General features: G+C 61.4%; 51 protein-coding genes and 1 pseudogene (2 of these 52 cut by a window edge). 25 read left to right on the plus strand and 27 right to left on the minus strand.

Translation table 11 applies throughout. The annotated features are described in order from the left end of the window. Nucleotides 1–478, minus strand: partial view of a TIGR00282 family metallophosphoesterase gene (locus Q0X23_RS01110; protein ID WP_297858580.1) — the 5' portion only. Its footprint begins 287 nt before the window's first position; 478 of the gene's 765 nt are visible here — the first part of the coding sequence; it begins with the start codon at nucleotides 476–478; its stop codon lies off the left edge, out of view. Nucleotides 479–623: 145 nt separating this feature from the next. Next, nucleotides 624–2,648 (minus strand): thioredoxin domain-containing protein, encoded by a 2,025-nt coding sequence (locus tag Q0X23_RS01115; protein ID WP_297858581.1) that lies wholly within the window; start codon nucleotides 2,646–2,648, stop codon nucleotides 624–626. 39 nt (nucleotides 2,649–2,687) lie between these two features. Here Q0X23_RS01115 and Q0X23_RS01120 point away from each other — a divergent pair, with 39 nt between their 5' ends. The 5 genes from Q0X23_RS01120 to Q0X23_RS01140 all read left to right on the plus strand — a co-directional run bounded on the left by Q0X23_RS01120 (nucleotide 2,688) and on the right by Q0X23_RS01140 (nucleotide 8,501). Next, on the plus strand, nucleotides 2,688–3,167 hold the full coding sequence (locus tag Q0X23_RS01120) for an RDD family protein (protein WP_297858582.1): 480 nt from the start codon (nucleotides 2,688–2,690) through the stop codon (nucleotides 3,165–3,167). 316 nt (nucleotides 3,168–3,483) lie between these two features. Further along, nucleotides 3,484–3,786 carry an ATP-dependent Clp protease adapter ClpS gene (clpS, locus tag Q0X23_RS01125; RefSeq protein ID WP_297858583.1) on the plus strand — a complete coding sequence of 101 codons (303 nt, stop codon included), beginning with the start codon at nucleotides 3,484–3,486 and terminating at the stop codon, nucleotides 3,784–3,786. Between the two features lie 263 nt (nucleotides 3,787–4,049). Next, nucleotides 4,050–4,694 (plus strand): cation transporter, encoded by a 645-nt coding sequence (locus tag Q0X23_RS01130; protein ID WP_297858584.1) that lies wholly within the window; start codon nucleotides 4,050–4,052, stop codon nucleotides 4,692–4,694. Nucleotides 4,695–4,926: 232 nt separating this feature from the next. Then, complete coding sequence (gene clpA, locus Q0X23_RS01135) at nucleotides 4,927–7,185, plus strand: ATP-dependent Clp protease ATP-binding subunit ClpA (RefSeq protein WP_297858585.1); 2,259 nt, start codon at nucleotides 4,927–4,929, stop codon at nucleotides 7,183–7,185. 326 nt (nucleotides 7,186–7,511) lie between these two features. After that, nucleotides 7,512–8,501 carry an NAD-dependent epimerase/dehydratase family protein gene (locus Q0X23_RS01140; RefSeq protein WP_297858586.1) on the plus strand — a complete coding sequence of 330 codons (990 nt, stop codon included), beginning with the start codon at nucleotides 7,512–7,514 and terminating at the stop codon, nucleotides 8,499–8,501. 144 nt (nucleotides 8,502–8,645) lie between these two features. Here the strand turns inward: Q0X23_RS01140 and rplT are convergent, their stop codons facing one another. The 3 genes from rplT to infC form a co-directional block, all read right to left on the minus strand. After that, nucleotides 8,646–8,993 (minus strand): 50S ribosomal protein L20, encoded by a 348-nt coding sequence (rplT, locus tag Q0X23_RS01145; RefSeq protein WP_119339499.1) that lies wholly within the window; start codon nucleotides 8,991–8,993, stop codon nucleotides 8,646–8,648. A gap of 16 nt (nucleotides 8,994–9,009) precedes the next feature. Continuing rightward, complete coding sequence (gene rpmI, locus Q0X23_RS01150; RefSeq protein ID WP_297858587.1) at nucleotides 9,010–9,210, minus strand: 50S ribosomal protein L35; 201 nt, start codon at nucleotides 9,208–9,210, stop codon at nucleotides 9,010–9,012. 185 nt (nucleotides 9,211–9,395) lie between these two features. Beyond that, nucleotides 9,396–9,953 (minus strand): translation initiation factor IF-3, encoded by a 558-nt coding sequence (infC, locus tag Q0X23_RS01155; protein WP_297861139.1) that lies wholly within the window; start codon nucleotides 9,951–9,953, stop codon nucleotides 9,396–9,398. 225 nt (nucleotides 9,954–10,178) lie between these two features. Here infC and Q0X23_RS01160 point away from each other — a divergent pair, with 225 nt between their 5' ends. Next, nucleotides 10,179–10,946, plus strand: coding sequence for an enoyl-CoA hydratase/isomerase family protein (locus Q0X23_RS01160; RefSeq protein ID WP_297858588.1), 768 nt, complete (start codon nucleotides 10,179–10,181; stop codon nucleotides 10,944–10,946). Here the strand turns inward: Q0X23_RS01160 and Q0X23_RS01165 are convergent. The 6 genes from Q0X23_RS01165 to Q0X23_RS01190 form a co-directional block, all read right to left on the minus strand. Beyond that, nucleotides 10,943–11,338 (minus strand): DUF2089 domain-containing protein, encoded by a 396-nt coding sequence (locus tag Q0X23_RS01165; RefSeq protein ID WP_297858589.1) that lies wholly within the window; start codon nucleotides 11,336–11,338, stop codon nucleotides 10,943–10,945. The two genes, Q0X23_RS01160 and Q0X23_RS01165, sit on opposite strands and share 4 nt — an antisense overlap. A gap of 19 nt (nucleotides 11,339–11,357) precedes the next feature. After that, entirely contained in the window at nucleotides 11,358–11,705 is a 348-nt protein-coding gene (locus Q0X23_RS01170) for a hypothetical protein (protein WP_297858590.1), read from the minus strand. A gap of 35 nt (nucleotides 11,706–11,740) precedes the next feature. Further along, nucleotides 11,741–12,181 (minus strand): hypothetical protein, encoded by a 441-nt coding sequence (locus Q0X23_RS01175; protein ID WP_297858591.1) that lies wholly within the window; start codon nucleotides 12,179–12,181, stop codon nucleotides 11,741–11,743. Between the two features lie 137 nt (nucleotides 12,182–12,318). Beyond that, nucleotides 12,319–13,065 carry a hypothetical protein gene (locus tag Q0X23_RS01180; protein WP_297858592.1) on the minus strand — a complete coding sequence of 249 codons (747 nt, stop codon included), beginning with the start codon at nucleotides 13,063–13,065 and terminating at the stop codon, nucleotides 12,319–12,321. 62 nt (nucleotides 13,066–13,127) lie between these two features. After that, the gene (locus tag Q0X23_RS01185; protein WP_297858593.1) at nucleotides 13,128–13,325 is read right to left on the minus strand and encodes a hypothetical protein; all 198 of its coding nucleotides are present in this window, start codon (nucleotides 13,323–13,325) and stop codon (nucleotides 13,128–13,130) included. An 82-nt stretch (nucleotides 13,326–13,407) separates the two neighbouring features. Continuing rightward, nucleotides 13,408–15,174, minus strand: coding sequence for a M3 family oligoendopeptidase (locus tag Q0X23_RS01190; RefSeq protein WP_297858594.1), 1,767 nt, complete (start codon nucleotides 15,172–15,174; stop codon nucleotides 13,408–13,410). Between the two features lie 47 nt (nucleotides 15,175–15,221). On the opposite strand from Q0X23_RS01190, the gene Q0X23_RS01195 reads away from it, so the two are divergent. Then, the gene (locus Q0X23_RS01195; protein ID WP_297858595.1) at nucleotides 15,222–15,626 is read left to right on the plus strand and encodes a thioesterase family protein; all 405 of its coding nucleotides are present in this window, start codon (nucleotides 15,222–15,224) and stop codon (nucleotides 15,624–15,626) included. A 120-nt stretch (nucleotides 15,627–15,746) separates the two neighbouring features. On the opposite strand, the gene Q0X23_RS01200 is transcribed toward Q0X23_RS01195, so the two are convergent. Both Q0X23_RS01200 and Q0X23_RS01205 read right to left on the minus strand, forming a co-directional pair. After that, complete coding sequence (locus Q0X23_RS01200) at nucleotides 15,747–16,988, minus strand: S41 family peptidase (RefSeq protein WP_297858596.1); 1,242 nt, start codon at nucleotides 16,986–16,988, stop codon at nucleotides 15,747–15,749. Nucleotides 16,989–17,169: 181 nt separating this feature from the next. Then, on the minus strand, nucleotides 17,170–17,889 hold the full coding sequence (locus Q0X23_RS01205) for a hypothetical protein (RefSeq protein ID WP_297858597.1): 720 nt from the start codon (nucleotides 17,887–17,889) through the stop codon (nucleotides 17,170–17,172). 102 nt (nucleotides 17,890–17,991) lie between these two features. Between Q0X23_RS01205 and Q0X23_RS01210 the strand changes: the two genes are divergently transcribed. The 3 genes from Q0X23_RS01210 to Q0X23_RS01220 all read left to right on the plus strand — a co-directional run bounded on the left by Q0X23_RS01210 (nucleotide 17,992) and on the right by Q0X23_RS01220 (nucleotide 20,746). Next, on the plus strand, nucleotides 17,992–19,500 hold the full coding sequence (locus Q0X23_RS01210; RefSeq protein WP_297858598.1) for a S10 family peptidase: 1,509 nt from the start codon (nucleotides 17,992–17,994) through the stop codon (nucleotides 19,498–19,500). Nucleotides 19,501–19,553: 53 nt separating this feature from the next. Continuing rightward, entirely contained in the window at nucleotides 19,554–20,147 is a 594-nt protein-coding gene (locus tag Q0X23_RS01215; protein ID WP_297858599.1) for an MBL fold metallo-hydrolase, read from the plus strand. A gap of 77 nt (nucleotides 20,148–20,224) precedes the next feature. Further along, the gene (locus tag Q0X23_RS01220) at nucleotides 20,225–20,746 is read left to right on the plus strand and encodes a DJ-1/PfpI family protein (protein WP_297858600.1); all 522 of its coding nucleotides are present in this window, start codon (nucleotides 20,225–20,227) and stop codon (nucleotides 20,744–20,746) included. Nucleotides 20,747–20,965: 219 nt separating this feature from the next. On the opposite strand, the gene Q0X23_RS01225 is transcribed toward Q0X23_RS01220, so the two are convergent. Further along, nucleotides 20,966–21,163, minus strand: a complete 198-nt coding sequence (locus tag Q0X23_RS01225; protein ID WP_297858601.1) for a hypothetical protein — start codon at nucleotides 21,161–21,163, stop codon at nucleotides 20,966–20,968. Between the two features lie 112 nt (nucleotides 21,164–21,275). Here Q0X23_RS01225 and ychF point away from each other — a divergent pair, with 112 nt between their 5' ends. Then, nucleotides 21,276–22,394 (plus strand): redox-regulated ATPase YchF, encoded by a 1,119-nt coding sequence (gene ychF, locus Q0X23_RS01230; RefSeq protein WP_297858602.1) that lies wholly within the window; start codon nucleotides 21,276–21,278, stop codon nucleotides 22,392–22,394. 87 nt (nucleotides 22,395–22,481) lie between these two features. Here the strand turns inward: ychF and surE are convergent, their stop codons facing one another. Continuing rightward, on the minus strand, nucleotides 22,482–23,216 hold the full coding sequence (gene surE / locus Q0X23_RS01235) for a 5'/3'-nucleotidase SurE (protein WP_297858603.1): 735 nt from the start codon (nucleotides 23,214–23,216) through the stop codon (nucleotides 22,482–22,484). Nucleotides 23,217–23,337: 121 nt separating this feature from the next. Between surE and Q0X23_RS01240 the strand changes: the two genes are divergently transcribed. The 4 genes from Q0X23_RS01240 (at nucleotide 23,338) to Q0X23_RS01255 (ending at nucleotide 28,039) form a co-directional block, all read left to right on the plus strand. Continuing rightward, nucleotides 23,338–24,057, plus strand: coding sequence for a glycosyltransferase family 2 protein (locus Q0X23_RS01240; RefSeq protein ID WP_297858604.1), 720 nt, complete (start codon nucleotides 23,338–23,340; stop codon nucleotides 24,055–24,057). A gap of 197 nt (nucleotides 24,058–24,254) precedes the next feature. After that, on the plus strand, nucleotides 24,255–25,217 hold the full coding sequence (locus tag Q0X23_RS01245) for an ABC transporter substrate-binding protein (RefSeq protein WP_297858605.1): 963 nt from the start codon (nucleotides 24,255–24,257) through the stop codon (nucleotides 25,215–25,217). A 239-nt stretch (nucleotides 25,218–25,456) separates the two neighbouring features. Continuing rightward, entirely contained in the window at nucleotides 25,457–26,938 is a 1,482-nt protein-coding gene (locus tag Q0X23_RS01250; protein WP_297858606.1) for an iron ABC transporter permease, read from the plus strand. A gap of 120 nt (nucleotides 26,939–27,058) precedes the next feature. Then, nucleotides 27,059–28,039: an ABC transporter ATP-binding protein gene (locus Q0X23_RS01255; protein WP_297858607.1), complete on the plus strand. Its 981-nt coding sequence runs from the start codon at nucleotides 27,059–27,061 to the stop codon at nucleotides 28,037–28,039. A gap of 30 nt (nucleotides 28,040–28,069) precedes the next feature. Here Q0X23_RS01255 and Q0X23_RS01260 read toward each other — a convergent pair whose 3' ends face one another. After that, nucleotides 28,070–29,953, minus strand: a complete 1,884-nt coding sequence (locus Q0X23_RS01260) for a polyphosphate kinase (RefSeq protein WP_297858608.1) — start codon at nucleotides 29,951–29,953, stop codon at nucleotides 28,070–28,072. Nucleotides 29,954–30,353: 400 nt separating this feature from the next. On the opposite strand from Q0X23_RS01260, the gene Q0X23_RS01265 reads away from it, so the two are divergent. Then, nucleotides 30,354–31,919 carry a Ppx/GppA phosphatase family protein gene (locus Q0X23_RS01265; protein WP_297858609.1) on the plus strand — a complete coding sequence of 522 codons (1,566 nt, stop codon included), beginning with the start codon at nucleotides 30,354–30,356 and terminating at the stop codon, nucleotides 31,917–31,919. 2 nt (nucleotides 31,920–31,921) lie between these two features. Further along, complete coding sequence (gene sixA / locus Q0X23_RS01270; RefSeq protein ID WP_297858610.1) at nucleotides 31,922–32,395, plus strand: phosphohistidine phosphatase SixA; 474 nt, start codon at nucleotides 31,922–31,924, stop codon at nucleotides 32,393–32,395. Between the two features lie 36 nt (nucleotides 32,396–32,431). On the opposite strand, the gene Q0X23_RS01275 is transcribed toward sixA, so the two are convergent. Beyond that, entirely contained in the window at nucleotides 32,432–33,421 is a 990-nt protein-coding gene (locus tag Q0X23_RS01275; RefSeq protein ID WP_297858611.1) for a M48 family metallopeptidase, read from the minus strand. Here Q0X23_RS01275 and Q0X23_RS01280 point away from each other — a divergent pair. From Q0X23_RS01280 to thrS, 3 genes are all read left to right on the plus strand, one after another. Next, nucleotides 33,405–34,631, plus strand: a complete 1,227-nt coding sequence (locus Q0X23_RS01280; RefSeq protein ID WP_297858612.1) for an MFS transporter — start codon at nucleotides 33,405–33,407, stop codon at nucleotides 34,629–34,631. The two genes, Q0X23_RS01275 and Q0X23_RS01280, sit on opposite strands and share 17 nt — an antisense overlap. Nucleotides 34,632–34,808: 177 nt before the next feature. Further along, entirely contained in the window at nucleotides 34,809–36,047 is a 1,239-nt protein-coding gene (locus Q0X23_RS01285) for an MFS transporter (protein ID WP_297858613.1), read from the plus strand. Nucleotides 36,048–36,800: 753 nt separating this feature from the next. After that, nucleotides 36,801–38,759: a threonine--tRNA ligase gene (gene thrS, locus Q0X23_RS01290; protein WP_297858614.1), complete on the plus strand. Its 1,959-nt coding sequence runs from the start codon at nucleotides 36,801–36,803 to the stop codon at nucleotides 38,757–38,759. A gap of 458 nt (nucleotides 38,760–39,217) precedes the next feature. Here thrS and Q0X23_RS01295 read toward each other — a convergent pair whose 3' ends face one another. The 3 genes from Q0X23_RS01295 to Q0X23_RS01305 form a co-directional block, all read right to left on the minus strand. Further along, nucleotides 39,218–41,581: a penicillin acylase family protein gene (locus Q0X23_RS01295; protein WP_297858615.1), complete on the minus strand. Its 2,364-nt coding sequence runs from the start codon at nucleotides 41,579–41,581 to the stop codon at nucleotides 39,218–39,220. 331 nt (nucleotides 41,582–41,912) lie between these two features. Next, nucleotides 41,913–43,013: a type IV pilus twitching motility protein PilT gene (locus tag Q0X23_RS01300; RefSeq protein ID WP_119339521.1), complete on the minus strand. Its 1,101-nt coding sequence runs from the start codon at nucleotides 43,011–43,013 to the stop codon at nucleotides 41,913–41,915. A 380-nt stretch (nucleotides 43,014–43,393) separates the two neighbouring features. Further along, on the minus strand, nucleotides 43,394–44,452 hold the full coding sequence (locus tag Q0X23_RS01305; protein ID WP_297858616.1) for a M28 family metallopeptidase: 1,059 nt from the start codon (nucleotides 44,450–44,452) through the stop codon (nucleotides 43,394–43,396). Nucleotides 44,453–44,582: 130 nt separating this feature from the next. On the opposite strand from Q0X23_RS01305, the gene Q0X23_RS01310 reads away from it, so the two are divergent. Continuing rightward, nucleotides 44,583–44,870 carry a hypothetical protein gene (locus Q0X23_RS01310; protein ID WP_119339468.1) on the plus strand — a complete coding sequence of 96 codons (288 nt, stop codon included), beginning with the start codon at nucleotides 44,583–44,585 and terminating at the stop codon, nucleotides 44,868–44,870. Nucleotides 44,871–45,178: 308 nt separating this feature from the next. On the opposite strand, the gene rsfS is transcribed toward Q0X23_RS01310, so the two are convergent. The 4 genes from rsfS to rplU form a co-directional block, all read right to left on the minus strand. Continuing rightward, nucleotides 45,179–45,523 carry a ribosome silencing factor gene (rsfS, locus tag Q0X23_RS01315; RefSeq protein WP_119339467.1) on the minus strand — a complete coding sequence of 115 codons (345 nt, stop codon included), beginning with the start codon at nucleotides 45,521–45,523 and terminating at the stop codon, nucleotides 45,179–45,181. Between the two features lie 32 nt (nucleotides 45,524–45,555). Beyond that, complete coding sequence (gene obgE / locus Q0X23_RS01320; RefSeq protein ID WP_297858617.1) at nucleotides 45,556–46,806, minus strand: GTPase ObgE; 1,251 nt, start codon at nucleotides 46,804–46,806, stop codon at nucleotides 45,556–45,558. A 61-nt stretch (nucleotides 46,807–46,867) separates the two neighbouring features. Continuing rightward, nucleotides 46,868–47,143, minus strand: coding sequence for a 50S ribosomal protein L27 (gene rpmA, locus Q0X23_RS01325; protein ID WP_119339465.1), 276 nt, complete (start codon nucleotides 47,141–47,143; stop codon nucleotides 46,868–46,870). Nucleotides 47,144–47,204: 61 nt separating this feature from the next. Further along, the gene (gene rplU, locus Q0X23_RS01330) at nucleotides 47,205–47,510 is read right to left on the minus strand and encodes a 50S ribosomal protein L21 (protein WP_119339464.1); all 306 of its coding nucleotides are present in this window, start codon (nucleotides 47,508–47,510) and stop codon (nucleotides 47,205–47,207) included. A 333-nt stretch (nucleotides 47,511–47,843) separates the two neighbouring features. Between rplU and yqeK the strand changes: the two are divergent. Beyond that, a pseudogene (yqeK, locus tag Q0X23_RS01335) lies at nucleotides 47,844–48,414 on the plus strand (bis(5'-nucleosyl)-tetraphosphatase (symmetrical) YqeK). Nucleotides 48,415–48,493: 79 nt separating this feature from the next. Next, entirely contained in the window at nucleotides 48,494–49,753 is a 1,260-nt protein-coding gene (locus tag Q0X23_RS01340) for an LCP family protein (protein WP_297858618.1), read from the plus strand. 38 nt (nucleotides 49,754–49,791) lie between these two features. On the opposite strand, the gene Q0X23_RS01345 is transcribed toward Q0X23_RS01340, so the two are convergent. Next, nucleotides 49,792–49,998 carry a hypothetical protein gene (locus Q0X23_RS01345; protein ID WP_297858619.1) on the minus strand — a complete coding sequence of 69 codons (207 nt, stop codon included), beginning with the start codon at nucleotides 49,996–49,998 and terminating at the stop codon, nucleotides 49,792–49,794. Between the two features lie 206 nt (nucleotides 49,999–50,204). On the opposite strand from Q0X23_RS01345, the gene deoC reads away from it, so the two are divergent. Continuing rightward, nucleotides 50,205–51,185, plus strand: coding sequence for a deoxyribose-phosphate aldolase (gene deoC, locus Q0X23_RS01350; RefSeq protein ID WP_119339460.1), 981 nt, complete (start codon nucleotides 50,205–50,207; stop codon nucleotides 51,183–51,185). A 112-nt stretch (nucleotides 51,186–51,297) separates the two neighbouring features. Then, the gene (locus Q0X23_RS01355) at nucleotides 51,298–53,679 is read left to right on the plus strand and encodes an aldehyde dehydrogenase family protein (protein ID WP_297858620.1); all 2,382 of its coding nucleotides are present in this window, start codon (nucleotides 51,298–51,300) and stop codon (nucleotides 53,677–53,679) included. Here the strand turns inward: Q0X23_RS01355 and Q0X23_RS01360 are convergent. Continuing rightward, on the minus strand, nucleotides 53,676–54,776 hold the full coding sequence (locus tag Q0X23_RS01360; RefSeq protein ID WP_297858621.1) for a BMP family protein: 1,101 nt from the start codon (nucleotides 54,774–54,776) through the stop codon (nucleotides 53,676–53,678). The genes Q0X23_RS01355 and Q0X23_RS01360 overlap by 4 nt on opposite strands. Nucleotides 54,777–55,224: 448 nt before the next feature. After that, a protein-coding gene (locus tag Q0X23_RS01365) for a DUF4139 domain-containing protein (protein WP_297858622.1) crosses the window boundary here: on the minus strand, nucleotides 55,225–55,915 show its 3' portion. The gene runs 536 nt beyond the window's last position; the window shows 691 of its 1,227 coding nt (coding positions 537–1,227); its start codon lies beyond the right edge, outside the window; its stop codon occupies nucleotides 55,225–55,227.

Below are 55,915 nucleotides of genomic sequence, written 5' to 3' on the forward strand. Positions count from 1 at the left end.
GGTAATGCCCCAGGGCGTATTTCTCGCTGGTGGCCTCGGCGTGCACCTCGAGCAGGGCGTAATCGTGCGGTACTTCGGCCAGCAAGGCCTCGGTTGTGCGAAAAGGGTCGTAGAGGTTCAGGCCCATATCTACCTGCCCCATCACCTGCATCACCAGCAGGCGCTCCCCCTGGGCCTCGAGCACCCAGTACCCCTTTCCGGGCGTTCCGGGGGGGTAATTAAGGGCTCGAATAATGGGCTCGGTCTGGATGAGGTCGTAAATATCCTTGTGATCCCAGGCGTGGTTGCCCAGGGTAATCAGGTCGGCCCCGGCCTCCCGGAGTTTTTTGTAGGCGGGCCTGGACAGACCCTTGCCGTGGTGGGCGTTTTCTCCATTCACAATAACCAGGTCGTAGTGGGGACGTAGATCGGGGAGGTGCATCGCTACCGCCCGCAAGCCAGGGTCGCCAAAGACATCGCCAACAAACAACACACGCATAGGCCCAGCTTATCGTGCTAATAGCGCTAAGGCCGTGTAAAAAACCATAAATCACCCCACGCGAATCGGCATGGATAGCCTGTGGTGCAAATTCATTCATCTGGGGCTGTTAATGCCCCTGCCCCCACTTGCTCTCGAAGGGCCTTTATGGTTTGACTTGGACGCTGATACTGGGATAGATGGCCTCGAGCTCCGCCCAGAGCCGCTCCAGGCTATCCACAGGCAGCCGACAAGCCCCCTGCTGGCATAAATAGGCCAGCCCAGGCTGGCGGTTTTGTAAGACCGGCAGCAAATCGGGCGACCCGTGGGCCAGGGTGGTTAGGGGCAAGAACCATCGGCAAATCGGTTCAACCAGCTCCGACGGAGCCACCACCGCCAGCTCGGTACCCTGGGTGCCCACCAGGTGGGCCTGTAGCAAGGCCGGAAAGCCAAAGGCATTGTGCACCAGGCTTTGCGCGTAAAACTCCACCGCAGAAAGGGCGGCTTGCTGCCAGTCGGGGCGCTCGTAGATGGCGGCCAGGCGAAACAAGAGCTCAGCGGCAGAAGCGCTGCCCGATGGATATGGCCCATCGTAGGCGTCTCGAGCCTTGACCGGCAGGGTAGGGTCGAGCGAGTCGCGGAAGCCCCCCTCCGGCTCTTTAAAGTAGGTCAGGATGGCTTCGGCAAGCTGCTGTGCGGCCTCAAGCCACGCTATCTCTCCTGTGGCTTCATACAAGGCCAGAAGACCCAACCCGTAGTGGGCCTGGTCACTCAGATACGCTTGGGGCTTGAGCAAACCTTTGCGCCAGGAGTGCCTTAATAGCCCATCCTTATACATCGCTTGCCATACAAAACCGGCGTTTTTGCGTGCCGCTTCGATATAGGTGGGTTCCCCCAGCAGGCGCCCCACTTCGGCCAGGGCCCTCAGCATCAGCCCATTCCAGTCGGCCAGCACCTTATCGTCGGTGAGGGGCGGAATTCGCTGCTGTCGAGCCGCATAAAGCCGCTTGCGCACGCTCTCAACCCAGTTTTCAAAGGCCTCGGGCCCCATGCCCAGGTGCTGCATCAGGGCTTCATCCGGAATGCGACGCTCCAAGACGTTGGTATGCTCCCAGTTTCCAGCCTCCGAAACCCCAAAGAGCAGCATTGCCGCATCTGCTTCAGCGCCCAAAACTGCACGAAACTCGGTCGCTTGCCAGACGTAAAACTTGCCCTCCACCCCTTCCGAGTCAGCATCCTGGGCCGACCAGAAGCCTCCCTGTGGGTCGGTCATCTCCCTTAAGACATAGTCCAGCGTTTCCCTGGCAATTCGGCGGTAGCGCCGGGCTTGTTCGGCAGTGGTTGGTTGCATCTGGCTGGCCGCCGCATACAGCCAGGCCAACTGTGCGTTGTCGTAAAGCATTTTTTCAAAATGCGGCACCCGCCAGATATGGTCCACCGCGTAGCGGTGAAAACCACCCCCTACCTGGTCGTAGAGGCCTCCTGCGGCCATCCGGTCGAGGGTTAGCTGAAGGTGCTTCCAGGCAGCTTCTTCGCCCAGCCAGGCTAGTGAGAGCAGGTAGGCCAGGGCAGGCGACTGCGGAAACTTGGGCGCCGAACCAAACCCCCCATAGGCCGGGTCAAAAGCCCTGGAAAGTCCGGCCAGCGCAACCTTGTGCAGGTTCTCTGGCAAAGGGCCCGTCCGTGGCTTGAGCTGACCTTGCAGGTAGGCGGTCAGCTGTTCGGCGTTTTCCAGTACATCTTTATGCTGATGTTGCCAGGCATTATGTACGCCCATCAGCACCCGCCGAAAGCTGGGAAAGCCCTGGCGGTCTTCTGGGGGCCAGTAGGTTCCACCAAAAAAGGGGCGCAGATCGGGCAGCAAAAACATGTTCATGGGCCAGCCACCCGAGCCGGTCATGGCCTGCAGGGCCGACATATAGACGTGGTCCACGTCGGGCAGCTCCTCGCGGTCTACCTTAATGGGCACAAAATGCGTGTTGAGGATGGCCGCGATTTCCGGATCTTCGAAGCTTTCGCGCTCCATCACATGACACCAGTGGCAGGTGGCATACCCCACCGATAAAAAGATGGGCTTGTTTTCGGATCTGGCTTTAGCAAAAGCCTCTTCGTTCCAGGGATACCAGTCCACTGGGTTATGGGCATGTTGCAACAGGTAGGGGCTGCTTTCTTGGGCTAAACGGTTTGGCACTCCCCTAGCCTAGCTATTTGGCGCTAAAGTAAAAGTGGTGTGACTCGAATCCGACCTTCATCCGAATTACTCCGCTACCTGAGTCATCGGCTGCTGGCCGGCCTCATCGACCTGGGGGCGATGGCCGGGTTGCAGTTCGGCGTTGTGGCTTCAGCAAATGCCCTGTTTCCCCCCACCCATCTGGGCCACCACTTTTCTACCGAAGGCTTGCTTCTTTTCGCGATTTTTTCGCCTCTGGCTTGGTTCATATATGCAGTATTGCCCCTGGCGCGTTCGGGCTCAACCCTGGGCAAGGAAATTATGGGGATTCGTGTGGTCAACCAGTACGGTCAGAACCCCTCGATGCTACAAGCTTTTATGCGGGAAAGCGCCGGGCGCTGGTTGAATGCGATGGTGCTGTATTTGGGTCTGTTGTTTATATTTTGGGACAAAGACCAGCAAACCCTACACGATATGGTTGCGGATACCTTCGTGGTATGGAAAAACCAGGAGCATTTTCCTCGAGCCAGCCGGCTTTAAGCCGAAGTAAGCCCCCCTAGGCAGATGTGATACCAGATTCGACCGAAGTTATCCGCGTAGCGGAGGGCGATACCGCCCCTTGGAAGTTATCCGCGTAGCGGAGGGCGATACCGCCCCCTGGAAAGGAGACGTTTTCTTCGCCGACCGTTCGGGAGAGGTGTGCACTAGGATTCAAAAAGACAGCCTATGGGGTTTGGTTTTGTAGACTGTCCTCCTCGCAGATGCTGCACTCATCCAGGCAGCCCCGCACAAAGAAGCCCGGCGTGGGGAACCATATTCAACGGACCAAACCGGTCATTTGCTACACTGATGAGTTGTGAGCGACAGCACCACCAAGACCCGTACTCAGATTAAACCGGCCACCCGTACGCCGAATTTGTACAAGGTCTTGTTGCTTAACGACGACTACACCCCTATGGATTTTGTGGTGGAGGTGTTGATGCGGTTTTTCAGGAAAAGCGAGGCCGAGGCCATCCGCATCATGTTGCAAGTGCACCACGCCGGGGTGGGCGTGGCAGGCGTTTACCCCTTCGAAATTGCCGAAACCAAGGTCAATCAGGTAATGGATGCTGCCAGCGCTGAGGGGCATCCACTACAGTGCATCATGGAACCGGAGTGACAGCGCCGGCGGTTACCTTCCACTGCCCCATGCGCAGCGGACAATGGTCTATAGCCGATGGTCAAAGTCTGCCCTCTTAACTGGCCTCTGTTCCAATGGACTAGGCATGTGGTTGTACCCTGGCCTTTGGGGTCAGACAGAGGGTTGACCTGCGGCCCGATGCATCTATCAACTTGCAGAAGAGGATACTTGATGCTGGCTTTTCAGTATCTAAGGTGCCATCGGTACAAATCCTCTCGCCCCGCCGGGTTAGCCTTGTGAGCATGTACCTGGCCCCCCATGCGAACCGCTGGTATAAGTTGGCTTTCTGGCTGGCCGTTCTGACCATTGTCTACAACCTGATCGAGGGCCTGGTCTCGGTCTGGTTTGGCCTGGCCGACGAGTCACTTACCCTGTTTGGCTTTGGCCTCGACAGCTTTATCGAGATGATCTCGGGAATAGGCATTCTGGCCATGGTGCTGCGCATCTGGCGGCATCCTGGAGCCCCCAAGGGCCGCTTCGAAAAAACCGCCCTGCAAATCACCGGAACCGGCTTCTACGGCCTGGTGGGGATTCTCTCGACCATGGCCCTGTACAACCTGGCCACCCAGCACAAGCCCGAGACCACCCTAGCAGGTGTGGTTATTGCGGTCATCTCCATATCGCTGATGTGGGCCCTGATTCACTACAAAACCCAGGCCGGGGTGGCCCTGGGCTCCGAAGCCATTCTGGCCGATGCCAAGTGTGCGCGGGTATGCATGTATATGTCCGGGCTGCTGCTGGCTTCCAGTCTGATCTATGCTGTGAGCGGCATCTGGTTTGTGGATAGCCTGGGGGCCTTGGGGCTGGCCTACCTGTCCTTTACCGAGGGCCGTGAAGCCTTTGCCAAGGCCAACGGCGCCGAATGTGGTTGTCACGCAAGCGGGTAAACCCACCCGCCAGGGCTACACAAAGCAAAACCCCGCCTTCCTCCCCAACGGGGGAGGCCAGGTGGGGGCATAGCACCCTGCCAGGTCGCCTGCCTACAAGCATTTTTTGCAACACCAAGCGTTTGAGGCGCTCCCGGCTAAGGTTTGTGAGGGTTCACGCACCGACCCTGGCCCACGCTGCACGTTTGCACAATCTGCCCTGATCACCCTGCTACACTGAAGGTTAGCTGGTATGGAAACCCCTCTGACCCCTACCCTGGAGCAGTCTATTCGTCGTGCGCTGGAGATGGCCCTCGAGCGCGGGCACGAATACGCCGGCCTCGAGCACCTGCTGCTGGCTCTGCTCGACGACCCCGACGCCAGCCGGGTTCTGCAGCATAGCAAGGTAGACCTGACCCACCTGCGGGCCCTGCTGGAGGAGTCTTTGCGCCAGTTTGAGCGCATCCCGGGCGCAGAACCCGAGCCCACCACGGCGTTTCAGCGGGTTATCCAGCGGGCCGTGCTGCAAATGCGCTCTGCTGGGCGCGACCAGGCCAACGGTGCCAACGTGCTGGTCGCCATCATGGATGAGCGGCAGTCGGCCGCCTATGCCTTGCTGGAGCAGCTTGGGGTGACCCGGCTCGACCTGACGGCGGCCATCTCGAGGGGAGCCTTGCCCCGGGGTGCCTCGCAAAACATCGAACCCGTACAGGTAGGCGAAGAGGGCCCGGGCGTGGCGCAAAACCCCCTGGAAGCCTATTGCACCAACCTGACCGAACGGGCCCGCAAAGGTGAGCTCGACCCGCTGGTTGGGCGGGAGAAGGAGCTCGAGCGCATCCTGACCATCCTCTCCCGTCGTCAAAAGAACAACCCCCTGCTGGTCGGCGACCCCGGCGTGGGGAAAACCGCTTTAGTGGAGGGGCTGGCGCAGCTCATTGTGTCGCCCTCGAGCCAGGGAAACGCCCCCCTGCTGCCCAAGCGCCTCAAAGGGGCCGAGGTTTTTGCTCTGGACATGGGCAGCCTGCTGGCTGGCACCCGCTACCGGGGCGACTTCGAGGAGCGGGTCAAGGCCGTGATGAAGGCCCTCGAGGCCCACTCCAACGCCATTTTGTTTATCGACGAAATCCACACCATCGTGGGTGCGGGCTCCACCACCGGCTCCACCGTAGACGCCAGCAACCTGCTTAAGCCCGCCCTAACCGGCAAGCTCAGGTGCATTGGGGCCACCACCTTTGCCGAGTACAAGCACTTCGAGAAAGACCGGGCCATTGCCCGGCGGTTCCAAAAAGTCGACATTACCGAACCTTCCCACGCCGACGCCGTTAAGATTCTGGAGGGGCTCAAGCCACGCCTGGAGGCCCACCACCAGCTCAGCTATACCAAGCAGGCCCTCGAGCGGGCGGTGGAACTCTCGGCCCGCCATCTTTCCGAACGGCGGCTACCCGACTCGGCCCTGGATGTGCTGGACGAGGCCGGGGCTGCCCAGGCCCTGCTCCCCCCTGGCAAACGCAAGAGCCGGATCGGCGTGGCCGAAGTTGAGGCCACCGTGGCCCGCATGGCCCGCATTCCGGCCAAGAGCCTGAGCCGCGACGACGAGGCGGTGCTTGCTAACCTCGAGCAGGAACTCAAGGGGGCGGTGTTTGGGCAGGATCGGGCCGTGGAGGAGGTTGCCAGCGCCATCAAGCTCTCGAGGGCCGGGCTGCGCGACCCGCAAAAGCCCATGGGTTCGTATCTGTTTGCCGGCCCAACCGGGGTGGGCAAAACCGAACTGGCCCGCCAGCTGGCGGCCTCGCTGGGGGTGCCGTTGCTGCGTTTCGATATGTCGGAGTACATGGAAAAGCACTCGGTCTCGAGGCTGATCGGGGCCCCACCGGGCTACGTGGGCTTCGACCAGGGCGGCCTGCTGACCGATGCGGTCTTGCAGAACCCCCACTGCGTGCTGCTTTTGGACGAGATTGAGAAAGCCCACCCCGACCTCTACGCCATCCTCTTGCAGGTCATGGACTATGGCAAACTGACCGACCACAACGGCAAAACCGTGGACTTTCGTAGCACCATCCTGATCATGACCACCAACGCCGGGGCCGCCGAGGCCAGCGAGCGGCGGGTGGGCTTTTTGGGCGGTACGAAAGCCGAAGTCAGCGACGAGGCCCTCAAGCGCATGTTCACCCCCGAGTTTCGCAACCGGCTGGATGCCATCGTACACTTTGACCCACTCTCCCCGGCCATCATGCAGCAGATTGTGGACAAGTTCCTGCGGCAGCTAGCATCCCAGCTCAAAGAGCGCAAGGTGGCCCTCGAGACAAGCCCCGAAGCCGTGGCCTGGCTGGCCGAAAAGGGCTACGACCCGCTGATGGGCGCCCGCCCCCTGGCTCGGCTGATCCAGGAAAAAATCAAGAAACCCCTGGCCGACCTGCTGCTCTTTGGCCCCCTTAAGAATGGGGGACAACTGAACATCTTGCGCCAGGGCGAGGAGATTACCCTCGAGACCAAAGGTACAAGCGCTCCGTAAGGTTTGGCGCGACTCACGGTAGGGCACTGGGGTCTCGTCTTACGCTCGAGGCCCACCCCGCCTGAAGTCCTCAACCGAATACACGGTGCGGCCCTGTAGCAAACCAGTTCACCTGGGTAGCCCATAGCTTGAAGCGTCCTCCGAGATGGTTTCGTCGGCCTACCGGTCTCCTCACGATGAAGGGTCTGACAAGAGCACTGGTTTGCGCCGATCTCGCATCATCTTTAAAACAACCGTCCATTGGTGCGTGATCGGTCACCGCGCAGCAACTTCGCATCCACCCCGGGGTGGTCGAGCAGAGCGGCTGTTTGGTTTATGCTCAGCCCATGAACATCCTGCTTCTGGGGGGAACCCGCTTTGTGGGTCGTCATATTGCCGAAGCCGCCTTGCGGCGCGGCCATACCGTCAGCACCTTCACCCGTGGCACCAACCCCCTACCGGGCACCCTTTCGCTGGTGGGAGACCGCCAAAAAGGCGACCTGAAAGCCCTCGAGGGCCGCACCTGGGACGCTGTGGTGGACGTAAATGGCTACTTGCCCCGCGAAGTCCGCGAAGCCATCGATGTACTCAAAGGACGCGTGGGGCGCTATGCCTTCATCTCCACGGTCTCGGTATACCGGGAGTCCAGCGAGCCTCTGGACGAAACTTCGCCCCTGCAAACCCTGGCCGACCCCACGGTAGAAAAGGTGACCGGCGAGACCTACGGCGGGCTCAAGGTGTTGTGCGAGCTCGAGGTCGCGCGGGCCTTCGGTAGCCAGAGCTTTGTGGTGCGTCCCCATCTGGTGGTGGGGCCGCACGACCCCACCGACCGCTTCACCTACTGGCCGCGCCGCTTTGCCGGGGGAGGCCGGGTACTGGTGCCGGGCCAAGCCGAGCACACCTTGCAGTACGTGGACGCACGCGACCTGGGGGCCTTTGTGGTGCTGGGCCTGGAAGAGGAACTGAGCGGGGCCTACAACGCAGCCGCTACGCCGGTGTCCTGGGGCAGCCTGGTCGAAGCCTGTCGGCAAGCCGCCCCCACCCTTGCCGAGGCCGTCTGGGCCGATGAACAGTGGTTGCTGGACAACCAGGTGACCCCCTGGGCCGACCTGCCGGCCTGGATTCCTTCCTTTGCGCCGGGTCGCGGAATTGCACAAACCCAGAATGCCAGGGCCCAAACTGCCGGTTTCACCATGCGCCCGCTTTTGCAAACCGTCCAGGACATTCTGGCCTGGGACAAAGCCCGTACAGAACCCCTCAAGGCCGGTATGAGCCGGGAACGGGAACTCGAGCTCATCCAGCACTGGCTGTCCCGGAGCGCTCTTCACAAAGATTGATATCCCGGGAGTTGGGAATATTTTGCCCCAAATAGGACAGCTACCACCCGGATGGGCGGCAACGCCCATGAAGTGTGCGATAGGCCAAATCAAAAGGGGCCTTTCGGCCCCCCAAAACTTTGCAGTTGTGTATCAGGCCTTGCCTTAGGCCCGGGCTTTGCTCACCAGCTCGGCAAAGGCCTCAGGCTGGCGCACGGCGATATCGGCCAGAATCTTGCGGTCCAGCTCGATACCGGCTTTCTTGAGGCCGTGCATGAACACGCTGTAGCTCAGGCCATGCTGGCGCGCGGCAGCATTGATACGCACGATCCACAGGCGGCGCATATCACCTTTGCGCTTGCGGCGGTCGTTGAAGGAGCGCATGGCCCCGCTGAACAGGGTTTCGCGGGCCTTACGGACGCTCTTGGAGCGCAGGGCATAGAAGCCCTTGGCACGCTTGAGGATGGCTTTGTGCTTACGGCGACGGACTACACCGGTTTTTGCGCGTGGCATACTCTTTCACCTCTCCTTATACGTCGTAGGGCATGAGCTGGTGGACACGGCGCTCTTCGCCTTTGGCAAAGGTAAAGTCGCGCCCTTTCTGACGGCGGCTGCTGCCCGACTTGTGCCAGTTGAGGTGGCGTTTCCCCGGCTTTTTGCCAACTACCTTGCCAGTAGCCGTGATCTTGACACGCTTTTTGGCGCCCTTGTGGGTCTTCATCTTGGCCATTGTGTGCTCCTGTATCTGCGGCCTGAGTGCCTCTGCATGAGGACTTAGGAACTCGGCAGCCTTGCAAGTATAGCATCCCTTCGCTTTGTTTGCCAACGAAGGGTATGGGAAAACCGCTACAGTATAAATAAAACCCGACCTCACCAGGGCCGGGTTAGCTTTTTGGCAGTCTGGGCAAGTAAACCCTAGGCGGGGTTGCCAGACGAAGCGGCAGGGGCCACCGGGGCCGAAGGCTTGGCGCCTGGCGCCATCACCATATTCATGTCGCGGCCCAGCATTTCCGGGCGCATTTCGACAAACCCTATTCCTTCTAGATCCCTCGCGATGCGTTCCAAAAGCTTGTAACCTAGCTCCTGGTGCGCCATCTCGCGCCCGCGGAACATGATCGTGACTTTGACCTTGTGCCCTTCCTCGAGAAAGCGCCGAATATGTCCGACCTTGGTGTTGTAGTCGTGGGCCTCAATTTTGGGTCGGAGCTTCATGCTCTTGAGTTCGGTGCGCTTGGCCTTCTTGCGGGCTTCTTTTTCGGCCTGCTGTTGCTCATAGCGCCACTTCCCATAATCGAGCAGCCTGGCCACAGGTGGAACCGCATTGGGTGAGACCAACACCAGGTCGTATTCGCGCTCCTTGGCCATGCGCAGGGCTTCGCGGGTGTCCACCACCCCTACCTGGGTTCCATTCTCGTCAATCAGGCGTACCTGACGCACCCGAATTCGTTCATTAACTGGAACATCTCTGGTTATAACTTCACCTCCGCAAGCAACAAACCCGGCTGAGTTTGGTTACCCACAGCCTCGAGTGTACACAATGAGCAGGCCAGGCGGCAACGTTGGATTACATACGGCACGAAAGGGACGCTACCACCCTTGTAGCAAGAAAAGGTGGCCGTAGTGGCATCTGAAAAAAATGGCCTGCTGGGGGTTTGCGCCATCTTTCCGTTCAGGCTGCCTTACGACTAGCATGGAGGTATGACCGTTACCGCATCCGACCGCAATGGCATCCGGCTGCTCACCCTGAACGACCCTGAAAGGCGCAACCCGCTCTCTCCCGGATTGGTGCAAGATTTACTGGAGCAGCTAAATGCCGCCGAACAAGACCCCAACACCAGGGCGGTGGTGCTGACCGGAGCCGGCCAGGCTTTTAGTGCCGGGGCCGACCTGGATTTTCTAAAAAGCGTTACCACCGCCGGCGCCGAGGCCAATTACGCCCACTCCCGCAGTCTGATGCGCCTTTTTCACCGGGTTTACACCTTCCCCAAACCCACCATTGCCGCCATCAATGGCCCGGCGGTAGCCGGTGGGGCCGGGCTGGCCATGGCCTGCGACCTGGCCCTGATGAGCGAGGCCGCCCAAATCGGCTACAGCGAGGTAAAGATTGGCTTCGTGGCCGCGCTGGTAGGGGTGATTCTAGTGCGCAACGTGGGGGAAAAGCACGCACGGGAGCTGCTCCTTACCGGCCGGCTGGTCTCGGCGTCGGAAGCCTACCGAATGGGGCTCGTGAACCGAATCATACCCCCAGAGCAATTGCTGGACGAGACCCTGGCCCTGGCCCAGGAGGTGAGCGCCAACGCCCCCACCTCGCTGGCACTAACCAAAGAGTTGCTGAATGCTCTGCCGGGAATGGGCCTCGAGGACGGCCTCCGGCTGGCGTCCATCGCCAATGCCTGGGTGCGCGAGACCGGCGACCTGGCCGAGGGTATCGCGGCTTTTTTCGAGAAACGTCCGCCGCGTTTTTAGGGTTTTTTCAAGGCCCGCAGCCGTTCGGCAGCCTCAGCAGCGCTGATCTGGCCTTTTTCTAGGGCCGCCAAAATTGCTTCTTTTTCTTCTGGGTTGGGGCCTTCGGGCATCTCCTGGTACTCATACCCCAGCACCCGGAGCAACGCTTCGAAGCGGGCTCGGATGGTAGGGTACGACAGGCCCAGAATCCGTTCGACTTCCTTCAGGTTGCCCCGCACCTTGACGTACAGGCGCAGAAACTCTAAGTGCTCTGGGGGCAGGAGGGCAAACTCGTTGGGCCGGAACTCACCTCGAATCTCGGTGCGGCAGTCCGGGCAGACCAGTTCAGTCACGTGCAGTCGCCTGTTGCAGCCCTCCACCGGGCATTGTGTGGGCATGGGGAACACTCGCATATAACCTCCGGGCGGGCCTTTACCAAAGCCCAATCTTGACATGTGCTTGCTTTGGGGGCCTTTCCCCGTTTTTGGGCCTGAACTCTATCTCTACCAGGGCAAAAGGCGGCATTTTGCGCAACGCCCAGGTCTGGCCGCGCAGCGCTTCTAGGGTGTGCAGGGCAAAAGCGGTCTGGGAGTCGTGGTTTTGCCGTAAAATCCAGAGCGCCATCCACAGGAAAAACTCCAGCGCTACTAAAGGCGCGAACAAGAATATGGGCACCGGGATTTCCTGCACCCGCACCCACAAATACACAAACCGAGGGCGCACCAGGTTCAGTTGGGTGAACCAGCCCGTTTTAGAGGTTGCTTTGGCCACTGCCACCATCCTAATCTCCATCCAGGGCCAAGAAGCCAAAGCCCTCAGACCACTTCAATCAAGACCCGCATGGGGCCCGACATTTTGCTCTGGCCTTCGCTCACCTTGCCCACGTCGCTGATCTCCACATCCACCAGGCGGCCCTCGGGCAACTCGCCTTTGAGCATGTCCAGAATGCTCGCCAGGTCAATGCCCTGGGCGCTCAACTGCTGTTTGGCCTCGGGGGGGATGAAGTTGGAGGCGAACTTGGCCAGGGCTGCGGGTACGTTGACCCTGACCTTGACTTCCTCACCATCCAGCACGATGCGAATCATCTTGGCGATGCCTTTGGGCGGGGGTGGGGTGGTAGCCACTGCGTAGGCGTAACCTGCGCCGGGGGTCGCCGTCTGTCGCCTGGTGTCCATAGCTTCCAATAAGCGAATGGCCTCCTCGGCGGTAATTTTGCCTTCCTTGACCATATCCATAATGCGCTTTTTGTCGTCCATAAAGGGGCTCCTCAGAGAACCGCAAAGAAAAAAACCGTGGGCAGGGGGCCAGGCACAGACCCTTTCTTGGCTTTAGTTCGTTTTGTAGCGCGAGCGGAAGCGGGTTTTGTCGGGTTTTTACGTGATGGAGCCATGGCCTACCTCGCCTTCACTTCCAGGTTGCCCATACGCACCGAGACCTCGAGGCTGGCCCTTCCCTCCCCTAGCTGCCTGGTGGCCCCGTTTGCGGTGCCGCTAAATCCCCTGATCTCCTGGTTGCCCAGGCTCACGCTGGGGCTCAGCCGCACGCTGCTTCCAGGTAACACATCCAGCTCGACATTGCCCATCGAGGCCCGCAGACGGTGCTGACCTTCCCGGAGCAAAAGGGAGCCTTCAATGTTGCCCGCCGTGACCTCGAGGTCGAGCCCCTCCACCGCCTTTAGCTCGACATTGCCCGCCGCCACCCGGCCCTTCAGAAACGCAATGCCCTCGGTTTCTACCTGAGCGGCCTTGCTGTCTACCTCCAGGCCCCAGCCCGGCGGCAGGCGCAGTTTCAGCGAACCCATCCGTCCCAGCAAACCGCCTAAAAAGCTACCACCCGACATTTCAGGCAGTACTTCGAAGTCGGCCCCCACCGGGCGGACTTCCGCCGGGCCCTCGACCACAGGCATCTGGAGGCTCTTATCGAGCCGGGCCTCGAGGCTGCCTGCAATGAGCCTGACCCGCAGCCAGCGCAACCCCTCTGGCTGCCAGCCAGCAGATGGGGCGTACTGCTCGCCCAGGGTTGCCTGGGCCTGCTGGGACGCCGTGTAGCCCTCCTCGAGGGCCGAAAGCAGCAGGTCGGCTTCCTGCTGGGTGATCTTGCCTGCTTGAAGCAGGGCTTGGATGCGCTCTTGTTCGGTCATGGAAACCTCCAGGTCAAAAACGACTCTTTTTAGGGCATGGGTGGTCAGGGGGCTATTGCTCGTCAGGCGCCGCGCAACTGCCGGTTCTCAAGGTCTGGGGTAGCCTCTAAAGCCTCGGCCCAAGCCCTGAGCAGGTGAGCAAGGCGACGGCGGAGGGCCTGCCGGGGCAAGTGCCGCTCCAGTTCGGCCTCCGCTTGATAGGCGCTCACTTTATCGGCGATTACTACTTCGAGTTCTGCTGAATTGAAGTTCCCGAACATACCTGGCCTCCTTGGTTATCAATATAAACCAAGGTTTTATATTTTGTCAATATTACTTTTATATTTTGTTAACTTCGTTTTTCTATGTATGCACCAGCAGCCCCTCGAAGTATGCGATTCGCTCCTTCAGCACCTCCATGCCCCCCTGCCAAAAGTCCACCGACTCAAGGTCGAAGCCAAAACGGGCTGCCAGTTGTTCGGCGGGGTACTTGCCCACCGAGGCCAGCAGTTCGTCGTAGCGCGCCACAAAGCCGGGGCCCTCCAGTTGGTACTGCCGGTAGAGCGACAGACCAAACAAAAGCCCAAAGGCGTAGGGGAAGTTGTAAAAGTTGGAGCCGTAGTAGTGGCCTTTGACGGCCCACATGTAGGGGTGATAGGTGGCCAGGGCCTCGCCGTAGGTCGCCTCCTGGGCCTCCTGCATAAGCCGGCAGAGTTCAACCGGCAGAAGCTCCCGCTCCCGCCTCTGGGCAAACACCGCCTGCTCGAACAAAAAGCGCGAGTGGATGTCCACAATCACCTGGGCCGCACTTTGCAGGCTGCCCTCGAGCACCCCGAGTTGCTCGGCAGGGGGCAGCACCCGCAGGGCCGCCTCCCCTACTACCGTTTCGTTCATGATGGAAGCCGTCTCGGCCAGGGTCATGGGCTCCTGGCGCAGCAGGTAGGGCACCTCCCGCAAGCAGTGGTTGTGGTAGGCGTGGCCCAGTTCGTGGGCCAGGGTCGAGATGGACTCAAAGCTGTCCTCGTGGTTGAGCAGAATGCGCGAGCGCCCCTGTCCCACCGGGGTGCAGTAGGCCCCGCCCACCTTGCCCTTGCGGGGCGGCGCATCCAGCCAGCGCTCGGCATAGGCCCGCTGGGCCAGCTCGGCAGCGGCCTGCGAGAAACCCAACAGGTGTTCCACAATAAAGCGCTGCCCTTCCTCCCAGCTCCATTTTTTGGGCCTTTGCCCGGGCCGCCCCACCGGCGCAAACAGATCCCACCAGTCCAGTCTATCCTTGCCCAAAGCCCGGGCCTTGGCGACAAAGTATCGCCGCCAGTGAGGAAAACTATCCACCATTACCTGCTGCATGGCCCGGAGGGTTTTGCGGCTGATGCGGTTCTCGAACAGGGCCGGGGCCAGGTCGTCTTCCCAGCCGCGCTTGCGGTTCAGGGTCGAGACCTCGCCTTTGTAGCCGTTGAGGGCCGCCGAAAGGGCAGTTTCATGGGCTCTCCAGGCTTTGAGTTCGGCTTCATAGGCCGCTTTACGCACCCTTTCGTCGGGGTGCATGGCCAGGTTGCGCACGGCGGTCATGGGCAGTTCTTCCCCCTGCACCACCGCCGTAATCTGGCTGGTCAGGTTGCTGTGCAGCTTGACCCAAGCCCGCCCGCCCGAAAGGGAGAGTTCGGCAGCCAGCACCTCTTCGGGCTCGGACATCAGGTGCTGGGCCTGGACTCTGGCCTCCTCGAGCAAAATCCGGTAGTCGCCCGCCTGGACCGCCTCAGCGTCCAGCAGGGCCAGCCAGCGCTGAAGGCGGGGGCGCAGCTTTTGGTACTGAAGGAGCAAAAGCTCGAGTTCCGATAGCCTGACCTGGGCCTCGGCATCGGCGCTATCGGCATCTACCCGCATCAACACGTAGGCGTAAAGCGGCCCCAGGGTGTCGCCAAAGGTGTTGAGCTTCTCCACCAGGGCCTCGAAGGTATATTTACCGGTTGAGGCCCCCTCCTGACCAATGCGGTGGGCCTGCATGAAGTCTTGCAAATCCCGCAGTTGACCCTCCACCTGGCCCCAAGTAGCCTTGAACTTCTGCGATTCAAAACCCGGAAACAGGCTATCTAAATCCCAGGTTGGAAGCTCGGCAGTGAACTGGCTCATAGGCCCAAGTATAGAGACTGGTCTTTGTTCAAGATAGAATCCAGGGGATGAAGTTTCCGGTGCGCGTTCCTATCGAAGTGCGTTTTAGTGACCTGGACACCCTCAAACACGTCAACAATGCGGTTTATCTGACCTACGACGAGGTGGCGCGGGGCCACTATCTGCGCCGGGCGGGGGCTGCCATCGATGGCGGCAACTTTGTTATGGCCCGGGCCGAGGTGGATTACATCCGGCCCATCCTGTTTGCCGAGCCGGTGGAAATTGCCATCCGGGTCGAGAAGGTGGGCAACTCGAGCTTCCGTACCCTAAGCGAGACCTGGGCCAGCGGGGAGCTGGCCGCCCGCATCAAGGTGGTGGTGGTCTGGCTGGAAGACGGCAAACCCGCCCGCATCCCCGACTGGCTGCGCGAGGCCATCCGGGCTTTGGAAACCGAGCCGGTGGAGGGCTTGTAATCACAGCTGCCTCAAAACCCACCCGCTGCGCCCCCAGACGCAAGCAGCCAACCCGGGCGTCTGGTGTTGCACCTCTCTGCCCCCAACAGGGCACAGCCCTTTCAGCAATGCCATGGGAGATTACTCTTGCTCTATTCCTGTATTGACCTCCATCAGGAGCTCAACGGCTTTTTCCAGCATCAGGTCGCGGCCTTCGGCCAGGGCCTGAAAGTCGTCGGAAAAGCTCACGCTGGGGGTTACGCGGTCGGGGTAAAAGCTGCCGTCCTTGCGCTGGGCCCTCGAGGTGGTCACCTGCAGACCCGAGCCATCGCTCAGACGCAGGAAGATGGTGGCGGTGTTGCCCACCCCCGCGGTAGGCTGGCCAATTACCGGCGCCTGGCGGCCCTCCTGTAAGTCGAAGGTGAAGTATTCGGCGCACGAGGCGGTACGCTCGTTCACCAGCACCACCACCGGAGCTGTCCAGCGAACGGCCTGCACCTCGTACTGCGGGCGGTCGCGGCCTCCCGAGCGGAAGTAATAGTAGCCATCCTTGTAACCCTGCTCGCTGGCGCGCAGGTTATCCTGTAGACGCCGGTAGGTTTCCTCGACAAAAGCCCCCGCCCCCACCAGGCATTCGCTCAGCACACCGCCGCCGTTGTTGCGCAGGTCAATAACCATGCCTCTGGCCCCAGCCGCCTGGGCCTGGCGCACGAGTTCGTGAATGCGCGGCCCTACCTGCTGGTAACCGCTAAACGAGGGGATACGTAAAACCGCCACCCCGTCCGAACGCAGGCTGAGCGAGGGGAGTTGACGCAGGGAGATAATACGGGGTTGCACCTCCACCTCAAAGCGCTGCTGGGCCCTTTGGATGGTCAGGCGAATCGGCCCTCCTGTGCTCAGGCGCTCGCGCAGGAAGTTGTTGCGCTCCGCTTCGGCCTGGGGCAAAGCCTCGCCATTCACCGCCAGGATGCGATCCCCCCGGCGCAGCCCGGCTTCCTCGGCGGGGGTTCCAGTCATCACCTCCACCACCAGTAAGCCTTCCAGCCCCGGCACCACCTGAAGCTGCACCCCCAGTTGGGGGCGATTGCTGCTGCTTCCGGCCAGGCGCCGCTGGATTTCGGCGTAATCTTCGGGGGTGAAGTAGCGGGTGTGACGATCCCCAATTTCGGCTACCAGCGACCCGATCACCGTATAGGCTTTGTTGACCGGGCAGGCCACCTCCTGGGCACAGATTTTCTCGAGTTCTCCCTGGTATTTCTGCCGCAGTTCCTGCAACCTGACCTGAGAGAAGCCGCCGTAGTAGTCCGCCAGCAACCGGCTTACTTCGCCCAGCAAGTCCTGGGCAGGGCTGGCCAGCCCAAGCCCAGCCCATATAACCAACACGACCCCCCAAAGCCGCCTGTTTGCCACACATCATTATTGAGCGCCTAAAGATGAAATGTGGGTTATCTATATCACAACTTGCGCAGGCAATATGGGTTCGCTAAGTGCGTGTATTGAAGCCCGCTCCGCCCGAAAAGGGTCACAGGTCTCATGTCGCAGGTCACTTTAAGCTTTCGGCCCACTACGGCATCCGGAAGGTCTCGGGCCCAAACACCGGGTTGACCCGGGCTTCTTGCACCTTGACCTCGGCAAACAGGGTGCTATCGGCGTACAGGCGGGCCTGGAAAGGAATCTGGATGCCCGAGACCCGCCGCAGGTCGGCGTAGAGCACCGTCATTTGTCCCTGGCTGTTCTGGTAGCGCTCGGCGATAAGCTGGTGCTGGGCACTCACCAGATAGGTGGTCTTGCTGCCCTGGGTGCTGACCTCTATGGCGGTTCCTGTCCGGTCGCCAAAGGTGCGGCGCCCCAAGAGCCGGGCCTGCTCCCTTCCGCTGCCCCCCAGGCGCAGGCCGTACCAGGTCTGGAACAGTCCGCCACGTAGCTCCTGGGCCAGCTCGGGCTCGAGAGCCTTGCTCCCCGAGACCAGACTCCAGCTCTGTCCGCCAGCGGGGGTCACCTGGAGCACCTGAATGAGCCTGGAGCCGTCGCGGTACTCCACCCTGAGCCGCCTGGAAGGAAAATCTGCATACGAGACCACCGATAGCTGGTTTTCCGGTTGTGGCCCGGAAAAGGTGGTCAGGGTTGCGGTTTCCTGGTAGGTGCGTAGATTGGCCAGGGCCGGCCCGCCGTGGGCCAGGCGCATTTTTTCCAGCAACTGGGTGGCCTCCGGAGTCACCTGGGCCAGTCCCAGGGCGCATAGCGCCACTGCAAGCCCCAGCATGTACTTCCATCTCGGTATCATCCTGCCCAGGGTATCGCAGAATTCTGTATGCCAGATAAGGTCTGTCTGAGCGGTGCTGGCCTGGGCTTTGAGTTACCCTGCATGGGCATATAGTATGGCCCCATGCCGGAAGAAACCAAAACCACCGAGGCCAAACCCACGCCGCAAGACCAGCTCACCACCACCCAGCACAGCATCCGCATTAGAGGGAAGGAACTGCGCTACAGCGTAACCTGCGGAACTGTGGTGCTGCGCGAAGAATCGGAAAAGGACGGCACCGCCGAGGGACACAAACCCAAGGCTACGGTTTTTTTCGTGGCTTATACCAAAGAGGGCGTAAGCGACCGCAGCCAGCGACCCATCACCTTTTCCTTCAACGGAGGGCCGGGCTCGTCCTCGGTCTGGTTGCACCTGGGCCTTTTGGGCCCCAAACGGGTGGAGATGGGCGATGCCGGGGCCCTCACACCCCCGCCCTACCGGCTGGTAGACAACGAGCACACCCTGCTCGAGGCCAGCGACCTGGTCTTCATAGACCCCGTCGGCACGGGCTACAGCCGCATGGTGGAGGGCGAGAAAACCAGGGAGTACCACGGCTTCAAGCGCGACCTCGAGAGCGTGGGGGAGTTTATCCGCCTCTACACCCACCGCTACGGGCGCTGGATTAGCCCCAAGTACCTGATCGGCGAAAGCTACGGCACCACAAGAGCGGCGGGCCTCTCGGGCTATCTGCAAGAGCGGCATGGCATGTACCTGAACGGCCTTATGCTGGTCAGTAGCATTCTGGAGTTCTCCACCGCCCGCTTTGGCCCCGGCAACGACCTGCCGCACATCCTGTTCCTGCCCACCTTTAGCGCCACCGCCTGGTATCACGGCAAGCTATCCAAAGACCTTCAACAAAAGCCCCTCGAGGCCCTCCTGAAGGAGGTCGAGGCCTTTGCCGCAGGCGAGTACACCCTGGCCCTGATGCAGGGCAGCAGACTTTCTCCCACCGAGCAAAAGCGCATTGCCCAGAAGCTCGCCCGCTACACCGGCCTCTCGGAAGCCTACGTGCAGGCCTGCAATCTCAGACTGGAGATTTTCCGCTTTACCAAAGAGCTCCTGCGCGCTGAGCGCAAAACCGTGGGCCGGCTGGATAGCCGCTTTACCGGCACCGACCGCGACGCCGCCGGGCCTGCCTTCGAGTACGACCCCAGCTATGCGGCCATCCAGGGCCCCTACACCGCCACCCTGAACCATTATGTGCGTCAGGATCTGGGCTTCCAGAGCGACCTGCCCTACGAAATTTTGTCCAACCTGTACGAGAGCTGGAGCTACAAAGAGTTCGAGAATCAGTACCTGAACGTGGCCGAAACTCTGCGCAAGTCCATGAGCATGAACCCTTTTCTGCGGGTGTATGTGGGCAGCGGCTATTACGACCTGGCCACCCCCTACTTCGCCACCGACTACACCCTGAGTCACCTGAGCCTGGAGCCCCACCTGCAAAAAAACATCCAGGTACACTACTACCCCGCCGGCCATATGATGTACGTGCACCTGCCCTCGCTGGCCCGGCAAGCCGCCGACCTGAAGGCGTTCGTGCAAGGCCAGAGTCGCCCAGCGCCCAGGCAATCCAGGGCCAGGGTTAAACGGTAAAGCATGAAGATTATTCGCGCTGATTTCTATACTACAGGGCGCTCAACTCGATTATGGATACCCCGCCCGTTACCGTTGTCAATGTGGGCTATCGCTCCACCAACTACTGGGTAGTCGGTGCGGGCTCTTCTCGGCTGCTGGTAGACATCGGTTGGCCCGGAACCCTGGGAAACCTGAAGGCCAATCTGGCTAGGATGGGAATTCCCCTCCACGAGATTCGCTACACGCTGGCCACCCACTACCACATAGACCACGCCGGGCTGGCCGAGGAGCTCAAAAGGGAGGGGGTGCCTTTGCTGGTGCTCGAGGTACAGGTAGCCGCCATTCCCATCATGAAAACCTGGACAAAGCCGCAGGATCACTATGTCGAAATTACCGAAGAGGGCAACATCGTGCTCTCCTTTGAGCAAAGCCGCCACTTTCTGGGCCAGCTGGGCCTAGCCAGCGAAATCTTGCACACACCCGGCCACACCGACCACTGTGTTTCGCTCCTGCTGGATAACGGCGCTGCCTTCACCGGGGATCTTCCGGCAGAAGCCCTGGCGTTCGATAATCCCACCGCGCTGGCAAGCTGGAAACGCCTTCGAGAGAAGGGCGCCACCCGCGTCTACCCCGCCCATGGGCCCATAAGGGCCATCGGCGCATGACCAAACGAGCTTTGATTCGCCAGAGCGCTGTTCGGTAACAGCGCTAAAACTTTGCCCGGGATTGGTAGCATAGGGCCATGCGGATAGGGGTTTTGCTCACACCGGGTTTCCTCGAGGCCGAGGCGGCTTTGGTGCTGGAGGTAGCCCGGCTTTTGGGTTGGGAGGGCTTCACGCTGGCCCGGGGCCGCACCGCCCTGGAGGGCAGCGCAGGCGCGGTCTGGACGCCCCGGTACACCTTTGCCGCAAGGCCCGAAATGGACGTGCTGGTCATTCCTGGCGGTTCCCAGATGAGCAAACTGGGGCGCGATGCAGAACACCAGGACTGGTTGAGCGAAGTGTGGGATGGCCTGCGGGCGGTATTCGCGGGCGCCAATGGGGTACTTTTTTTGTGGGAGGCCGGACAGGTTTCGGGCCAAGTCACCGCCCACCCCATTGCCGAAGAAGCCCTGGCCCGAACCGCTTTGGAACGCTCTAGAGAACCTTACCGCTGGCAGGGCAAGGTGTGCACCACCAGGGGCTACCTGGCTCTGGCCGGAGCCCTGCTGGACTGGGCCGGGTTCGCCGAAGAAGCCAGGGCCCACCTGGGCTTGGGGAGTTGAACGCCCTCCAGACGCCCTTCTCGCTCCCTGAAGCCCCCTCGGGAAGCGCTCAGCCAACCTGTTGGCGACAATTCGTCCAGGGGCACTTGGGACATGAGAAACAAGGCATGTATCCAGCCTCAATTTGCAGGGCAGCATACCTTCTGTCCTGGGCTTTCATCGGCGAGAGGCCAGGATCCAGACGTTGGAGATGTCAGCCGAAAGCCCTACCTGCCAGGCTCACTGGGATGCGACATACAGCAGCACTGCCGTCGCCAGCCCAGCAATCACCCCCATCGCCAGCAAGGCCACCAGCACGTAGCTTTCATCGGTCAGGACATCGGCGGGCTTTTGGGGTAGGTTCTGGGTATCCAGGCCAAACTGCACCATCAGCAATACCGCTGCTACCGCCAGCATTAAAAGCAGCAACGTTGTCACAAACACCTCCTGAAGCCTGCCTGAAGCCTACCAAAGAGGGCTTGGGGCTTTTGCCTCTGCTCGGTTAGAATGGGGGCTTGTGCGCAGGCAAAGGCCTGCTTAAAGGAACCCCATGGCATCCCTAGGAGTCGGTATCGTCGGTCTTCCCAACGTGGGTAAATCCACGCTCTTCAACGCCATTACCAAAGCAGGCGCGCTGGCCGCCAACTACCCCTTTGCCACCATTGACAAAAACGTGGGGGTGGTCACCCTACCCGACCCGCGCCTCAATGCCCTGCAAAAGCTCTTCGTGAAGGGCGAGCGGGTGCCGCCCATCGTGTCCACCCACGTGGAGTTTGTGGACATTGCCGGGCTGGTGAAGGGGGCGCACAAGGGCGAGGGACTGGGCAACCAGTTTCTGGCCAATATCCGCGAGGTTGCGGCCATTGCTCACGTGGTGCGCTGCTTCGAAGACCCCAACGTGGTGCATGTAGCCGGCAAGGTAGACCCCCTGGACGACCTCGAGACCATCAACACTGAGCTGGCCCTGGCCGACCTCCAGACCATCGAGAAGCGCCTGGACAAGCTGCGCAAGTCGGCCAGGAGCGATAAGGACGATAAAGCCCTGCTGGAAATGCTGGAACCGCTCATGCAACACCTATCGCAGGGCCAGCCCATCCGAACCTATATGGGGGCCGAGCCGGAAATCTTGAGCAAGGCCGCCCGCGAGCTGGGCCTGCTCACCTACAAGCCCGTGATTTACGTGTGCAACGTGGCCGAGGAAGACCTGCCCGAGGGCGCCCAGAACCCCCACGTGCAAAAGGTGCGCGAGGCCGCCGCACGAGAAGGCGCCGATGTGGTGGTGGTCTCGGCCAAAATCGAGGCCGAGCTGGCCGAGCTGTCTGAGGAAGAAGCCCAGGAATACCTGCAAACACTGGGTTTAGCGGAGTCGGGGCTCAACCGGCTGGTGCGCACCGCCTATCACACCCTGGGCCTGCAGACCTTCTTTACCGCCGGCGAGAAAGAGGTGCGGGCCTGGACCATCCGCCAGGGCACCAAAGCCCCCCAGGCCGCCGGCGAGATTCATTCCGACCTCGAGCGGGGCTTTATCCGGGCCGAGGTGATCGAGTGGCACAAGTTGGTCGAAGCCGGGGGCTGGGCCCAGGCCAAGGAAAAGGGCTGGGTGCGCACCGAAGGCAAGGATTATGTGGTGCAAGACGGCGACGTGGTGCTAATTTTGTTCAACGTATAGCCAGCAGAACACGGAGGTATTGCCACTTGACTGGCCCATTGGCTACAGCACGTTTGAGCTAAGCGCTATAGGCCATGAGCAGCGGCTTCAGTCCGCCGAGGCCGCAAGCTGAAAAGCCCTGCTCAGTCGGGCTTCGTCGGTCAGATCCAGGCGCAGGGGCGTGAGGGCTATGAAGTTGTGGCCCACCGCCCAGCGGTCGGTGCCTTCCTCGGGTTCGTGGTCGGGGGTTGCAGCGAACCAGAAGTGCTCCCGGCCCATGGGGTCGGTGCCGGGCACAATCCGGCCCTCGTACAGGCGCACCGACTGGCGGGCCCACAGGATGCCCTTGGGTTTTGCGGGGAAGTTCACATTGATCAAAAAGGGCTTGGGCTCGCGTAGCAGGGCTTCCAGTACCCGCCCCACCCAGGGTTTGAGGGCCTCGAAGTCGGGCTCCCGGCCATTGATGGGGGCGCTAAAGGCAATGGCGGGGATACCCAGCAACGCAGCCTGCTTAGCCGCCGCCACGGTGCCCGAGTGCCAGATTTCGTTGCCCAGGTTGGAACCCAGATTAATGCCGGAAAGTACCAAATCTACCCTGTCCCAGTGGTGGGTGCCCAGGGCCACACAGTCGGCGGGCGTGCCGTTCACGCGGTAGGCCTCGAGGCCCCCCAGCGGCGTGGCTCGGTAGTGCAGGGGGCGGGATATGGTGATGGCATGGCCCATAGCGGACTGCTCCACATCGGGTGCAACCACCCGCACCTCGCCAAAGGCCGTGGCCACCTCGGCCAGCGCCAGAAGCCCAGGGCTGTAGATGCCATCGTCGTTGGTAACCAGAATTCGCATCGACTACCTCTCAAGGTGAAGCTTGGAGGCAGAGCGTCAGGACACGGTCAGCGAAGTCAGCCAAATGTCAGGCGGTGTACCAAGCAGGCTTGACAAAAGGGTTTTAATCTACAACCAAACCATGGTCAGCGTGCTGATTCCTACCTACAACCGGCCCCAGTTGTTGCTGCGGGCCCTGCGCTCGCTCCAGCTCCAGCTCTATCCCGATTGGGAAGCGGTGGTGATAGACGACGGCGACGGCGCGGGCGTCCTGGCTGCCCATAGCCTGCGCGACCCCCGCATCCTGGGAGTTCGCAACGAGGGGCGGGGGCAGGTTCATGCCCGCAACACCGGGCTGGCCCATGCCACCGGCTCAATAATTGCCCTCCTGGACGACGATGACTGGTGGCTCGACCCCACCCACCTGCACCGGGTAGTGCGGGCCCTCAAGGCGCAGGCCGGACTGGTCTACCGGGGCGGTTATCTGGTCGTGGAGCGCGATGGTCTGGAGCTCGAGCGCATCCCTTTCGATTTCAAGGCCAGCCCCCTCTCGCTTCGCACCGACAACCACCTGCTCGCCACCGGCGCGGCCTACCCTCGCATTTTTCACAACGAACTGGGCCCCTTCGACCCCGAGGTAGCCGACTACTGGGACTGGGACTGGTATCTGCGTGTGGTCTCGGCGGGCTATCCGCTCATTCAGCTTCCCGGCAGGGGGGTGGCAGTGGCCATGCACGGCGCCAACATGTCTTACGCCGCCCGCCAGGGGGAACGCCAGAAAAACCTCGATAAGCTCGCCAGCAAACACGGGCTGGGCAACCTGCAGCTCAAAGACCACCGCATCATCGCGGGTGCAGCCTAAACCTTCCACACAAAAAAGACCTGCAGACTGGCCCGAAACCCATGACTTGCGACAAGCGCCATGCTGCTCTTGTCCAAAAGACTACCGCTCAGCACGGCTTACCCGGGGCTTTAGTAGCCCAAGACCAAGTCCGTTCTGACAGCCGCCTGACAATGAGCAAGACACAATCTTATCAGGGAACCCTTACTGGAGGCTTCATGCGACGATTCTTTCTGGCTTCTCTGGTTACCTTAGGGCTGGCACTGGCCCAGCAACAAACCATCACCCTTTACACCTCGGAAGTCCTGACCAACGTCAACCCCATGATTGAGCTCTTCAAGCGGGCCAATCCGGGCATTAACGTGCAGGTCTTCCGCAGCGGCACCGGCGAGGTGATTACCCGCCTGCGGGCCGAGCTGGAAGCCAATAACCCCCAGGCCGACCTGTTGTGGGTAGCCGACGAGACTTTTTTCCGTGAGCTGGCCGCAGCCAACCGATTGCGCCCGGTGCGGGCTACGACCACGGGCTTTCCGGTCAAGTTTGCCTACCAGGGTGGGCGTTACTACGAGGTACGGCTCCTCTACAACGGTATTGCCGTGAACACCCGCAAGCTGGGCAACCTCCCCGAACCGCGCTCCTGGCGCGACCTCTTGAAGCCCGAGTACCGCGACCTGGTGGGCATGCCCAACCCCAACTTCTCCGGGGCCGCCCTCTCCACCCTGGGCACCTTCAGCCAGCGCTTTGGGTTTAGCTTCTTCGAGCAGCTCCAGCGCAACGGCCTTAGGGTCGAGCAGTCCAACCCCATCCTTCAGCAAAAGCTGGCCGAGGGACAGTATGGCATCGCCATCATCACCGACTTTGGCATCCGCGACCTGATCCGCCAGGGGGCACCACTCAAGGTGATCTACCCCCGCGACGGGGCCATTCTGGTGCCCACCCCCATCGGCATTCTGAGCAGCAGCCGGAACCCCGCGCTGGCCGAGCGCTTCCTGCGCTTTTTGCTCTCGCCCGAAGCCCAGGCCCTCTTTGCTCAGCAAGGCTATGTTCCCGTTATCGCTTCGGCCCCCCGCCCTGCTGGGGTGAGCGGGGAGGTGCTCTCGGTGCCCTCGGCAGCGGACTATATCCAGGCCAACCGGCAAACCCTGCTGACGCAGTTCAACACCCTCTTCAATCTGCGCTAGGGGGTTGTTAGAAGCCTAAAGCTACAGGCTCGAGGCTGAATACGAGGCGTTTGCGGTCTGTAGTCTGGGTAAGTTTAGCATCCGCATGACCGTCATGCTCGCCTCACTGCCAGTGGTCTGGTAATCAGGAAATCAGTATGCACTACGATCCCTATAAATGAGCCGCACATCGCAATTATGGGTAATCAACGTGCTTCAAAGCGCACCGCTAAACTTACCCGTGCACTAGGATAGCGCTGATGCTCCGGCGACAAGCCCTTATCACCCTGTTCTGGCTACTCCTCTCGCTGGGGGTAGCCATGCCGCTTCTTGTGCTGGCCTGGCGTGGGCTGGGCGACCTGGCCATTCTGCCCCGGGTGCTCGACCTGGCAGGGGTTTCGCTGCTGCTGGCACTGGTGGGCAGCCTCTTGTGCCTGGGGGTGGGGGGTGGGCTGGCCTGGCTGGCCTTCCGGGCGCGGCTGCAGCCGGGGTGGGATGCGCTGCTACTGCCCGCCTATCTGGTGCCGCCCTTTGTGGGAGCGCTGGGGTTTTTATACGCTTTGCAACTGGTGAACCTGCAACCTTATGGGGTGGGCGGCATCCTGCTGGCCTGGACAGCCCATTACGCTCCGGTAGCCTACCTGTTGCTGCGCCCCGCCCTGGAATCCAGGCTGGCCCCGCTGCTCATAGCCAGCGAGGTGCACGGCGTAACCGGTTGGAAGCGTATACGGGCGCTGGTGCCCCCCCTGTTTCCGGCGCTGGTGGCGGCTTTTGGTGCACTCTACCTGACCCTGCTGGGCAACTTCGGGGTTCCAGCGGTGCTGGGGCTGCCCGCCCAGGTCTACACGCTGCCCACCCTGGCCTATGCCCGGCTCTTCTCCCCCGCCAGCCCCGACCCCCTGGGCGAGGCGGCAGCCATTGGGCTGTTGTTGGGATTGCTGGCGGTTCCGGCCCTGCTGCTCGGGAGTCAACCGACCGGCGAACCCTCCCCCCGGCTTCTGCAACCCAGGCTGGGTCTGGCGGCCAGAATCGCTTTCGTCCTGTTCGCGCTGATAGCGGTGGTGTTTCCACTGGTGGGCCTGGCGCGCCGGGCCTTCTTCAACACCTTTACCGGCGCCTTTCAACCTGCTTTTGGGGCAGCCTGGGAGCTGCCGCTGGTGCGGCTGGGGCTCCTCAACTCGCTGCTGCTGGCCCTCCTGGCCACAGCTTTACTGCTGCTGCTGGGGCTGCTGCTGGCCCCCCAGCGCGGGGCCCTGAAGCGACTGCGACAGGTGCTGGACATGCACTACTTGTTGCCCGGAACTCTGCTGGCCATTGGCCTGATTCTGCTGCTGGCCCCCACCCCGGTCTATGCCACCCCCTGGATTCTGCTCCTGGCATACCTGCTCAACTTTGCCGCACTGATGCTGCGCTCGATGGAGGCGGGGCTGGAAAGCGGCATCGAGCGGCTGGTAGCGGTGGGCAAGCTGTTTGGCCTGCGGCATGGGTGGGCCTGGTGGAAGATTGGCTTCCCCCTGCTGCGGCCCTACCTGGCCGCCGGGGTGTTTTTGGTGCTGCCGCTGTGCCTGGCCGAACTCACGCTGTCGGCCATGCTGTACGCACCGGGGAGCGAGACCCTGGGGGTAGCGGTGCTGTCGGCGCTCAACGGCGGGCTCTTCCGCGAGGCTGCCGCCATCGGGCTGATGCTGATGGCCCTGTCGCTGCTGCTGCTGTTGGTACCGCGCCGGGGCGTGGTGGGCTAGGTTAGCTTGCGTACGAGTGTCTGTAGCAAGTAGCCCACGATTTTTTTGAACCATTTTTCGCTATCGGCCATAGACTATAGACCATTCGGCTATTCAGAGTTACCCCAGAGACTTCCATACATGTTGCGTTTGGAGAACATCACCAAAAACTTTGGCAAGGCGGGGGTGTCGGGTGCCAACCTGCACCTTTCGCCCGGCGAGATTGTGGCCGTACTGGGGGCCTCGGGCTCGGGCAAGACCACCCTGCTGAACCTGGTAGCGGGGCTGCTCGAGCCCGACACAGGGCGCATTTTCCTGGGTAACGAGGACGTGACCCGCCAACCTCCCGAGAAGCGCGGGCTGGCCTACGTGTTCCAGGATCATGCCCTGTGGCCCCACCTAAGCGCTCTAGATCACCTCCTGCTGGTGATGAAAACCCCCGACCGGGCCCTGGCCCATCACCTGCTGGGCCGGGTGGGACTGGGCGGGCTGGATGCCCGCAAACCCCACCAGCTCTCAGGGGGGCAGAAGCAGCGCGTGGCCCTGGCTCGAGCCCTGGCGGCCAGGCCGCGTTTGCTGTTGCTGGACGAGCCCTACTCGGCGCTCGACCCAGTGCTGCGCGAAGAGCTCCGGCTCGAGGTGGCCTCGCTCCTTCGAGCCGAACACGTGAGCGCCCTCCACGTCACCCACGACCCCGACGAGGCCCTGGCGGTGGCCGACCGGGTGGCGGTAATGGACGCCGGACGCATCGTGCAGGTAGATACCCCCACCCGGGTGTATACCCAGCCCCAAACCCTCGCGGCTGCTCGAGCCTTCGGGCGTTTGAACTTGCTCAAAGTACAGGTTCAGGCAGGACAAGTTCACCTGAACGGCCTGGCCTGGAGCGTTCAGGGTATGGAAAGCGGGCCGGGCCTGCTGGCCTTCCGCTACGAAGACCTGGTTCTGGCTACCGAAGGCCTGCCCGCGAAGGTGCTGGCGGTGTTCGGCGGGCGGGGCGAGCGGCTGTGCCGGGTGGATCTGGGGGTGGGAGAAGCGGTGGTCAAGCTGGATGCTGGGCTGGAGGAGCAGGTTCGGCTGACGCCGGCGAAGGCCTTGAGGGTATTTCCCACACCCCACAAATAATGCAGAGTGGCGGCCCGAAGGTGGCCGAGCTTACCCCAAGCGCTGCCCATCGCGCTTACCTCCCCAGCGTCGCTCCATTCCCTTCGGCGATAGCATAAAACTGTTGCGGTCGTCGGCGAGCTGGGCCTGCAGAATTTCCAGCACCTTGCGCTTGGCCCGCGCATCCAGAATGGGAAAAAAAAGCTCGTAGCGGCGGTCAAGATTGCGGGGCATCAGGTCGGTGCTCCCGGCCCAGACCCGCCACTTACCTTTGTTTTTGAAAGCAGCCACGCGGGCGTGCTCCAGAAAACGCCCCACCAGGCTCTTCACTTCCACCCCTTCCCAGAGCTTGGTCAGGGTACTGCGGATAATCAGGTGTACGCGGGCGCCGCGGTTCAGGGCCTCTTCCAGAGCTTGCAGGATGGGGGGATCGGTCAGGTGGTTGAACTTCAGGATAATCTCGCCCTTCTTGTGGGCCTCGGCCTGGATGCTCTCCAGGAGCAGGTCGCGGATGAAGGAGGCCGTCCGCAGGGTGGAAAGCACCGGGGCTTGCTGGTGCTCCAGGGCCTCAAAAAAAGCCCGCACGTCGGCGGTGAGGGCCGGGTGGGCAGTAAAGAGCGATAGGTCGGTATAAAGCCGCCCGTTGACGGGGTTGTAGTTGCCGGTACCCAGGTGTACATACTCGCTGCCCGCCCGGCGCACGTAGAGGGCCTTAGCGTGCACCTTTTTGCTTGGCAGGGGCAGCACCCGCACCCCGGCCCCGGCAAAACGCAGGCTCCACTCGAGGTTGGCCAGCTCGTCGAAGCGGGCCCGGCCCTCCAGAAGCACCGCCACATCCTTTCCGGCCTTCGCGGCCTCTATGAGCGACTGAGCAATACCGTTCTCGTCGCCAATGCGGTACAGGGTGGCCCGCAGGGCCTCCACCTTGGGGTCTCGCACAGCCATTTGCGCAAAGGCCTCCACCGCGGTGTAGTCCTCGAAGGGATGATAGAGCAGCAGATCGCGCCGGTTCAGGTAGCCGAAGGGATCTTTAGCGAAACCCTTGGGCTTCTGGCTGGCGATGGGTTTGAACTTCTCGGCTTCGGGCCCCTGTGCAACGATGGTGGTCACAAAGCTCAGGTCGAGGGGCGGGGGTAGCTGGAAAACCTCCGGGGGCTCCAGCCCCAGGGCCACCCGGAGGGTCTCGGCCCACAGGGGGGGGAAGTCTTCTTCAAGCTCGAGGTGGCTTACCTGGCCGTCCAGACGGGTCTCGAGGGCCTCGGGTAGTTCGTCCCAGTCGGCGCGCGAGCGGGCCAGTTGGGCCAGGCGAATCAGGCGAAACTCGTACAGCGGCAGCTTCTGGTTGCCGGGCAAAAACAGGTCGCTGCGCATGCGCACCAGGGCCCCCAGCCGCACATAGCCCCCCTCGCGCCCGGGCACCTCTAAGAGCCTGGGCACGCTCTCGGGCAGCCGGATCAGGTGCTGCAAGAGCCCCTCGCCGGAGGCAAAATACAGGGCCTGGCTGGCCAGTTCGGGCAGGGCTTCGGGCCGGATCAGGTCGGTCAGGGGGGCTACCTCCTCGGCCAGGTAGGCCCCGAAGTACTGCTTTTCGGCCTTGGTGAGCTGGGAGGGCTCCAGGATATGCAGGCCCAGTCCTACCAGGGCTTTGAGGAACTCGAGGTAAAGCTTCCCCGCCTCCTCGGCCTGATCCTGGGCTTCGTTCATCAGGGCCAGATAGCTCGGGCTGCCCCGCTCCTCGGCAAAGGCCCGTGAAATCCGGGCGGAAAAAAACTCGTCCAGGTTGGAAGCCCATATGGCTAGAAAGCGCAGCCGCTCCAGCAGCGGAAAATCGGGCCGCCGGGTCTGCTCCAGCACCCGCCGGTTGAACGAAAGCCAGCTCGCCTCCTGGGTGAGTTGGGTGGGAACAAAGCGCGGCGCCGGGGGTTTTTTGGGCATCGCCTCCAAGTGTTGGGCGGCCTTGTCAGGGAAGTGTAAAGTTTTCTTTTTGGCCTTTGGTTTCTTCACCCTGGCTCTGAGTCTATCGCGCCACCCGAGGACAAAGCTAGGGAAGGCTGTTTCTGTTTCACTGAAGCTCGCCAAGAGGCCATAACGCCAGCATGGGCACAGCGACCCCTACAGGAAACCACGGCGCTTCCGTTGAGGGACACCCTGCCCTGCCGCACACCGGCCCTTACGTCGCCCTGACGCTTCGGAACCATACTCATACCAGATTCGGTTAGTTCGTCACCGAAGGGTGACGAACTAACCCGACCGAAGGGAGTGCTCTAGGATTCAAAAAGACGACCTATGGGTTTTTGGTTTTTTGAACTGTCTTTTTTGAATCCGGTATCAGAAGATGATGCCAGCCCTGACAGAACTTGAGCCTCCAGCGCTAAGGCTCTACGATGGGGCGGTGCAACGCCTGGGCATCGTGGATCTGGGGTCGGGAACAGCGCGGCTGGTGGTGTATGTTTATGAGCCAGGTAAGCACTTCCGGTTGGTAGACGAGATTCGGGAAACCGTGCGGCTGGGTGAGGGGCTGGCCACCCAGGGCCGCCTGAGCAAAAGCGGAATGCAGCGGGCTTTATCGGCCCTCAAACTCTACGCCGACTTCGCCCAGGCCACCGACCTGGACGATTTACGGGTCATTGCCACCAGCGCCAGCCGCGACGCCGAGAACGGCGCGGAGTTCATGCGCGAGGTACGCAAGCTGGGGCTTCAGGTGCAGGTGCTCTCCGGAGAGGACGAGGCCCGCTACGGGGTGCTGGCGGTAGCCAACTCGTTCACCTTTGAAGACGCCTGGGTGATGGATCTGGGCGGGGGCAGCGCCCAGCTCTCGCGCATGGAGGGCCGCCAGTACCAGGAGGGCCGGGCCTATCCGCTGGGGGCAGTGCGGCTCACCGAACTGTTCTTGAAGTCCAACCCGCCCAAGAAGGGCGAGATCGAAGACCTCGAGCGCTTCGTGCGCAAGGAGATGAAAGCGGTGCTGGCCCAGTTACGCGAGCATCCCTTGCCCCTGGTGGCGATGGGCGGCACGGTGCGCAACCTGGCCAAGCTGGCCCAGCGGCGCAGGGACTACCCCCTCGACCTGGTCCACGGCTACTATCTTTCACGCGAGGCGCTCGAGGAGGTGGTGGGGCTTCTGGCTCAGCGCACCACCGAGCAACGGCGGCAGCTCGAGGGCCTCCAGGCCGACCGGGCCGATGTGATTGTGGCCGGGGGGCTGGTCTACCGTGCGGTGCTGCGCGAAGGGGGCCTCGAGGGGCTGTGGATTTCCGGCCAGGGGGTGCGCGAAGGGGCCTTCTACCGCGAGTTTCTGCCCGCCCCCCACCTGCTAAGCGACGTGCGCGGCTTCTACGTGCGTAACCTTTTTGCCCGCTACCCCCAGGACTTTGGCCACACCGCCCGGGTACGCCACTTCTGCCGCTTGCTCTTTCGCCTGCTGGCCCCGCTGCACGGCTATGGCCAGGCCGAAGAGCAACTCCTGGACGAGGCCGCCTTGTTGCACGACATCGGCATGAGCGTGGGTTACTACGACCACCACAAGCACGGCGAGTACCTGGTGATGAGCGCAGCCATCCCCGGCCTGACCCACCGCGAGCAGGTTTTGCTGGGGCTCCTGGTGCGCTACCACCGCAAGGGCGAGCCCCGACCGGGGGCCTACCGCTCGGTGTTGCAGGAGGGCGACAACAAACGCTTGTTGCGTCTGGCAACGCTTTTACGGATCAGCGAGTACCTCGAGCGCAGCCGGGTTGGGCGGGTCGAGGGCCTGGAAGTAGAGATCGGCCCCAAACAGGTGCGCCTGACCCTGCTGGCCCAGGAAGAACCCTGGGTAGAGATGTCTGAAACGCGCAAGCAGGCCAAGTTATTCCAGCAAGCCTTCGGGTACGAGCTGTTGGTAGAATGGAAGCAGAAGGATTGAGTGTGCAACTTTATCTCATACGCCATGCCATCGCCCTCGACGCAGCGCCGGGCCAACCCGACGAGGCCCGCCCGCTCTCCCAGGATGGCATCCAAAAGTTTATCGGGGTAGCGCGGGGACTAAAGCGCCTGGGGGTTCGCCTGGATCGGCTCTACCACAGCCCCAGGCTGCGTGCGGTGCAAACAGCAGAGCTCTTGGTTCCGCTGCTGGATGGCGAAACCGAGGTAACCCCTTACCTGGCCGCCGAGCCCGGCCCTGAACTTCTCCAGACCCTGCAGGGAAACTCGGTTGCGCTGGTAGGGCACGAGCCCTGGATAAGCGACTTGTGCGCCTGGCTTCTGTACGGGCGCCGGGGTGGTGCAGCATTTCCCTTCAAGAAAGGGGGCGTAGCCCATCTGGAAGGCACGCCCAAACCCGGCCAGATGAAGCTGCTGGGCTTCTGGTCGCCCAGGCTCCTGCGCCGTTTGGGGGAGTAACACCCGGCAGGAACATCGAGCCTGGTCAGCCCACAGTTAGGCGCGCTCGAGCCGGAAAGGGGTTCTCTGGCCGGCCTGGGCAATCTCACGGGCCTCCCCCGGCACCCAGGAGAGCCCCAGCGCGGCCCGATAAGCCCGAAGCGCTTTATCGCGCTGGCCCATCACATCGGCCAACTGTCCGTAGCGGGCCAGGGCATAGCCCGGCAGGTAGGCGGGGTGTTGAAAATCGGTGTGAACCAGCTCTTCCAATAGTTCGAAGGCATCCTCGAGCTGGCCCGCCGCCAGGTAGATTTGCGCCGCACAGTACAAGGCCTCCGGGCCTTCTACATCGCGCAACTGCTGCAACAAAACCGCCCAGTCGTCCGCGTCGCTCAGTTGCCAGGCCCGATCCAGCACGCTGCGCTGGCGCTCTGGCTCGGTGGGGGTATGGGCCCCGGGTAGCTGGCGCTGCTCCTGCGGAAGGTACTCCAGAAGCAGGGGATACTCGAGCACATCCACCAGCACCACTGCACAACCCCCAAAACCACGCAAGCGCTCGGCCACCTCTGCCATGCGCTGCCGGCGGAAGCCGGTGGCGGGCCCTTCGCCAAAAGCCTGCACATGGCCCTGGTGGTAGCCCCGGAGTGCTTGCAATACCGGCTCCTGGGCGAAATCCTCCGGAGTGCGGGGGGTACTCACCACCCAATGCAGGCCCTGCTCGAGCGCCTCTACCTTGCTCAGCAGTTGCTGGCCTTTGGGATACTGGCGCAGGGCTTCGCGAAATAGTTCGGCTTCAGTTTTGAGCCCCGACTGAGCATCCAGGGGCTCTACCTCGAGGCCCGCACTTTCGGCCCAGGGCAAAACATGAAAGAATGAGATCTCGTTCTGGTCGCGCCAGCGCTGCGCTGCCAGTTCTTCGGGGCCATATGAGGCCAGGAATATCTTCTCGGGCTGGTGTGCTCTGACCAGCTCTGCTACCGTCACCCCGTTGTAGCGCGGGTGCAGAATGTGAAAGGGGCCCAGCGTAGGAATGACCAAGACCGACACGCCCGGTATTCTAGACCTCAAAGACCGCAACTACCGTTTTGCAATGCTCAATGGCTGGTTTGTGCTGTTGGGCGATGCTTTTTTTAATGGCTCCATCGTGCTGGCTTCCTTCGCCGCCAAGCTAGGGGCAGCCAACTGGGTGATTGGGCTGATGCCGGCCCTGCTCAACGCCGGCTCCATGGTGCCGCAGGTCTTCATAGCTCCTTATGTGGCCCGCTTGCCGGTCAAGGTGGTGCTCTACCGCCAGATGGCCTTACTGCGCATAGCCAGCCTGGGTATTGTGGCCCTGGGTGGGTTTGTTCTGGGGCAGCGCCCCGACCTGCTGCTGTGGGTGTTTGTGGCGGGCCTGGCCCTCAACGGATTTTTTACCGGGTTTTCGAGCCTCCCTTTCTGGGAGACCATCGGCAAAACCATCCCCATGGAGCGCCGCAGCGGGCTATTTTCGGCCCGCAACCTGGTAGGGGGTGCGCTGGCCTTTCTGGCGGGCTTTCTGGTGCGCTTCATTCTGGAACTGCCGTTGGCATTCCCCTACCCCTATGCCATTCTGTTTGCGCTGGGCACCCTGGCCTTTGCCTATGGCTGGCATGTCTTTGGTCTGATAGACGAACCGCCCGACAAAGAAATCCGCACCGAGCGCATCTCGCTCAGCCTGCCCTTCCGCGACTTCTACTTTCGCCGCTTCTTACGGGTGCGCATCTTGCTGGTAATGGCCAGCATGGTTGAACCCTTCTACGCAGCCTATGCGGTGCGGGTACTGGGCCACAAGGGCGAGATTGGGTTATACCTGATGGTTTATACGCTATCCTCAGTGCTCTCCAACCTGCTCTGGGTACGAATTTCCCGGCGCTACGGCTCGCGCAGTCTGATCCTGATTGGCGCAGCGCTGGGCGCCCTGGCCCCCCTTCTGGCGCTGTTGCTGCCCAGTTCGGCTTTCTGGATGGTGTTCGTGCTCCAGGGGGCTTATCTGGCCTCCATTGGGGTGGGCACCTCCACCTATCTGGTAAACCTGGCCCCCACCGACGCCCGCAGCTCGTACATTGGCCTATCCAACACCATCGTGGGCCTGTTGGCCTTTTCTCCGGTGCTGGGAGGCTTGCTGGCCGACCGCGTGGGGTATGTGGGGCCGATGATGGTAGCGACCATCTGCTATGCCTGGGCCCTGTATGCGGGCCGTCGCTTGAAGCTGCTCGAGGGGGTACAGCCGCGCTAAGTAACGCGCAGCCACGATGCCGATAGAAACCAGCCAAAAGCCCATACAGCATGGAGGCCTGCAACCATGCTCAGGCCTCCATCTAAAGTGCCCCGCTTCTCGTGCACCAGAACCACTCCACAGCCGAGGTTAAACCTTGGACAATGCTCTGGTTTGACATATGATTTGCGGGTCACGATGAAGCCCAACCCAGGCATTCCGGCTAGATTTCGCAATCTATTGTGGGGGCAGAGCAGCGTCACCTTTGGAGCAGTGGTGCTGGAAGTAGCCCTGCCGCTGCTGGCTGCGGTCACCCTGAACGCCAGCCCTGCCCAGATGGGTCTGCTGGCAACCCTGCAAACCCTGCCCTGGCTGGTCATTACCCTGTTTGCGGGGGTCTGGATAGACCAGGGTTCGCCCAAGCGCATCATGACCTGGGCCAACTATGGGCGGGGTGTCTTGCTGCTGAGCATCCCGCTGGCCGGGTGGCTGGGCTGGCTTAGCATCGAGTGGTTGTGGGTGGTGGCTTTTGCCTATGGCATGCTGCGGGTGTTCTTCGAACTTTCGGTAAGCGCTTTCCTACCCAGCATTGCCGAGCGCGAGCAACTCGTGGCAGCCAATAGCCAGCTCGAGAGCAGCCGCCAGGTTGCTACCGTCGCGGGGCCTGGGGTGGCTGGTTTGCTGGTACAGGCGGTTGGGGCGCCCCTCACCGTTTTGCTCAATGCCCTGTTGTACTGGGTCTCGGCTTTTCTGATCAACCGCATTCCCAGCAGCGAGACACAGAAAGTCCGCAGCCCCAAGCTAATCTTCAGCGAGATCGGCGAGGGCCTGCGGCTGGTCTTTTCCGACGCCTATCTGCGTGCGCTGGTGCTGTCCAGCGCCACCTTTAACCTGCATATCGGAATGCTGGCAGGCCTTCAGATTCTTTTCCTGGACCGGGTCTTGGAAATACCCCCGGCCTGGATTGGCGTCATCTTTGGTGTGGTGGGGCTGGGTGCGCTTATCGGTGCCCTTACCGCATCTGGTTTTACCGCCTGGCTGGGCACCGGCGGGATCATCATCCGAATGCAGCTGATCTCCTCGCTCACCGGGGTAGCCTTCGCCCTGGTGCTGGCCCCGCCCCTCGTGGCCGCCGTCCTGGTCAGCCTGATTCTGTTCATAAAAGCGGTTTCCACGGTAGTGCGCAATGTCAACGCGGTGAGCATTCGCCAGGCCCGAACCCCCAGGCACTTGCTCGGACGGGTTGGTGGCACCAGCCAGTTTGTGGGCATTGGGCTGGGTTCGCTGGGGGGCATTCTGGGCGGGTTGCTGGCCGAATGGCTGGGCATCCGCGAGGCCACGTTCATCGCTGGGCTGATTGCCATGTTTTCCTTCACCTGGCTGTTCTTCTCCCCCATTCGCAACCTGAAGGATCTGCCAGAACCCCTCGAGGGTTAACCTTGGAAAAAGATGCAAAAAACGTGGAGGGCGTAACGCCCTCCGTAACACTGTAGCTTTTAGCCGAGTGGTAGATTTAGCCGTTCCAGATGAGGATTTTGCGAGCAGCTTTTTTCATGATTTTCCTCCTGGGTGTAACGATACTTGAACAAGTAACGGTTGTAAACCCCTTGACAAAATGTCAAGTTTGTGCTTTCTAATAAATAAACTTAATTTATACTGAGTATAAATATTCATTCTGCCCACTTGGATTTCCCGCTAAAGCGATAAAACCGCTGTTTCCTACGGCAGCCTCTTCAAAAAGTTATACTGAGTTTACTTTTAGCCCTAACCATGGACCATTAAGAATTGAAGCCTCCTCGAGCCCCCCTTCCCGCTAAAACTGCCCGGGCAGGGCAAAAACACAGGCTCGAGTAAGGATTAACCATCCCTGCCAGACCCAAGGAAACGAGTGGGGCTCTATCGAGAACAACTCATTCATGGACACACAAGACATGACCGAGAATGGTGCACATAAACCCCTCTCCCGCTGTAAGAGGGGTGGGGGTAAGGGAAATGGCTCGAGCGGGGTCAACAGGCTTTTGCGGTATCTTCGGGAAGTCTGCGATTTGACTCCCACTCCGCGCAGACGTACACTTCTAGGCAAGATGAGGTCTCGGCAGACTACCAGACCTAGGGGGAACTTCTAGCCTGAGGGCGATGGAGGTTCTCCCGGCTCGCGGTTAAAGGGCCGGGATTTTTTTTGAGGTGACTATGCACGCAGTACTTCCCGACGGAAAAAAGCTGGATCTAAAACCGGGCGCAACCGCAGCCGATGCCGCCAAAGCCATTGGCCCTGGCCTGGCTAAAGCCGCAATTGGGGCCATCGCCAACGGCGAACTCTACGACCTGCTCAAACCACTGCCCGAAGGAGCCGAACTCCGCATTCTGACCGAGCGCGACCCCGAGTATGTGCAGCTTTTCCGCCATACCCTGGCCCACGTGATGGCCCAGGCCGTGCGCGAGCTGTACACCGAGCGAGGTTATGCGCCAGAGCAGGTCAAGCTGGCCATCGGGCCGGTGATCGAAAACGGCTTTTATTACGACATGGACGCCCCCGAGCCCCTCCGCGAAGAGGACTTGCCGCTAATCGAGGAGAAAATGCGGCGGATTGTGGCGGCCAATCTCCCCCTAAAGCGCTTTGTGCTCCCACGCGAGGAGGCCCTGAAGCGCTACGCTGGCATTGACCCCTACAAGACCGAGCTGATTCAAGACCTGCCCGAAAATGAGGAGCTGAGCTTTTACAAGCAAGGCGACGAGCAGTTTGGCTTTACCGACCTGTGCCGGGGGCCGCACGTGCCGAGTACGGGTCGCATTCCCCCGCACTTCAAGCTTACTGGCATTGCCGGGGCCTACTGGCGGGGCGACAGCAGCCGACCCATGCTCCAGCGCATCTACGGCATTGCCTTCCGTACCAGGGAGGAACTAGAACACTACCTCTGGCAGCAGGAGGAGGCCAAGCGCCGCGACCACCGCCGGCTGGGGCAGGAGCTCGAGCTCTTTACCATCAGCGAGGAGGTGGGCAAGGGCCTGCCGCTTTGGTTGCCCCGGGGCGCTTTTATCCGCAAGCAGATGGAAGACTACATGTACCAGAAGGAGCAGGCCCACGGCTACCATTATGTGTACACGCCGCACATCGCCAACGCCCGGCTTTACTACACCTCGGGCCACCTGCCCTACTACAAAGACGACATGTACGCCCCCATCGAGATAGAGGGCGAGGAATACTACCTCAAGCCCATGAACTGCCCTCACCACCACATGATTTACAAAGCCCGGCCCAAAAGCTACCGCGATCTGCCGCTGCGGCTGGCCGAGTTTGGTACGGTGTATCGCTTCGAGCTTTCGGGCACCCTGAGTGGCCTCACCCGGGCTCGAGGCTTCACCCAGAACGACGCCCACATCTACTGCTCGAGGGCCCAGGTCACCGAGGAGTTCATCCGGGTGATTCAACTTTTCGACGAGGTGTACCGCGACTTTGGCATCTCGGACTACTGGTTCCGCCTCTCGCTCCCCGACTTCGAACACAACCCCGAAAAGTTTGGCGAGGAAAACGACAACTGGCGCGACTCCATTAAGGCCATCCGGGCAGCCCTGGAGCAAACCGGGGCCAAGTACGTGGAGGGCATCGGCGAGGCCACCTTCTATGGCCCCAAGCTGGACGTGCAGATTCGCAGCGTGCTGGGCAAGGAAGACACCATCGCCACCAACCAGCTCGACTTTATCGTGCCTGAGCGCTTTGGCCTCGAGTTCACCAACGAAAAGGGCGAAAAAGAGACCCCGGTGGTGATTCACCGGGCCATTATGGGCAGCTTCGATCGCTTCTTTGCCTTCTACCTCGAGCACACCGCCGGCGACTTCCCCCTGTGGCTCTCCCCCATCCAGGCCGTTATTGTGCCCATCTCGGACCGACACCTCGAGTATGCCCACCAGATAGCCGCCCAGATGAGAAAAAACAAACTGCGCGTAGAGGTAGATAGTCGCCCCGAGCGCATGAACGCCAAAATCCGCGACGCCGAGTTGCAAAAGATCCCCCTAATCCTGGTGGTGGGCGACAAGGAGGCCGAGGCCAGCGCGGTTAACGTGCGCGAGCGGCACGTGAAGGAGCAGCGGACGCTGGCGGTGGGGGTGCTGATTGAAGAGATGAAGGCGCGGGTGGAAGCAAGGCGCTAGTGCACGGGCAACTTGTTTTGCAGCATGTTTTGAAGCACGTTGATTGCCTAATAATTGCAACATGCGGCTGATTTATACCGGATTCAAAAAGACAGTTCAAAAAACCAAAAACCCATAGGTTGTCTTTTTGAATCCTAGAGCACTCCCTTCGGTTGGGTTAGTTCGGCGCCGAAGGGTGACGAACTAACCCAATCTGGTATTAGAGGGATCGCAGTGCATACCGATTTCCTGGCTACTAAGTACGACAACGTTAGGAATTTGCTCTACCCGAAAAGGGGAGCCCATAAGCCGCGCCGCTTTAAACACCGGCCACTTCTTTCACCGTGACCGTCACCGCAAAAATCTAATGTGGGCGCACTTAGACCACTAGCGTTTTGCTCTTAAAAGTCTGGCAGGGCTTCTGGCCCGGCCTAAAGGCCATTCTTTATTGAGAAGGGATGAACATGGTTGAAGTTGCGCTATGGCCTTAGCTCCAGCGTCCAGGTCTGGCCCCAGTCGGCGGGACGGGTGCTGAGGGGGATGTACTGTTTGTCGCGCCAGAGCCACAGCAGATCGTCGAAGTGGGAGCTGAACGCATCGGCGGACTGGCCCATGGGGTAGATGATGCGGCTGTTGTCGGGGTCGGCCAGGTCGAAGAGGGTGCGCAGGCTGGCCCCGGAGGTGTGCAGGAAGCTGTCCTGGTTGTAGTTGGCCACATTCACGGTGTGCATCGAGCCAGGGGTAGGAATGGTGCGATTAAACAGGCCGCCAATCAGCGGGGTGGAGGCCAGCGGGGAAGGCAGGGTGGCCTGGTGCAGCCGGCCCCACTGCCAGCGGGCGGGGTCGGGGCCTAAGCGGCGCTCGAGCTCGGCTCCGGCTTTTTCCAGGGCCTGGGCCATGAACTGCGCACAGTTCTGGATGCCCGAAGCGGCATTTCTGCACCAGCGCCCGTCCTCCCGCAGGGTTTTGACGAAGGTGTAGGGCACCGGTGGGTAGCGCAGCTCGAGTTCGTCTTCCAGCATCCGGGAAATCTCGCGGTAGTAGAAGGCGAAAGCGGTAGCCCCCACCGAGTCCAGCTCGGCCTGCAGATCCCACCCCCGCACCGCATCTTGCAGGCGCCGCGCTGCCTGGCTCTGGGGTTGCAGGGCCAACAGACCCGGCAGCATCTCCCGGGCAATAATGGAGTACGTATCCCCCTGCCAGCGGGCCATGTCCTCCAGACTGGCTTTGGGCGTGGCCAGAATCAGGTCGCGGATGCGCTGGGCACGGAAGACCTCGGTGGTGTAGCTGGAGATGTCAGGCCCGCCGTGCGGCAAGACCCGGTTGTTGGCGCTGCTGACAAAACCTTCGCGGGGGTTCACCACCTGTGGCAAGCGCTCAAAGGCCACATAGCCCTTCCACCGCTGCCCCAGCCGGGCGCTGGCCGGGAATCGCCCATCCCAGTCGCGTATGGGAATCCAGCCCGGCGCAAAGTAGCCAATGTTGCCGTCCACATCAGCATAGACAAAGTTCTGCATGGGAGCTGCGTAGCGCCTAAGGGCTTCCCGGAATTCGGTGGCATTGCGTGCGCGGTTTATGCCCAGGTAGGCGTCCAGGGTGGTGTCCTGAGGCTCGAGGCCCGTCCAGCGCACCGCTACGGCCTGGTTCTCGCCGGCAATGGCCGTTCCGGCGGTCAGGCCAGGCCGCAAGAAAGCCCGGCCCAGATCAGAAATCACCGGGCCGTACTCGCTTTCGCGCACGGTGAGGGTCACCGGGTCGGCCCCCCGCACCCGGATTACCTCCTGGCGCATGTGCAGCGGCACCAGGCCGGTGGGGGTTCGGTAGGACTGCCCTTCCAAATCCAGCACGAACAAATCCATCACATCGGGCCGCACATTGGTGGCCCCCCAGGCCACCCGGTCGTTGCGCCCCAAAAACACCCCAGGCACTCCCGGAATGGTGGCCCCAATTGCCCGGTAGCCAGGGCCCTGCAGATCGGCAATGTACCACAGGGCCGGGTTTTGCAGGCGCAGGTGGGGGTCGTTGGCCAACAGGGGCTTAGCGCTGGTGGTGCGCGAGCCGCTTAGCACCCAGTTGTTGGAGCCGTGGTCGGGGCTGCGGGGGGCCATGCGCAGGGTTTCGGAAAACTCGGCCAGCTTTTGCATGGCCAGCAGCACGGCCCCAGAAAGCGCGGCCCGTGGGGTTGGATAGCCGGGCTCGGTCCGCTCCTCGTCGCTGCGAAGGTCGCCCGGCTGCAGGATGGTGGGCCAGCCTTGGGGATACTCCCCCCGCAGGTCGTTGAACCCTTCCACCCCCACCTTACCCAGGATGAAGGCGTTGTCAATTTCGTCCTGCCAGACCTGCCCCAGGTCGTAGGACTGCAGCTTGCCCCAGGCCAGGGTGTCGGTAGGCGTCCAGGGCTCTGGGGTAAAGCCCAGCAGGGCAAAAGGCAGGGGCAGGTTTCCTTCGCGGATGAACTGATTGACCCCGGCCGCGTAGGCTTCCAGGGCACGGCGGGTAAACTCGGTGTGGTTGGGCAGGGAAGCCTGGGCCGCACGGTAGAAGCCCCAGATGCGGAAGAATCGGTCTTGTTCGACAGCACCACTCCCCAGAATTTCCGACAGCCGGCCCTGCGCGGCGCGGCGGCCCAGCTCCATCTGGAACAACCGGTCGCGCGCGTGCACATAGCCCTGAGCAAAAAACACATCCATATCGCTCGAGAGGGCCCGGATATGCGGAATACCCCAGCGGTCAAAGGTAATGTTCACCGGCCCCGAAAGCCCCTGCACCTGGCGCACCTGGTTGGCGGGAACACACGAAGCTAGCAACAAAAGCACGGTTAACCCAAGAAAAAGCCAGCGCATTGCTCAACCTCCAGACTGGCCTCACTTTACCCGAATCGAACCCTCTACAATCAAGAGCAACCGGCTCTAGTGCACGGGTAACTTGTTTTGCAGCATGTTTTGGAGCCCGTTGATTGCCCTTAGTTGCGATGTGCAGCCAATTTGGGAGTCACTGAAGAGCATACTGAATTCTTGGTTACCAGACCACTAGCTATTGGCTAAAGACCTGCCGACTTTCGCGCTGTTCGCAGACGCGGACGCGTAACCCGGAGGCCACTGTTTAGTCCAGGACACAGGATTCACAAACCCGGATGGCTCGATTTTTGCGAAGAGCGTTCTCACGCGCGGGTTTTCAGTATCCGCGCCCAGTAAACTTGGTCAGCATCAGCTTGAGTTCGTGGGGGCTGGTGGCCGAGCCTTCGGCGTCCTCGAGACTGATGTGGCCCTGGGTATAGAGCTCTACCAGGTGCTGATCGAAGGTTTGCATACCGCGCAGGTTATCCTGCAGCATAGCGTCCTTGATTTGAGGCGTCTTGTTCTCGTCTTTGATGAGGTCGCGCACAAAAGGCGTGGCCAACAAAATCTCCAAAGCCAGCATGCGCCCCTGTCCGTCGGCCCTGGGCAGCAAGCGTTGGGAGATGATACCCAGGAGCGACTCGGCCAGCAGAATGCGGATTTGCAGGTGCTCGTGCAGGGGAAAGAAGTCGATGATGCGGTTGATGGTGCGCACCGAATCGAGTGTATGGAGGGTGGAAAGCACCAGATGGCCTGTCTGGGCCGCCATGATGGCCGCCTCCACCGTTTCACGGTCGCGCATCTCGCCGATCAGAATCACATCCGGGTCTTGCCGCATGGCGTACTTGAGACCCGTACTGAAGGAATCGGTGTCTACCCCCACCTCGCGCTGCACCACCAGGCTTTTCTTATGTTTGTGCAAAAACTCGATGGGGTCTTCGATGGTGACGATGTTTTTGGGGAAGTGCAGGTTGATATGGTCAATCAGGGCAGCCAGGGTAGTGGACTTCCCCGAGCCGGTAGGGCCCGTAACAAGCACCAGGCCGCGCTCCTTGGAGGCCAGGTCTTCCATGACCGGACGGGGCAGCCCCAGGGCCTCGAAGCTGGGGATGGTTTCGGCCACCACCCGCATGACCAGACCAAAACTGCCGCGCTGGTGAAGCAAATTACAGCGAAAACGGGCCAGACCCGGCACCGTATAGGCGAAGTCCATTTCTTTTTTGTACTCGAGTTCTTCTTGCTGCATGGGGTTCAGCAAGCTGCGAACGATGGCTTCCACATCGGCTGGCAAAAGCACTTTGCTTCCAAAGGGCTTGAGTTTGCCGTCAATGCGGACAGTGGGCGGTGCCCCCGCCTGCAAATGAATATCCGAGGCTCGAGCCTGCACCATGCTGCGCAGCATTTCAGCGATGGGAGTGGGGGTTTGGGTGGTACTCATCTGGAGGCTCCCTTGGGTCACTTGATTAGGTGGATTGGATCGGGGCAACCAGAAGCTGTAGCCCTGCCGGCATTACAATGAGTGCACTTTTCGATATCAGCTGGTACAGCGATACCGTTGCACCTTTCCAACCCACGCTCAGAGTATATTTCACCCTTTCTCAAAAGGCTGCCCTAAATGAACAAAGCTTAACATTAGAACCGAGCGGTCACACTGTTCTCTTGTGAGGTGTTGCTGGATTGGCCTGGAGCGAATTGCCGAGGGCCCAAAGCCAAATGACCTTGTGGCATGGCCAGCACCTCGACCCCCGCTTCGGCAAACTACCGGCAACACACCGCGCTCTCAAGACCTAAGCCAGACACCCAGCGCGCTACTCCAGATCAGGCCAGCTGGCGCACCAGCGTGCGTGCGTAGTTCAGGGTTTCTTCTACCGCACCCCAGTCCACCCCATCGGGGCGGTCGGAAGGCCAGTGCCAGTGGGGGGGTGTGCCATTCTCCAGGCGAATGAGCGTGAGGCAAGGAATGTTTCGGGCCGCAAAGGGGCGGGTATCGAAAAAGGCCAGGCGGTACGCCAGAGGTTGCGCACCCGGGATGGTTCGGGCTTGCTCGAGCAGAACCCCCAGGTAAGCATGGTAGACCAGCATGCCCTCGCCGGTGGCATAAAACAGCTCGCCTTTGCCCACATTGTCGATGTTGAGCACCAGCGCATCGGGTGGAACCCGTCCCGAACGCGCCAGGTGCTCAGCTCCCTTGGCCCCCACTTCTTCGCTGCCGGTAAGCGCCAGAATCACCCGGTAGTCCGGCAGGGGATCTTTCGTCAGTTCCTTGAACAGGGCCACCGCTACCGCCACCCCGGTCGCGTTGTCGTTGGCCCCGTTGACATAGGGCTCACGAAACTCCCGCAAGGTCAGGAGGGCGGCCTGCACCAGAAAGTACAGGCCCAGCAACTGCGATACCACCGGCACCAGGGCGCCAAAGGGCAGCGCCGTAGCCAGCACTGCATTGATTAGAAAATTACGCCGGAAAAACCGAACCTGCTTTGGGTGGTAGAGGAAAAAGGACTTGGCCGTATCGAAATGGGCCATCAAAACCAGCGTTTTGTGGCCCTGACCGGTCTGGGCCAGCACATTCTGCGAGGGGTAGCGGTCGAAGAACCGCCGCCACGGTACCCACCAGCCCGAAAAATGCGCCCAGAAGCCATAGGTTCCCAGCAGTGCCAGCCACCAAAGCCCCCCCAAACTGCCCACGGCCAGCAAAAGGCTAATCAGGATGAGTTCGGGGCCATAGCTGCGGGGGGCCTGGAAGGTCTGGACTTCAAGCGAGATATCCGCTCCCAGACGGGCCAGGTAATCTTTGAGCTGCTGGGCCATCTGGGCCTCGAGGGCCGTTGCACTCCCCCGGTGCGGCAAGGCGCAAATAGCTTCCCAGAGTTTTCGCACGACCTTAGCATAAGGCTCAAAGCCCTACGCTGAAAGCAAAAGACTGGGTGCTGGCCGTTGACGGCTTTACCCCGTGCTCTGTGCGCCAAGCCCTTGGTTCTCGTAAAGTCCAGGGCTTAAACTTAAGGACATGGGCAAGAAACGTCGGGAAGAAAAGCTCAAGCGCAAAGCACAGCAGCGCACGCCACTTTCGGGCCGGGACATGCTGCGCATTTTTCCCAGCCTGTTGTTGCGGGCCTTTATTGTGGTCATGCCCCTCACCCTGCTCATGACCTTCCTGGGGGCCAGTGGGGTGACGCTGTTCAACAACTTCTGGGTACAGATGGGTGCTTACCTGGCGGCCTACATCGTGTTCAACAAGTTTATTTTTGGCCCCGTCCGTAACTACCGCCCGGCCAACCCGCCCAACGCAAAGTAGATTAAAGTTTCATGTCACAGGTCTCCGGTTGCAAGGCAAAAGCGCGTCTGAGGCCATAGGGTCACGGGATTCTGCTGCAATAGCGGGGGTAGGCTACATCGTTCGTAAGTACAACAACGTTAGGAATTTGCTCTACCCGAAAAGGGGAGCCCATAAGCTGCGCCGCTTTAAAGACCGGCCACTTCTTTCACCGAGACCGTCACCACAAAAATCTAATGTGGGCGCACTTAGAACGACTACACGATTCAGGCTTTCAGATTTCGGCCTTTTCAGCATTATAAGTTGGAGCAACCCTGGAAATAGGGCGCTTATATCCGCTTTGCGTCGGCCCAAAAGCCTTCCAGGTCGTAGTACTCGCGGGCTTCGGCGCTCATCAGGTGCACCAGCACCGGGCCATAGTCCAGCAGCACCCAGCGAGGGCTGGGGCCCTCGACCTTATTCGCCCGGATGCCTTCGTCTTCCTGGAGCTTTTCCCGCACGGCCCGCTCGAGGGCTTGCAGGTGGGGCTGGGAGGTTCCGGTGGCAATCACAAAGTAGTCCAGCGAGTCGGAAACACCGGTCAGGTCGAGCGCAACCACGTTCTCGGCCTTTTTGTCCTCCAGGGCTTGTTTGATGTGCTCAATTAGCGTTTGGGTATCAATGGTTTTGACCATTCGACCTCATTATACACAATGGGTTGCCCTGCCTACCTGACTTCGGGAATGTACTCGAATTCGTGCTTTCCAAAGCGAACGGTGTCGCCCGCCCGCACCCCATGGGCCTTGAGGGCCTGTTCGACCCGGTAGCGCTTGAACAGCTCCTGCAGGTAGCCGGCGGCGTCCATCGGGTCGCCCTTGAGTCGGTCTAGGTGCCGCTGTACCTGAGGGGCCTCGAGCTCAAACACCCCCTCCTCCACCTGGGTTACCTGGATGTAGTCGGCGGCCTCGGGTTTGGGCCTGGGTTGTTCCATTTTGGGCTTGGGCGCAGCCTGCACCAGGGCAAACAGGGCCTCTACCAGCTCGGTTAGCCCCTGGCGGGTCTGGGTGGAGGTGGGGATGACCGGCAGGCCGGTCTGGCTTAGCTCGGCCACCAGGGCCTGTAGCTCGGCTGGGGTCAGCAGGTCAGTTTTGTTGAGGGCAATCAGGGCCTGGCGGGTGAGCAGCTCGGGGTCGTAGGAACGCAGTTCGGCCTGAAGGGTTTGCAGGGTTTGCACCGGCTGGTCGGCGCCATCGAGCACATAGAGCAAAACTCGAGTCCGGGCAATGTGCCGCAGAAACTCCAGCCCCAGGCCCCTGCCCTGGGCCGCCCCCTCGATGATGCCGGGAATGTCGGCCATGGTGATGCGCTCGAGGTCACGTTCAATTACGCCCAGGTTGGGCGAAAGGGTGGTAAAGGGGTAGCTGGCAATTTTGGGGTGGGCATGGGTCAAAGCGGCCAGCAGGCTGCTCTTGCCGGCGTTGGGGTAGCCCACCAGGCCCACATCGGCTAAAAGCATCAGCTCGAGGCGCAGTTTGCGCTTCTCTCCTTCCTCGCCCGCCTCGGCAAAGCGGGGGGCCTGACGGGTGGGGGTTACGAACCGGGGGTTGCCCCAGCCGCCTTTGCCCCCTTTGGCCGCCACAAAGGTCTGACCTTCCTCGATCAGGTCGGCCAGAAGTTCGCCAGTCTCGGCGTCGTAGACCCGCGTTCCCCGGGGCACCTCGATCACCAGGTCTTTGCCCGACTTGCCAAAGAGCCCCTTACCCATGCCGTGCTGGCCGTTTTCGGCCTTGTAGACCCGCTTGGAGAGGTTTGAGAGCGAGTCCACCTGCCCCAGCGCCCGCAGGATGATGGAGCCCCCGTCGCCGCCATCGCCGCCGTCGGGGCCGCCCTTGGCGATGTATTTTTCACGCCAGAAGCTAATACAACCGTCGCCCCCACGTCCGGCGGCCACGCTAATCTCGAGGATATCTCTGAACATAAGCAAAAGCTAAAAGCCGAAGGCCGAGCTCGGGGCTTCAGCCTTCGGCTAGCGGCAAAAATTAGTCGCCGGCCCTGGCCAGCTCGATGGGTTTGACCCGCACAAAGCGGCCCTTGCGGCCCTTGTCGGCAAACTCCACCACCCCGTCTACCAGGGCGAACAGGGTGTAATCGCGGCCCTGGCCCACCCCCTCGCCGGCGCGGAACTTGGTGCCGCGCTGGCGCACGAGCACGTTGCCGGCCTTGACTACCTGGCCCTCAAAGCGCTTGACCCCCAGGCGCTTGGCTTGGCTGTCGCGCCCGTTTTTGGTTGAACCCAGACCTTTTTTGTGTGCCATATAGTCCCTCCAGGACGCTGAAGGCTGAAAGCTAGACTCTAGCTACTGGCTTTCAGCAGTTTTATGCGCGAATCTCCTTCACCACAATCTCGGTGTAGGGCTGGCGGTGGCCCCGCTTGCGGCGGTAGTGGATCTTGGCCTTGAACTTGGCCACCACCACCTTTTTGCCTTTACCGTGCTCGACCACCTCGGCCACCACCTTGGCGCCGGGTACGGTGGGGCTGCCAATCACGGTCTTCTCGCCGCCCAGCATCAGGGCGTCAAACTCCACGGTGTCGCCGGGGTTGGCCTCGAGCTTCTCCACGCGCAGCTTGCTGCCTGCCTCTGCGCGGTACTGTTTACCACCCGTCTTGATGATTGCGTACATGACCACACTCTCCAGTTAGCCGTTTGGGATGCTGGTGCAATCCAACAAACAACTCGGGTCTTTTGACCCAGCCAACTGACAACTATAGCGGCTATGGCGAATTGTTTCAAGTAGCGCCCAGGCATCAGAGCGGCTCCACCGAGCGGCAGCTTTCACAAAAACGAAGCGTCTGAAGGCTCATCCCTATCAAGTCAGGGCGAGGGAAACGATACGCAGACTCGATGTAGAAGGATAGGGCAATCCAGCTTGGAAATTTCCAGAAATGTGGTAGGCTCTCTTTTGCGGATGGGCAGGAGTTCCCAAACCTGCTCCCGCCCTCGGCGGAGGCTTCACTTGATAAGCACCATCTCTGTCGTTGATCTGGCCGAAAGAGTGCGCCAGCAGGTTAAGCCTGAGCGCTACGAACATATTTTGCGGGTCGCCGAGCTGGCCGCTGAAATTGCCAGAGCAAACGCGCTTGATGTGGAGAAAATCTACCTGGCGGCCATCCTGCACGATGCTGCACGCGATTTGAGCGAACAGCAGTTGACAGAGCTTGCACCGCCGGAAATAGCGCTCGAGCGCAACCATCCCTTATCGCTTCATGGGCGCGCTGGGCGCAAGTTGGCCGAGCAATGGGGCATTGAGGATGAAGAGGTGCTCGAGGCCATCGAGGGCCATGTTTACGGGGTTCGCCCCGAGCACAGAATCGGCATGGCGCTTTATGTTGCCGATGTTTCCGAGCCGGGCCGTGGGGTCAATCAGGATATTCGCGACCTGGCGCTGTCGGGGCGGCTTCGAGGAAGCCTACCAAAAAGCGGTCCTGTGCAAAGTCAAATACCTGCAAAGCAAAGGTATCGAGCCCCATCCTCGCACCCTGGCAGCCTACAAAGCGATCATGGAGCAGCGCGGCGAGGACTGCTAGTTTTGCCCTGGGTACTCCCCAGGGCTTTTTTGGGTGGTCTATTACCCTCCCATCGGCCAGGTTTTGTAATCTATGGGTCATGGCACAACCGCGAACACCCCATCGAGTTAAACGGGGGTCGCTGGTACGAGCTCGCCGTGCGGGGCCGCGGCTTTCGCTGGTATTGCTTGGGCTGGCCCTGCTGGCCCTGGCCGGGGCCCTGGCCTATGGGCCGCAGCTTCAAGAGGTGCAGGCTGGGCTGTTTAGCGAGTACAGAGAAAGTGGCCCCGCCGAGGAACTGAGCCTGGTGGTGGCAGCTCGCGACACCGAATACTGCGGCTACCACACCGCTTGTGGGCCAGGGCTTCGCACCGACACCATCTTCTATGTGCGCCTGCGCGGCTCGGAGGCCACGGTGGTGGCCATTCCCCGCGACCTGCGCTATAGCGGTGAAACCCCTAACGGTTTTTATGATGGCAAGATCAATTCGGTCTACGAGCGGGGCGGTGGGGCCGAGGGCTTGCGCCATGCCGTAGAAAACCTGTTGGGCGTACCGGTTCAGCACCACGTGATCCTGACCTTCGAGGCCGTGATGAAGCTGGTGAATGCAGTGGACGGCGTGGATGTGGTGCTGCCCTATCCGATGAAATACACCGACCGGGCCGCGGGTCTTTTCATAGACTTTCCGGCGGGGCCGCTGCACCTGAACGGGAAAGATGCGGTCAAATACATGCGCTTTCGTCGCTGGGAAGGCTCCGACCTGGGCCGGCTGGACCGCATCAAGGAAGTGATGGGGCTGGCCCTGCGAAAAGCCCAAAGCCCTCGTTACTGGCCGCGCTTACCAGGAGTTGCAGGGGCCGTGTGGAACTCCCTCGAGACCAGCCTTCCCCTCACCGAAGCCCTGCAGCGGCTGCCCAACCTGCAAAGCCTGACCCTTAAGAGCGCAACCCTGCCCACCCTCGAGGAGGGCAGTTTCCTGGTCCTCGACCAGGTCGCCATGCCTTCCTTCACGGCGGGTCTGCTGGGCTACACCCCCGATGCCGAGGTGATGGCCCGAATGGTACAGGCCGAAGCCCTGGGCCTCAAAACCCTGCTCCTAGACCGGAGTGGGGCGGGGCTGGGCGAACGCTACCGGCAGGGCTTTGTGGAGCTGGGCATCCCCCCCCCGGAAGTGCATGCAGGCGAGGTAGGGGGCACCAGCCTGGTGCTGGTGCGCAGTGGGGTCTCGATTGTTGGACGGGAGTCGCCTGCCTTTCTGCTGGCCAAGGACTACGCCGATCTGCTGCACCTGCCACTGGAGACCCGCATCCGCCTCGAGCCCAGGGGCTACGATGTGATTATCGTGCTGGGACCGTCATAATCGGCCACAGGTGATGGTTCCCTGCCCGGCGCTGTTCGCTACTCACCCCTGGGTACCCGATGCTCCTCCTCGGGCAGGGGCTCCTCGTCGGGGTCAAAGGCGTAATAGAGCTTGAGTGGCTGGGTCTCTACCACCCGCAACACTTCGCCACACTCCGGGCACTCCACCTCGAGGCCCACCCACGGGCCCGCTACCTCCACCAACCCGCCACATACCGGACATTTGGCCACTTGCAGGGTTTCCATCCTTCACCTCCCAAGCCAGGGTAGAAGCCGAACCCTTTTGTACAACCTCCAGCATGGCAGCTCAGGCGGGACCGAATGTCCCTGGCTCGAGCATCAATGCCGATGACTCACGGCCAAGTGCCTTAGCCAGTAGCGGGTCAGCACTGTCGCCCTCAACCAGATAATAGCAGGCTGGGCTATAATCGGCTGTACTCGAGGCCAAGCTTATGGCGACTGCAACCATACCCCAAGCCCACATGCTGGAGCGCAACCCCGGCACCCCCTTCGACCCCGGCGCCCTCGAGGGGGCCCTGGTCAACCGAAGCGCCGTTGAGCGCCGGACCGCCACCCTGCCCACCCGCCGCACCGTTAAAAAGGAATGGCAGGCGGCCTGGCTTTTACACGCCATCAAGACCATCGACCTGACCACCCTTTCGGGCGACGACACCCCCGGCACGGTGCGGCGCCTGTGCGCCAAGGCCCGCCAGCCGGTGCGAGCGGAGCTGTTGCACGACCTGGGCCTGCCCCACCTGCGGCTTACCACCGGTGCGGTCTGTGTCTACCACGAGATGGTACCCACCGCCGTGGCGGCGCTCGAGGGCTCCGGCATCCCAGTAGCCGCCGTCTCAACCGGCTTCCCCGCCGGACTCAACCCCCACCGCCTTAAACTGCAAGAGATTGAGGCCTCGGTAGCGGCGGGGGCCAGCGAAATTGACATCGTCATCTCGCGCCGCCATGTGCTCACCGGCAACTGGAAGGCCCTCTACCAGGAGGTGCGCGACTTCCGCGAGGCCTGCGGCCCGGCCCACATGAAAAGCATTCTGGCCGTCGGCGAGCTGGGCACCCTCAAAAACGTCTTCAAAGCCAGCATGGTCTGTATGCAGGCGGGTTCCGACTTCATCAAGACTTCTACCGGCAAGGAAGCGGTGAACGCCACCCTGCAAAACAGCCTGGTGATGGTGCGGGCCATCCGGGCCTACTATGAACAAACCGGCCATAAGGTGGGTTTCAAACCCGCCGGCGGCATCCGCAGCGCCAAGCAGGCCCTGGACTGGCTTATCCTGATGAAAGAGGAACTGGGCCTCGAGTGGATGCAGCCCCATCTGTTCCGCATCGGGGCCAGCGCCCTCTTGAACGACATCGAGCGGCAGCTCGAGCACTTCGCCTACGGGCGCTACGCCTCCATGCAGTACCAGCCGCTGGGGTAGAAAAAGTCCCTTGGCCCGAAGACTTCACCATGGCTTCTATTGCACTTTTCTCCTGAAAGCTAAGAAGCAGAGTTCACCGATATCGAAGCCCGCCCTGAACTGGAGCTAAAGCATGACCCTTACCGAACTTATGGAGACCCTTCCCTATGGCCCCGCCCCGGAAGCCGCCCAACCCGCGCTGGACTGGCTGAAGGCCCACCAGGGCAAATTCGGGCTTTTTATTGGGGGCAAGTGGCGTGACCCGGCCAGCCAGGAATGGTTCGCTACCCTTAACCCGGCCAACGCCCAAAAGCTGGCCGAGGTAGCCCAGGCCAGCGCCGCCGACGTAGACGAGGCCGTCAAGGCTGCCCGCAAAGCTTTTATCGGTTGGAGCCAGACCCCCGGTCACGTGCGGGCCCGCTACCTGTACGCCATGGCCCGGCAGGTGCAGAAGCACGCCCGCCTGTTTGCCGTGCTGGAAACCCTGGACAACGGCAAGCCCATCCGCGAGACCCGCGACATTGACATTCCCCTGGTGGCCCGCCACTTCTACTACCACGCCGGCTGGGCCCAGCTTATGGAAAGCGAGCTGGCGGGCTATGCCCCTCTGGGCGTGGTAGGGCAGATTATCCCCTGGAACTTTCCGCTGCTGATGCTCTCCTGGAAGATTGCCCCAGCGCTGGCCATGGGCAACACGGTGGTGCTCAAGCCCGCCGAGTTTACGCCCCTTACCGCTCTTTTGTTCGCAGAAATCTGTCAGAACATTGGGCTGCCGCCGGGGGTGGTGAACATCATCACCGGCGACGGCAAAACCGGGGCGGCCCTGGTGGAGCATCCGGGGGTGGACAAGATCGCCTTTACCGGCTCGACCGAGGTGGGGCGGCTCATCCGCAAAGCCACAGCGGGCAGCGGCAAAAAGCTCTCCCTCGAGCTCGGTGGCAAATCGCCTTTCCTGGTCTTCGAGGATGCCGACCTGGATAGCGCAGTGGAGGGCGTGGTGGACGCCATCTGGTTCAACCAGGGGCAGGTCTGCTGTGCGGGCTCGAGGCTTCTGGTGCAGGAGGGCATCGCCGAGAGGATGTATGCCAAGCTGCGCGCCCGCATGGAAAAACTGCGCGTAGGCAACCCCCTGGACAAGGCCGTGGACATTGGGGCCATCGTGGCACCGGTTCAGCTGCAGAAAATCCAGCATTTGGTGCAAAAGGGCGTGGAGGAAGGGGCCCGGCTCTGGCAGCCAAGCTGGGCGGTGCCGAGCGAGGGGTGCTTTTACCCCCCCACGCTTTTTACCGAGGTCGCCCCAGCCTCTACCATCGCCCAGGAGGAAATTTTTGGGCCGGTGCTGGCTGCCCTGACCTTCCGCACCCCCGAGGAGGCCGTGCGGCTGGCCAACAACACCCGCTACGGCCTGGCTGCCTCCATCTGGAGTGAGGACATCAATCTGGCCCTGGACATCGCCACCCAGATCAAAGCCGGCACCATCTGGATCAACAGCACCAACCTCTTCGATGCCGCCAGCGGCTTTGGCGGCTACCGTGAGTCGGGCTTTGGGCGCGAGGGGGGCAAGGAGGGGCTGTGGGAGTACGTGAAAAAAGCCGAAAGCCCAAGTCCCAAAGCTCAAAGTCGCAAAACCAGGGCCCCCTCGAGGTCTGCTAAGGAAACACCCCTCCAGCCTGAAACCTTTAGCCTTCAGCCCCCCATAGACCGCACCGCCAAGCTCTTTATCGGCGGCAGGCAGGCCCGGCCCGATAGCGGCTATAGCAAGGCCGTATATGCCCCGGACGGGCAGCTTCTGGGCGAGGTGGGGCTGGGTAACCGCAAGGATATTCGCAATGCGGTGGAGGCTGCCCGCGCGGCTTTTGAGGGCTGGCGCAAGACCAGCGCGCACAACAGGGCGCAAATCCTGTACTTCCTGGCCGAAAACCTGTCCGAGCGGGCCGAGGAGTTTGGCCACCGCATCCACGCACAGACCGGACAGGACGGCCGCGCAGAGGTAGAAACGGCCCTCGAGGCCCTCTTTACTGCCGCCGCCTGGGCCGACAAATACGAAGGGGTAGTCCACCCCACCCCCATCCGCAACGTGACCCTGGCCATACCCGAGCCCATCGGGGTGATGGGCATTCTCTGCCCCGACGACCAGCCGCTGCTCGCGCTGGCCCGGCTGGCCGGAACCGCGCTGGCCCTGGGAAACACCCTGGTGGTGGTGCCCTCGCCGCTGGCCCCCCTGGTCGCTACCGACTTTTATCAGGTGCTCGAGACCTCCGACATCCCTGCGGGCACCTTTAACATAGTGACCGGCGAGCGCGACGAGCTGGCCAAAACCCTGGCCGAACACGACGACGTGGACGCCGTCTGGTACACCGGGCCCCAGGCCGGACATGTGCTGGTCGAGCGGGCCAGCGCCGGGAACATGAAGCGCACCTGGATGTTGCTCCCCAGCGGCCCCCTACCCGACACCGACGAAATCTTGCGCCAGGCCACCCAGGTCAAGAATATCTGGGTTCCGTACGGTGCTTAGCGCTTGTCCGGCACCACAATCCGGCCCGCAACAATGCTTTGCCGAATGGCGTTCACTTCGCGGCGAAGGCTTTCGGACAACAGGGCCTGGTTATAGGTATCGAGGGCATAGCCCAGCCCATTTTCCCGCAAGCCCAGGCTCACCAGACCGCCCTGAAAGCTACCGCGCGCCACCGACTCCACCGCGCGCTGGGCGGCCACATCCACCCGTTTGAGCATGCAGGTCAAGGCGTGGTTCAAAGTGGCCGGGTTGTTGTCGGTGTCGCCCAAAAAGTTCAGGTTGCCGTCCCCCCCAATAAAGAACATGGGGCGGGTATCTCCAGCGCACTCACGGGTGTAGGCCTCGTACTTGGGCACGGTAGCGAAGGGGTTGCTGCGGAAGCGCAAGCCTCGAGGCAGTTCGGCAGCCTTGATACAACGGGTCTGCTTGACGTAGTCAAACACCCCCAGCCCCGAGGCCCCGGCTGCAGCATAGATGATGTCGGCCCCCTGCGACTTTTGGAAGGCGGCAATCTCCTTGGCCCGGGCCGGATCGGAGAAGGCCGCGGGGGTGTTGCCCACATAGTTCACCACCACCCGGCACGCCGGGCAGGCCCGTCGCACCCCTTCGCGGTAGCCCACCTCAAACTTGTGGATGAGCGGAATATCCATTCCCCCCACAAAGCCCACCACGCCGGTCTGGCTGAGCCTTCCTGCAATGTAGCCCACCAAAAAGGTGCCCTCGTTTTCGCGGAATACATACGAGGCTACATTGGGGGCATCGGTGGCGGTGTCGATGAGGGCGAAGCGCTGATCGCGGAATTCACGTGCTGCAGCCGCAATACCGGGTTCGGTGGCGAAACCCAGGCCAATAATGAGGTCAAAGCGCTCGGCGGCGAAGCGACGCACCGCCCCCGGAATCTGCGAGGGGTCGGTGGGCTCGAAGTCGAAGAGACGCCCCCCAAACTGCTGTACCGTTCGCTGCGCCCCACCGTAGGCCACCCCGTTAAAGGTAGGGTCGGTTTTGGCCCCCTCACTGAAGACCATGGCCACGCTGCCCAGAGGCTGCGCCCAGACCAGCCCCACACCCAGCAAAAGCACACCCAGTAGCTTTTTCATGTTGGAAGGGTAGCATAGCCCCTTCTCGGGCTGCAAGCAGTCCAGGGTAAGGCGAAAGATTCTCATCCAAAGGGCCAGCCTGAGACAGTCCCACCGGGTATGGGGTGCCAGAATTGGGCCGGGGCAGGCCCCCTCGAGCGATACGTCTTTGGCCGGCCTCGAGGCTCAGTGCGCAAGGCTAAGAAAATGTGGGCGGTCTAAGTGCGCCCACATTAGATTTTTGTGGTGACGGTTTCGGCGAAAGAAGTGGCCGGTCTTCAAAGCGGCGCAGCTTATGGGCTCCCCTTTTCGGGTAGAGCAAATTCCTAACGTTGTTGTACTTAGTGCACCGGTAACTTGTTTTGCGGCGCGTTTTGAAGCACGTTAATTACTCAGAATTGCGATTTGCAGCTCATTGGGAGGCGCTGAAATGCGAACAGTATTCACAGTATTCTTGGTTACCAGACCCCTAGCGTTGCTGCAAAATCAGGGTGTACGTGTATGAACGGCTCTGATTGGGGGCCAGGGTGAAGCGCAGGCGGTAGCCCTCCGGGAGGCGCTCGAGGCCCTCCCCCTCCAGGGTAAAGGGCTGGGGCATGGCCTCCTGAATTTCCACCTCCACCGCATAGGGCTTGGGGTTTTGCACCTGGGTGGTCACCCGGAAGCGGTTGCGGGCCTGTTGCTCCACCTGCCGGGTGGCCCTGCCTTCGGGGTCAGGACCTAGCATCAGGTTGACCTGGTTGCCTTTGGCCGTATCGCCGGTGGCCGCCTGCCCCACAAACACCCCTTGCTCGCGGACGCTCACCACCCCGGCGGCCAGGTTTTCCGGGGCCGCAAAACGAAAACCCCGCACAAAAGCCAGCTCGCGTTCGGTACTGAAGCCGGTTTGCAAGCGCCACAAATAGACCGGTTGCACCCGGGTGCGAATAAAAGGTAGCTCGGTCAGGCCGGGCTCGAGCGTCACCTCTCCCGGTAAGCGGTAGCGGTAGGTGCCCGCTGCCTCTCCCACGAACTCGGCTTCCGCTACGTCTGAAGCAGCCGGCGCAGCCTGCAACATCCGGGTTTCGGGGCGGGGGGCGGGCACACTAAAGCCTCCTTCCAGCAAAGGCACACTCCCGGCTACCAGGTCGGTGCGGCCCAGTCGCACGGTGCGGCCCAGC

This window comes from Meiothermus sp., assembly GCF_026004115.1.
GTDB lineage: Bacteria > Deinococcota > Deinococci > Deinococcales > Thermaceae > Meiothermus.

What these genes read in the sequence shown, in the direction of transcription:
- Q0X23_RS01130 (WP_297858584.1), top strand. Translation starts at nt 4,050, where the DNA reads ATGTACCTGGCCCCCCATGCGAACCGCTGGTATAAGTTGGCTTTCTGG.
- clpA (WP_297858585.1), top strand. Translation starts at nt 4,927, where the DNA reads ATGGAAACCCCTCTGACCCCTACCCTGGAGCAGTCTATTCGTCGTGCG.
- Q0X23_RS01140 (WP_297858586.1), top strand. Translation starts at nt 7,512, where the DNA reads ATGAACATCCTGCTTCTGGGGGGAACCCGCTTTGTGGGTCGTCATATT.
- rplT (WP_119339499.1), bottom strand. Translation starts at nt 8,993, where the DNA reads ATGCCACGCGCAAAAACCGGTGTAGTCCGTCGCCGTAAGCACAAAGCC.
- rpmI (WP_297858587.1), bottom strand. Translation starts at nt 9,210, where the DNA reads ATGGCCAAGATGAAGACCCACAAGGGCGCCAAAAAGCGTGTCAAGATC.
- Q0X23_RS01160 (WP_297858588.1), top strand. Translation starts at nt 10,179, where the DNA reads ATGACCGTTACCGCATCCGACCGCAATGGCATCCGGCTGCTCACCCTG.
- Q0X23_RS01165 (WP_297858589.1), bottom strand. Translation starts at nt 11,338, where the DNA reads ATGCGAGTGTTCCCCATGCCCACACAATGCCCGGTGGAGGGCTGCAAC.
- Q0X23_RS01170 (WP_297858590.1), bottom strand. Translation starts at nt 11,705, where the DNA reads ATGGTGGCAGTGGCCAAAGCAACCTCTAAAACGGGCTGGTTCACCCAA.
- Q0X23_RS01175 (WP_297858591.1), bottom strand. Translation starts at nt 12,181, where the DNA reads ATGGACGACAAAAAGCGCATTATGGATATGGTCAAGGAAGGCAAAATT.
- Q0X23_RS01180 (WP_297858592.1), bottom strand. Translation starts at nt 13,065, where the DNA reads ATGACCGAACAAGAGCGCATCCAAGCCCTGCTTCAAGCAGGCAAGATC.
- Q0X23_RS01185 (WP_297858593.1), bottom strand. Translation starts at nt 13,325, where the DNA reads ATGTTCGGGAACTTCAATTCAGCAGAACTCGAAGTAGTAATCGCCGAT.
- Q0X23_RS01190 (WP_297858594.1), bottom strand. Translation starts at nt 15,174, where the DNA reads ATGAGCCAGTTCACTGCCGAGCTTCCAACCTGGGATTTAGATAGCCTG.
- Q0X23_RS01195 (WP_297858595.1), top strand. Translation starts at nt 15,222, where the DNA reads ATGAAGTTTCCGGTGCGCGTTCCTATCGAAGTGCGTTTTAGTGACCTG.
- Q0X23_RS01205 (WP_297858597.1), bottom strand. Translation starts at nt 17,889, where the DNA reads ATGATACCGAGATGGAAGTACATGCTGGGGCTTGCAGTGGCGCTATGC.
- Q0X23_RS01210 (WP_297858598.1), top strand. Translation starts at nt 17,992, where the DNA reads ATGCCGGAAGAAACCAAAACCACCGAGGCCAAACCCACGCCGCAAGAC.
- Q0X23_RS01215 (WP_297858599.1), top strand. Translation starts at nt 19,554, where the DNA reads ATGGATACCCCGCCCGTTACCGTTGTCAATGTGGGCTATCGCTCCACC.
- Q0X23_RS01220 (WP_297858600.1), top strand. Translation starts at nt 20,225, where the DNA reads ATGCGGATAGGGGTTTTGCTCACACCGGGTTTCCTCGAGGCCGAGGCG.
- ychF (WP_297858602.1), top strand. Translation starts at nt 21,276, where the DNA reads ATGGCATCCCTAGGAGTCGGTATCGTCGGTCTTCCCAACGTGGGTAAA.
- surE (WP_297858603.1), bottom strand. Translation starts at nt 23,216, where the DNA reads ATGCGAATTCTGGTTACCAACGACGATGGCATCTACAGCCCTGGGCTT.
- Q0X23_RS01240 (WP_297858604.1), top strand. Translation starts at nt 23,338, where the DNA reads ATGGTCAGCGTGCTGATTCCTACCTACAACCGGCCCCAGTTGTTGCTG.
- Q0X23_RS01245 (WP_297858605.1), top strand. Translation starts at nt 24,255, where the DNA reads ATGCGACGATTCTTTCTGGCTTCTCTGGTTACCTTAGGGCTGGCACTG.
- Q0X23_RS01250 (WP_297858606.1), top strand. Translation starts at nt 25,457, where the DNA reads ATGCTCCGGCGACAAGCCCTTATCACCCTGTTCTGGCTACTCCTCTCG.
- Q0X23_RS01255 (WP_297858607.1), top strand. Translation starts at nt 27,059, where the DNA reads ATGTTGCGTTTGGAGAACATCACCAAAAACTTTGGCAAGGCGGGGGTG.
- Q0X23_RS01260 (WP_297858608.1), bottom strand. Translation starts at nt 29,953, where the DNA reads ATGCCCAAAAAACCCCCGGCGCCGCGCTTTGTTCCCACCCAACTCACC.
- Q0X23_RS01265 (WP_297858609.1), top strand. Translation starts at nt 30,354, where the DNA reads ATGATGCCAGCCCTGACAGAACTTGAGCCTCCAGCGCTAAGGCTCTAC.
- Q0X23_RS01280 (WP_297858612.1), top strand. Translation starts at nt 33,405, where the DNA reads ATGACCAAGACCGACACGCCCGGTATTCTAGACCTCAAAGACCGCAAC.
- Q0X23_RS01285 (WP_297858613.1), top strand. Translation starts at nt 34,809, where the DNA reads ATGAAGCCCAACCCAGGCATTCCGGCTAGATTTCGCAATCTATTGTGG.
- thrS (WP_297858614.1), top strand. Translation starts at nt 36,801, where the DNA reads ATGCACGCAGTACTTCCCGACGGAAAAAAGCTGGATCTAAAACCGGGC.
- Q0X23_RS01295 (WP_297858615.1), bottom strand. Translation starts at nt 41,581, where the DNA reads ATGCGCTGGCTTTTTCTTGGGTTAACCGTGCTTTTGTTGCTAGCTTCG.
- Q0X23_RS01300 (WP_119339521.1), bottom strand. Translation starts at nt 43,013, where the DNA reads ATGAGTACCACCCAAACCCCCACTCCCATCGCTGAAATGCTGCGCAGC.
- Q0X23_RS01310 (WP_119339468.1), top strand. Translation starts at nt 44,583, where the DNA reads ATGGGCAAGAAACGTCGGGAAGAAAAGCTCAAGCGCAAAGCACAGCAG.
- rsfS (WP_119339467.1), bottom strand. Translation starts at nt 45,523, where the DNA reads ATGGTCAAAACCATTGATACCCAAACGCTAATTGAGCACATCAAACAA.
- obgE (WP_297858617.1), bottom strand. Translation starts at nt 46,806, where the DNA reads ATGTTCAGAGATATCCTCGAGATTAGCGTGGCCGCCGGACGTGGGGGC.
- rpmA (WP_119339465.1), bottom strand. Translation starts at nt 47,143, where the DNA reads ATGGCACACAAAAAAGGTCTGGGTTCAACCAAAAACGGGCGCGACAGC.
- rplU (WP_119339464.1), bottom strand. Translation starts at nt 47,510, where the DNA reads ATGTACGCAATCATCAAGACGGGTGGTAAACAGTACCGCGCAGAGGCA.
- Q0X23_RS01340 (WP_297858618.1), top strand. Translation starts at nt 48,494, where the DNA reads ATGGCACAACCGCGAACACCCCATCGAGTTAAACGGGGGTCGCTGGTA.
- Q0X23_RS01345 (WP_297858619.1), bottom strand. Translation starts at nt 49,998, where the DNA reads ATGGAAACCCTGCAAGTGGCCAAATGTCCGGTATGTGGCGGGTTGGTG.
- deoC (WP_119339460.1), top strand. Translation starts at nt 50,205, where the DNA reads ATGGCGACTGCAACCATACCCCAAGCCCACATGCTGGAGCGCAACCCC.
- Q0X23_RS01355 (WP_297858620.1), top strand. Translation starts at nt 51,298, where the DNA reads ATGACCCTTACCGAACTTATGGAGACCCTTCCCTATGGCCCCGCCCCG.
- Q0X23_RS01360 (WP_297858621.1), bottom strand. Translation starts at nt 54,776, where the DNA reads ATGAAAAAGCTACTGGGTGTGCTTTTGCTGGGTGTGGGGCTGGTCTGG.